The following is a 40,610-nucleotide window of genomic DNA, read 5'->3' on the forward strand; positions in this document are numbered from 1 at the left end:
GGATATCTTTCACCACCTGTTCGGCGGGGGCTTTGGAGGGTGATTTCGATTTTGAGGATTTGGGTCTCATCTGCGTTCCTTCGTCACTCCGACGAGACCCAAATCCTCCTTAAATCACAACCTCAAATCTGTGCCATGGGTGCTGACGGCCAACACCCACCAGAGTGCCAGTGCCGGGTCGGCACCAGCACTATCAGCGCCTGCCTCCGCAACAGGGCCAATGATCTGAAATGGCACGGACATCATGCCTGCTGCTGTCACCTTAAGCGCCTTCCGGCGCGTGACGCCAGCGTGAATTCGTGTATGGTCGGAATCACCCATGATCCGAGCTCCCTAAAGCTGGGGTTGTGGTTAGGCCGCACGGGGTGTTGCTGCACACCGTGCGGCCGCAATATAGTAATCGCAGGAACATTATGACCGGTTTTATGACATTTTCAAGCAATAATGACATAAAAAAGGACATTTACCCCGAACAGATTCGGGCTGCTCGAGCATTACTTGATTGGACACGAGAGGATTTAGCCAGTGCATCCGGGTTGACTGTTCGGACTCTTGCCAGAATTGAAAGTGCCCAAACCACTCCGAGGCAGACAACGATTAAGGCCTTGTCTACTGCACTGGAAGCCGCCGGCGTTGAGTTCATCCCAGAAAATGGTAGCGGGCCTGGCGTTCGGCTTGCCCATCGGTTGTCGCGTTCATGAGACATCGTTAGGCAGAAATGGTTTATCATCCAAGATTCTCCGGCGTGAAGATCAGGTAAACCAGAGGAGAAAATATTCACACCCCATGCACCTTCGGTGCTGACACTTTGCGTAAAGATGATCAGCATCTCATTGATAGCCGAGCGTTTTGTCAGGCAGCAAGACGTTTACAATTGGTGCTCTCGACAGTGACAGTGGCACAAGCTCTTCTCGTGAAATGTTTTTTATTTCAAAATCTTATTTGTCGAACAATTGTATTCTACCGATTTTATTATCCGCAGGTAATACCTATAGCGGCAAATACTCAGGCTTCGAACCGCCAGCAGGTCAATCCCCACGTAGACGCAATTCGCAGATGACCGCCACTCGGAGCCTTACTGCAACGCTTGCTACGACCGCCCTGTCCGCACCGTATTCGCGAGGCGGACCTGATATATGTTAAAGACCAGCGTCGACTTGTGTGGATCAGGAGGGCCGCCGTTGCTTACCAATTATAAAATTCGTCAAGCTGGTCATGAAGATGCGCAAGCAATAGCACGGCTCATGCAAGGGCTTGGATTTGACCATTCGGTCGAGGAAATCTTGCGCCGCTGGCATTTGGTCGGAGACGGCAAGTCTAACCCGGTGCTGATCGCGCACGAACGAGAGAATGCCGTAGGATTGATGGCCCTTCACATCGCACCTCTACTTTTCTATCCGGAACCGGTAGCTCGCATCACGACGCTGGTCGTTGCGGCAAGGTTTCGCAGGCGCGGGCTTGGACGCGCATTGGTTACGGCGGCAGAATGCCTCGCAAAAGAAGCTGGATGTGCCACTGTTGAACTCACCACCGGCAATCATCGAATAGATGCACATGCGTTCTATCGGAATTTGGGCTTCGAGGCGTTGGCCTTGCGCATGGAAAGACGGGTCTCTTAGCAATGATCGGCTTCGTCCTGCTTCTCAGACCTTCTGGCTGTGCGCGGTGTACAGCGCCTTTCTTGGGCGGGTTCTGAGGTACCTCTGGTCGATGGTGCCCTAGCTGTGGTTGCCGTTCAACGATCTTGCAGTGATCGAAGTGATGAGTCCATTGCCGCCATTCAGCGATCTGATATCATTGCGATATGTCTATGTGTCGGCCGTCGTCAGCTTGTCGCTCTTGCCGATGAAGGCGGGATCACGCTGCGGCAGAACTACAACCGGCTGGCTCCGCGCCTGGCAATGCGGATCGGGCGTTATGCCCATGCCCGGCAATTCAAGCGCATGCGCAAGGCGTTGAAGAAGTTGAAGGGTTACACCGGCCGCGTCCTGCGCGACATCCGCCGTCAGCTGGAGGAGATCCCCGGGGGTTCTTTCCGCGAGCGGGTTCTGGACACCCTCTCACTGGTCGGTCGCCTGCTGCATCAGGATCCCAGGAGCCGCGGCAAGATCTACGCTTTGCATGAACCCGAGGTGGACTGCATCTCAAAGGGCAAAGCGCGCAAACGCTATGACTTCGGCACCAAGGTCAGCCTGGCCACCACCATCGACCAGGGCTTTGTCGTCGGCATGCGGGCGCTGCCGGGCAACCCTTACGACGGCCACACCCTGCTCGAAGCCCTGGAGCAGGTGGCCATCCTGACTGGCCAGACCCCAGAGCTGGCGGTCGTGGACCGCGGGTATCGCGGCCACGGTGTAGCGGGCACGAAAGTGCTGATCAGCGGAACGCGCCGGGGCCTGACGCCAAAGCTGAAGTCGCTGCTGCGACGACGCAGCGCCATCGAGCCCGAGATCGGGCACATGAAAACCGATGGACGTCTGTCCCGCTGCCCGCTGAAAGGCACATTCGGCGATGCCATCTTCGCCGTCCTCTGCGGCTGCGGCCACAACATCCGCAAGATCCTCGCCCATCTCAGGGCTCTGATGGCATTCATCCTGGCCGCCATATACGCCGCAATCATGCCGGGGATCACGACACCAACCGACAATCTCGCCGATCGACACCGTTGTTCAGCCTGAACAAATTAGGCGAAGCCCCGCATCCGTCAAGGAATCTGGCATTCAAATGGAGACCTCCTGCCTGGCAAGGCGCTACCCTTGTACCATCTCGATCAGGCTGGGCCTGACCGGAAGCACGACCTTACCCGACAAGCAATCTCGGGAAATGCTCGGCGACGTCCTTCGAAATGACAGATGTCCCATGGTGGCGTTGAAGATGGTAGGCTAACCCTTGCAGGATATTCTTCTTATGCTCGTTCTCCTGGAACTGCTTGGCCCAAGCCTTGAAGAGGTAACGCGTGAGGTTCCGGCCCGTGTCAGGAGTAAATCCGGCCAGCATGTTTTCCGCGGCCGAGCAGAGCCGCTTTGCGCCAGGAGGAAGCATGAGCAGTCCGAACATGTTTCGATCGACAGGCGCAATGCTGTGAAGTTCCACCACGGCATTATAGGCGGAATCCCTGTTCCCATCGGCCATCCAGGCGAAGACCTTGAGGATCAGCAGGTGGATATGGGCTGAACTGGCCGGCTCGACCATGTCGATTGCCTTGTCGTAATACGATATTGCCGAAGCGATATTCCCCTTGTTCGCTTCGATCTGCCCTTTCAGCGTGAATACCGCTGCGAAGGTCGTGCTGCCGTGGAAAGCTTCATTGGTCAGCCGGCATGCCAACTCCAGGTAACCCCGGTCGATAAAGCGCAGCATTTTTGCAATTGCCAGCAGATGTCGCGGGTTGCCATGCGCATCCGGCAACGCCCTGAGACAGAGATCCTCGATTTCATTCTCCTGCAAATTCCACTCCTCTTCGCTCAATGGAGAGAGATGAATGCTCTGGATGAGCGCGCCGTATTTATTGAGCGCAGTCATGACCGAACGTTCCGACGCCGCAATGTTCATGGAACTGGCATGGAGCATGTGAGCCGCGTCCTCGTGCCAGTTTTTCACACGATCATCCCGCATGACGGATGCCTCGGGTCCCAGATCGATCAATATCTCGTATTTCCAAAGGGAATAGATGATCTGCTGCGTCAGGGTATCGATACATTCCAGCGCATCTTCGACCGGGAAGAGCTTGCGGAATTTGTTGATCACCTTCCCTGATTTTCCGTCACGCAACACCAATGCAATATGCTTGACACCTTCATCGACATGCTTACTCACCTCGAGGGTGAATTCGAAATTGTCTCGACTCATTGGATCGGGATGCCATTCCGGGCTGACAATAATTTCCTTGTTTTCATTCAGCGCCTTGCTGATGCTTGCGGCCAAAAGATTGGGGAAACCAACAGGCGGATCCTGCCCTGGAACATATGCATGTATGGGACCGATCAGGAGAAATGCCGATCGCACGTTCGGCTTGACCGGGTCGGCGAACCATATATAGCCATCGCCATATCTGGTCTCGATGAAGCGTGATTTCCTCGCACTATCTCCGAGACGCTTTCTTAGCCTGTTGATGAGATAGTCGATTTTACGCTCGGACAGGTTTCCGTTTCCATTCTGCAGGACACCAAGAAGCTCTGCCCGGGTGATCAGCCTGTGCGGGTTTCGAACAAAACACAGCAACAGGGCGTGTTCCTGACGGGAAAAACGAATGACGGAACCGTTCAGTTGTTTTGCCGTTTTCATGTCAGGCTGAAAAACGAGATCGTGATAGCAAGTCAAAACGCCCCCCGCATCGATCAATGGTAGTTTCTATTTTTTACGGACACTCGGTCAAAACGAACCCCTTTAAAATCAACCTCCCCTTACCGCGTATGCCCGAAACGCTTCATGTTTTTCCAGGAAGCTCGAACAACCTGTAATTGGCGAAACCAACGCACAGGCTTTCCCAAGCAGGTTTAAATATCAAACCTGCCGTAGGGTCATCCTACGGCAGGGTGATGATTTTCCCTAATGTTGAGTGCGGCAGTATTCGGAAATCTGAGAATCGGTGAAAGGAGCATTGCGGCTCTTTCTCGCCACGAGTTGACCTCTGTCATTCCGCGAACATGTCACATGATCAGATAATCTTGCCGTTGGTTTCTTCTCTTCCGTGAAGTTCAACGCAATCAGATCGATCTGTCCGCGGCAATGCTGCGAGATCTGCGCATCGCTGAACGGGGCATCACCGCGTTTCCTGGCGACTATCTGTCCGCTGTCATTTCGCGAACATGTCACATAATCGGTGATCGAACCCATCGATGTCGCAGCGACGGGTGCTGCAGCAGCAATTCTCGGTGCGGTCCTTTGCGCACGATCCGAGCGGCCTGCAGCACGTCGCTCCGATGAGGAGCATATGCTGCTAGAAGGGATGCTCCCGACCTGGCGGAGGGCCGCACAGGCGCCGGGATCCCTTGAGGCGATCATGATCAGCGCCGCCTGACCTTGCCCCATCTGAGCCAGCAGGCATGCCTCGTCGACTTGAGTCACACCTCCCGAGGCACCGCCGCCGATGATCGAGATCCCGATACTACCTCCAAGGCCGCAAGGATGACCTGAGCCCATGGATGGCGGCTGAACCGACGGCGCAGACCGCACCTCGTAGGACCCGCTATACTCATGCTGGGTCCGGGTCTGGGCTCTACCGCGCTGATCAAGATAGATCTGGGCATTGGACATGCCCCCAGATGCCGAGGCTGTTGCAGAGCTTTCGACCTCCGCGGAACTCGATGAGCTGGATGATGAATTGCTGCTGGTTGTCTGAGCTTCTGCCTGAGGCACCCAAATCGCCGAAGCGGTCAAGAATGCTAAAAAGGCGACAGCTGCAGGAGTGATATTTCTGTTGTAGCTAAACATTTTATTTTCCTCCCCTCCGAACGCAGAGGTGGTTATGAAGGCCGGAGTCGGCACGTTCGGACACCCACCCCGGCCAACTTAAGCCCGGTCATGCAGGCTTAAGTCGTGACACCTGGTCTCAGAACATGGTGCCGAAACCGCCGAAAGCGCCGGAGCTGCTTCCGTTGGAGCCGCCATAAGTTCCCGAAGCGGTCGCACCGCCAAAGCCGAGGGAACCCGAGGTCGATGTATTGTTCGTCGCACCAGCCGCCGTGGTCCCCGTCACCGAACCGGAAGCTGCGCCGCCGCCACCAATACCGGTCCAACCAGCAGCAGAGCCGGTCGAGCTCAGACCCATCGAGGTCGTATTGGATGCTGCGGCGACACCTCCAAAGGTGCCGGACCCAGTCTGACCGGCGAATTGTGCACCGCTTTCAGACCCGGACCAGGCGCCAGTGCCGAGAACCGTTTGTGCCGATGCGGCGCCCACGGTCAGAAATACCGCTGAAGCGGCAATTATAAACTTTTTCATTTCAAGATCTCCCTTAACAGAAACGACTTCCTGTCGCTTCGAGAAACACAGTTAGCAATTATCCGCTCATAAATCAATTAAAATTGGCGAACGACCGCTCATACATATAATCTATATTTAACAATTGATTAACTGACGTTATTATCAATAAATGGTGTTATTTTATATTCCGAAACGGCACATTAATTATGATTCAATTATTGCATCAATAAACGCAAATGAAATTACGCCAACGACCTCCACGCAAGAATCTACGCCAAATTATTTGACCTCCACTTAAAATTTAATGAGTTTATTTTCACAGTCTTAAAATAAATTTTTAATCGAAGATCAGCTCAAACAATAGCCGCAACAATTAAGCCAATGCATATTGCAGTATATGCAAATTCCCTCAAAAACAAATTATCCATGACATCTTTCCCCCTGTTACGCAAAAATTCGCCTCATTATTGACCGGAAGGTCAAGATTGGCATGTGAATGTAGTGGAAATGTTGCAATGCGCTATGACGGACGATCAAAATCCGAAAATCTGTCTCGGCCGTTGAAACCGCCTGGAATTGAGAATCTCGTTCTCCGGAACGGCAAAACAGAATCAGTAAACCATTCGCATCTTGCCCATAAATGCAGTGATCAGGAAAAGAAAAGATCTGACACGACCTATGGATGCATTCCCTTCGGTATGCATTCAAGCCAGGCGCCGCCGCCCTGAGGCTTGCGGCTGCATGTCGGATGTCAGATTTGTTCCGCCAGTCCCATGCCTCTGATTCGGTCACTTCCCGAATTGGAGCTCATCGGTATGGAGTCACGTTCCAATTTCCAGGTTGAGCAGAAAAGAAGCTCAAATCGCCAGATCTTCAAGCGTCTTTCCGGTTTCGAGAGCCTCGATCACCCATTTTGGCTTGCGGCCGCGTCCGGCCCAAGTCTGCCCGGGTTGTTCCGGATTCTCATACTTCGGCGTAACGATCCCACGGCCCCTGCGCTCTCCTGCGACAAGCTGAGAGAGTGTAAAACCATATTCCTTGGCTGTCGTATCCAATGCGGCCAATGCCTTGGCTTTCCGCTGCACGGTGAAGTTGGCGATCGCGGCCTCGACTTCCCGTTGCAATCGTCTCAGCTCATGGAGATCCATTGCCTGAAGATCTACTTGCGCCATTAAGATCATATCCTTTGCCGTGAGTTATAATTGAGACAGCGTTTCTATTCCGCAAAAACTGGAAGCGCAAAACAAATTCTCTTTATCACGTTCTCCGTTTTCTTTCTCTTGAAAAAGCAGGAGTCAGGGTTGTTATAACACAGCACCAGGATCAATCTTGCTTCGGGTTCAGCCCAGCATCCGCATTTCGGGTCTCAGCGACACGCTACACGACTCTGGAGTTTTCCCTGGGTTTTACAGGGATCCTGAACCAAGGCAGCATGGTATCGAGTAGCTTTGTCCTCAGACGATTTCGGATGTGGTCGAAGCCGGTTCGGAACCAGGACTTTGCATAGTATCCATGGGTTTTTCGTCGCGGGTTCTGCCGTCCGAATCTGTCTGCGGCGGTGCGTCCTGCCCAAGCGACCGCGAGAGCGACAAGCGCCATCAGGAGATCAAGCTTGAATGGGTTCGGCAAGCGTGGTCCTCCAGGTTGAGCCCGCGGGTCTTGAGGCACTCGGTGGCCCACCGCTTGCGATACGCGTTGAGGGCGGTGCGCGGAGCGACGTTGTTGATGACGATCAGCCAATCATCCCCGAGCGGCTTGGCGGCAAAGTTCAGAAGCGGCGCATCGCTCAGAGCCACATTCTCGCGGGAGCCCAGGCGGACGCGGAAGGTTCAACCGCGCCCGGCCCGGTGCAAACGCGCGCGCAAGGTCGGGTCATACCCGGACGCGAGATCGTGAGCGCTCGCCTTGCCGATATCCTTTTGGTGGAAGCGATACAGACCTACGCGGCAAATGTCGGACCCGGAGATATGGGCTGGCTCGGCGCGCTACTCGACCTACGCCTCGACCGCGCCTTGGGCGTTATGCGCCAGGAGGTCGCTCACCCGCGGACTGTGGCCGAACTGGCCGACGTTGCGGGCATGTCGCGATCGGCTTTTTCCGCTGAATTCACCCGCCGGGTTGGCCAACCGCCATTATCCTACCTACGCAGCTGGCGGCTAACCCTAGCGCGAACGGGTCTCAAGCGCGACATTGCAACAGTGGCCAACATCGCAAACGCTGTTGGCTACCAGTCGCAAAGTGCCTTTAGCCAAGCCTTCCGGCGCACCTTCGGTATTTCTTCGAAAGATGAGGCTAATTTGCGGGGTGGCGGCGACCATCCGTATGACCTACCGGACCGCAAGCTCCCCAGATTTCGGTGACGTCCGCCATGGGCTCCTCTCGTTGCTCTCGGCGAAGCCATTGAACGACAGCATCAGATCACCACTTTTCCAAGCAGTCGCAACCTTCGGATGGTTGCCAGTCGGCGTTGAGGCGGACTCCGCTCAGGATCGTTTCCAATGCGCCCCATGACGGCGCGCCCTTCGGAAACCCGACCGCAATATCCTGCGGCGCGAGGCCGTTCCCGGCTGCCAGGTGGACATGCATGATGCCTTCGGGATGGGGCAGGGTTTCCACCATGGCTGCCATGGCATCACGGCTGTTCGGTGTTGCCAAGCCGCCGGGCAGTTTGCCGATGTGGTCGTGCAGCCATATTTTCATGTTCTCAACGGCTAGTTCAGGCGTATCGCCGAACCGGGGATAAACCAGAGGCAGCCAGAGCTGCGTCATGCCCTCGAAATAACCGGTATTGCGCCACCTGATATCGAGCTCGTTCAGCCGGAACTTCATCAGACGATCCGGCTGAAGTGGCCTGGTGGTTAGCGCGGCAAGGTCGAAATTTCCGAGCTGCGCACTCACAGCCAACCGGTTTCCCGAGGTATCCCGGACATCCAGCTCGTTGAGCTCAAACCGCTCAGTCTCCGGATCCAATGTGTAATCCAGATGCAGGTCGGTGCTGTTCAATTCGGCGACCAGTCGTATTTGATAGGCGAGATCTTCAAAGTCTCTCACCTGTGTCAAAAGCCATGCATCCTGCACGTCCAGAACGAGGGCTCGCGGGATTGTTTCCCCTGTTCTGCCTGCCCACTCCGTCTTCCAGTTGATCTCTCCCACATGCAGAACCTGTTCGGGACCACTTCCCGGAAGCGCCAGGTCCAGATCGCGCAGCACACAGCGATCCTCCTCGAACACTGGCGCCAGATCGGCCAACACACCATCGAGCACAGGATCGGTGGCTTCCAGGTCGGCAACGCAACGCGCGTCGTTAGCGACGACGGGGAGGACAGTTGCGCAAACCAGGAAACCGGCAGCCAGAAAAGAGTTCATGATATTTCCGTTCGATCGGGTAAGGCCTGACGATTTTTTAGCGCGATGAGACACTCTTTGCGGCCTATGCTAGTCAAGGTGTCCGCCCAGCAATGAGCGCACGCTTCCTGCGGCGGCCGTGAGCTTGCAGCATATCTTTTGGCAAGCCAGCTCGATAACAACCCGGGCGTACCGGTCGCGAGGAATGCGCCCCCGTGGCCGGTTTTGCATCCCGTGATACTTACTTCACGCGCTGACCATTGGCCAGCACATGGCCGTCCTCGGTGAACTCGAGTTTCGAGGTCAGTGTGTCATCGCCGGTCTGCGCGGCAAACATTCCAACCATCATCCGGCCCTGCATCGCCTGCGCTTCGGGGACCAGCCCCATTCCAACCAGCGTATCAAGCAGCGTATTACTGCCAGTCAGTTCAAAGCTGGCTTCGCCGACAGGCTTGGGCAAGCCCGGATAGGTCTGCATATCCTCATTGTCGAAGGTCACTCCCCCCTCTCCGGTCAGCGACGCCCCCGCCAGGGAAATGTGCAGCTCATTGAGCGACAGGCTGTTGGGCAGGCCCGGCGGCGTGTCGGACTCAAATGATTCCGCCAGATTCTGCATCAATGTCAGCGCCCCGGAAATATTCACGGAAACCGTTGCCGGGTCACGAGGCAGCTGGGCTTGCGGATCGAACATGCTCCAGATTTCATCGTTAACCGTCAAATCACGAAGCTCCAGACCCAGTTCATAATCCTGCTCTTCTTCCGATTTAAGCAGCGGAACAAGGGCATCAAACCCGAATGTCTCCGCCGCAAAATTGATCGGGAAAGGGACTTGCGCTGCGGTCACGTCGATTCTCATTCCCGTCCCGGTCCCGCCATAGTGCAGGCCGTCTTCTCCGATACGCGCCTCCATCTCGGCAGACTCGTAGGCCGTGGTGTATTCCAGCGGCTGACCGGATTCCATGACTTCGGTGGTTTGCGAGACATCGGCAAGGGTTGCCGTCAAGCTGCCATTGGTGCCACTGCTGATCGTATTGCTGAAATCCTGGGTGAAACCATCCGCCGGCACGCTGCCAGAGGCCGACATTACCGTCGCGCCATATTTGCCCGAGGCCTTCATCACCCCTCCCGAGCCTTCAACAGGACCGGACCCGTCCTCTTTCGGCTGCTCCGGAAAAACCATATCCATGGTGTAATCGGTGCTGGCGACGCTGGATTCATATTCGATCTCGCGCATTTCCCGCACGGTCGAGACCGTCCTGGTGGCGACATCGTGCATGTTATAAACCATGTCCAGATCGGAGACAGCCTCCCCTTCCGCCATCGCTTCGATAACCTTGACCGTGAGCCTGTCCGCCGAATACTCGGTTGTCATGTTATCCGGATCGCCGGACACCAGATATTCCTGGTTCTCGCCGGTCAACTCCATGCTGACATTGAACGCCTCCCCGGTTTTGTCGGTTCCGCGCATACCGACCGGGGTGGTTTCCGGCAGGACGATCGAAACCGTGCCATCGCCGTTATCGACGAATTGCCAGCCAGTTGAGGTCAATTCGAATGTGGCGGTTTCGTCTTCGTCTGTCATCTTCTCGGGGATCGTGACGCGAAAAACGATATCTTCTGCCGTAAGCGTGGCACCGTCTTCTGATGTCTGGCCTTCGACCTCGATCCCGAAAGCGCCGTAGCTTTTTACCATATCGTCCCAGACCTCCTGCGGCGTGACATCGGCAAATGCCGGTCCCGCGGCGCAAATCAGGGCTAGGGCGGATGTTTTCGTTATAAAATGCGGATTCATATTTTACCTTTCGAACAAAAAATCGAGGCTAACATTCAATGTCCGACTATTGCGGTCAAGTATGGGAACTGAAAAATATTCGGCCAAAATGGGACTCCGACAGCTTTGAGATTGGTCATCTGTAGTCAAGCTTTGAACAGACGCACCGGCTCCATGCCATCGGGCCGCTTTTCATCTTTCCCATTTTTCGTGGCAGATGCCGCATACAAAGAAACGACCAAGGCAATGGCGAGTCCAACGATGCCTCCATTGTGGATGTCCCGGCATCCGAATCTATCGCTTGCTGACATCTTCCAAAGGCACGACACCGTGTGGCGGCGGGCCGATACTAGGCATGTCAGCTTGACCAGGCTCAGGGTAATGGGCGGCGCCCAATACCTGCGAAAACCGCCATTGTCGGAAATACCGAAGATCGGCGGTCCGGGACTGGATGGGCATCACACATGCCGGGAGCCAGGCCGAGATAAACCCGATATGCATATGGTAATCATTGCAGGTGTACGACATGCTGGTTGCAATCATGGATTGCTGATAGACCCACCTCGGATGAATGGGCCACAAGGACCTCGCCAACGGCCTGGAACAGATCGGCATCAAAGCGGGCTTCGTGGGCGGTTAGGTGCAGAAGGCAATCGAGTGGTTTCAGCATGATTTTTGTTAAGGAGTTTTTGACGGTGAAACCTGAGGCGTATCCTGATCTTCGGGATCTGGCGTCAGGAAGTTTTTGACAAGTGCCTGTTAATTTTCGCTGAGAACTGACCCGGGTTGGCAGAGAATTTTCATTGAGAAGTGACCCATGTGCGAACTTCGCCCTGTCTGCGATTTGCAGGGGGCAATGGAGTGATAGACATGGCATTTTTGAGTGTAATTCGACGTTGGGCATTGCGAGAGGGAATGTAGATCCGCGAGATCGCGCGGCGAACCGGCCTCTCGCGCAACACGATCCGGAAGTATCTTCGTAGCGGCACGACGGAACCGAGTTTCAAGATTCCCGACCGGCCCAGTAAGCTGGATGCTTATGCCGAGAAGCTTTCTGTCTGGCTGCTGACGGAGAGTCGCAAGCAGCGCCGCACGATCAAACAGCTTCACCGGGATCTGGTTGTGCTCGGCTTTACCGGTTCCTATGGCCGGGTGGCTGCATTCGCCCGCGCCTGGCAGGAAGATCGGCGGCGGGATCAGCAAACGACGGGCCGCGGCACCTTTGTGCCGCTGGTCTTTCAACCCGGCGAGGCGTTCCAGTTCGACTGGAGCGAGAACTGGGCGGTGATCGGCGGCGAGCGCATCAAGCTTCAGGTGGCCCATATCAAGTTGTCCCACAGCCGCGCCTTCCTGTTGCGCGCCTATCTCCTGCAAAGCCATGAGATGCTGTTCGACGCCCATTGGCACGGCTTTCGCGTGTTCGGCGGGGTGCCGGCCCGAGGTATCTATGACAACATGAAGACGGCGGTGGACAAGGTCCTGACCGGCAAGGATCGGCAGGTCAATGCCCGCTTCAGGGCGATGGCCAGCCATTATGTCTTCGAGCCTGAGTTTTGCAATCGGGCGGCGGGTTGGGAGAAAGGGCAGGTGGAGAAAAACGTCCAGGACAGCCGCAACCAGCTCTGGCAAACCATGCCGGCATTCCCGGATCTGACCGCGCTCAACGCCTGGCTGGAGCAAGGCTGCCTTGCCCTGTGGAAGGACACGGCCCATGGCACATTGCCCGGGACCATCGCGGATGTCTGGCATGCCGAGAGAGCCGCGCTGATGGCCCTGCCTCCAGCATTCGATGGCTTCATCGAGCAGAGCAAACGTGTGTCGCCAACCTGCCTGGTAACCTTTGAACGTGTCCGTTACAGTGTGCCGGCATCCTTCGCGAACCAGCGCGTCAGCCTGCGGGTCTATCCCGACCGGATCGTGATTGCCGCAGAAGGGCATATTCTCTGCGAGCATCAGAGGGTGATCGTTCGATCACACCAGGCACCAGGACGGACAGTCTTTGACTGGCGGCACTACCTGGCCGTCATCCAGAGAAAGCCCGGCGCCTTGCGTAACGGGGCTCCCTTCGCCGAGATGCCGGACGCCTTCCGCCAACTCCAGCATCATCTGCTCCGGCGGCGCGGGGGCGATCGGGAAATGGCCGAGGTGCTGGCCCTGGTGCTGCAGCACGATGAACAGGCCGTGCTGACTGCCGTGGAACTGGCTCTGGAAGCCGGGGTTCCGACCAAGACCCATGTGCTGAATATCCTGCACCGATTGGTCGACGGCAAGACGCCCTGCACGCCCGATATCGATCCCCCGCAAGCTCTTGCCTTGCGGAATGAGCCCCGGGCCGATGTCGATCGCTATGACGGGTTGCGCGGCCAGAGCCGGGAGGCCCGCCATGCGTCATGATCCTGCCAGCGCAGCCGTCGTCATCATGCTCAAAAGCCTGAAGCTGCACGGCATGGCTCAGGCTGTCACCGACCTGATCGAACAGGGTGCCCCCGCCTTCAAAGAGGCGGTGCCGATGCTCTCGCAGCTCTTGAAGGCCGAGATGGCAGAACGCGAAGTGCGGTCCATTGCCTATCATATGAAGATTGCCCGCTTTCCGGCTTATAAGGACCTCTCCGGCTTCGACTTCGCGGCCAGCGAGGTCAATGAAGCCCTGATCCGCCAACTCCATCGCTGCGAGTTCCTTGACGCCGCCCAGAACGTGGTTCTGATCGGCGGGCCCGGCACCGGGAAATCGCATCTCGCCACCGCCCTTGGCATTCAGGCCATCAAGCATCATCGCAAGAAGGTCCGCTTCTTCTCGACCGTCGAATTGGTCAATGCGCTCGAACAGGAAAAGCTGCAGGGCAAGGCCGGGAAGATCGCAGACAGCCTGGTGCGGCTCGATCTCGTGATCCTGGACGAACTCAGTTACCTGCCGTTCAGTGCGACAGGCGGGGCCCTTCTCTTCCATTTGCTGAGTAAGCTTTATGAGCAGACCAGCGTGGCCATCACCACCAATCTCAGCTTCAGCGAATGGGCCAGCGTCTTTGGCGATGCCAAGATGACAACCGCCTTGCCCGATCGGCTCACGCATCGCTGCCACATCCTGGAGACTGGGAACGACAGTTTCCGCTTCAGGGCAAGCTCGGCAGCAGCAAAAAAGATGACAGAAGGAGGCCAGGACTTGACCGATACATGAGCAACAGAACATAACCTTCAGGCGGGTCAATTCTCGATGAAAAACCCGGGTCAGTTCTCAGCGAAAATTAACATCGGGGCCCCTTATCGCGACCTTCGCAATGGCGCATCCGGGCGTGACGATCGATATCACGGTCACGGACGAGGAGTTCGATATCGTGGCCGCCGGCTTTGACGCGGGCGTGAGGTTGGGCGAGGTGATTGAGCAAGACATGATCGCCGTCCCTTTGACCAGCGACCAGCGCGAGATGGTGGTCGCAACGCCCGGCTATCTCGAGATCCACGGCGCGCCGGAACATCCGCGCGAGCTTGTTCATCACCGCTGCATCGGCTGGCGTCCGTCGCCGAACGTTGCGCCGTACCGTTGGGAGTTCGAGGAGAACGGCGTTCCCTTCGACGTGGCGGTCGAACCTCAGATCACCACCAACGACCTACGCCTGATGCTGCGCACCGCGCTCGCGGGAGGCGGCATCACTTTCGCATTGGAGGAAACCTTCCGGCCGTTTGTGAAAACCGGCGAACTCGTGCCCCTGCTGGGTGATTTCCTGCCGCCCTTTCCCGGCTTCTTCCTGTACTTCCCCCAGCGCCGCAACATGGCGCCGAAGATGCGAGCCCTGATCGAGCATATCAGGCAATGGAGATAACGCGCCGTCCTATTGGGAACGAACTTGGAGGGCTATAGCGCAAACGTAGTGATCATCTCTGTCGGTCGCGGCCCGCCATTTGCCGCCGATTGCCCTCGATAGTACGACATTGCCGTCGATAAGCGCGTTCTGGCAGGTGAGATAGCAAGCCGCCGCTTCTGCGCTACAGCGCGAAATATTTTGAGAGCAGAGGCGGCACACGTCTCCTGTTAACTATATTTCTCCCCCTACGGCCGATCAGTATATGGATGTTAGTCGGCGGCGAGGCTTCTAGTGTCACCTCGAATTCCAACTCAGCTGGATCAGTCAGGGACTTCGGTATTTTCGATGCACGATAAGAAAATTAGTAGGGCGTGAGGCCGACATGAAGCTCGCTGACCTCGCCCTCAACCAGCGGGACGATGGGCACGCCGGCAAACTTCAGGTGCTTGTAGAACTTGGCCACATCGACCTAATCGCGTGAGATGCAACTGGAAGACCCGGAACGAAATCCTCAGGGCTGCATAGCCACGGTCCTCCGCGAATGCTTACCCCCGGAACTTGCTACCGTCGTCCCGTTGTTCCCAAGGCCTCCTCAAGCGCCCGGCGCCCGCTGCTCATGAGCCAGGAACGCAGACTAAGCAATTCCGGGTTGATCTCACGCATGGCATCAAGGTCGACCTTCTCGGCGAGCGGGCCGTCTTCCAAGCTCTTTGCCATATGCGCGAGGTCCATATTCGCTGCGAGAACATCATCAGGGAAGCGTTCATAGGTGATCGGACGTCCGGCAGCTTCGGTGAAGGCGGTCTCAAGTTCGCTCCCTGTCACCCGGTCGCCGGCAATCTTCATGGTCTTGCCGCCGAAGCGCGCTTTGTCGGCAAGTACGGCAGCAGCAAATTTGCCGATATCTTCCACGGCGGTCAGGTGAATCGATTGGTCTGGTCGGATCAGCGATATCAACCGGCCTTGATCTAGGCCGAAGCCCGGTCGCACCAGCATCTCCATGAAGATCATCGGCCGAATGATGGTGGTCGTGACGGGGAGCTTTCGGACATGCGCCTCGATGCGTGGCTTGGCGTCGAAGCGCGGCACTCCCGTCAGCACATCCCCCGCGCTGGCACCCGAAGAATACACGAAATGCTCAATGCCGGTTTCATCTGCGATATCCGCAATCGCGATCCCATAACGGACTTCGTCTTCAGCAGTCAGGTTGGCAGGCAGCACGCTGAAGACACCATGAGCATCTCTCATGGCCGAGTGGATGACATGCCTGTCCTCGAAAGAGCCTTGTACAAGTTCAACGCCTGCATTCCGCAGCTTCAAAGATTCGGTCCCGGTGGCGTCCAATACAAGCGCGCGAACGGGCCACCCTGCCTTCAGCAAGGCTTTGGCGACAGATCCTCCCTGCCGCCCGGTGGCGCCGAAAACCAGAATGGCTTTTTTGTCATTGGTCATTGGATACCCTCGCATGGAACAAGGGCTATCCATATATACTAATATAAACCCGCCGGAAGACGGCACATTTTTCTGCATCAGGCACACAAATGATACCTTTGGACAAGCAAATGCACGCCGACGCACCACAAGGATCTGGGGAAGGTCGGTCATTCAAACCCGTTCCATTAAACGGGATCTGTGCGCTGCTGAGCGACAAGTGGACTGTTCCCGTCCTTTGGCGCCTTTCGCTCGCGGCGGATCATCGGCTCCGCTTCTCAACGCTCAAAAAGGAGGTGGAAGGTATCACGCAGCGGATGCTGACACTCACACTCCGCAATCTTGAGCGCGACGGGCTAGTCGCACGCCATTATTTCCCGGAAGTGCCGCCGCGTGTGGAGTATGAACTGACAGACATGGGTATCGGCGCTTTGCACGCCCTTGAGGTGTTCAACTTCTGGGTTCACGACAACCTGCACACCATCAGAGAACACCGCCGCGCTTACGACGACGGGAGATTGTAAGCCCTCACCGAATACGGCCTTGAAGGAGACGACCGATACGTCGTTCAGCTCTGGTGCGGAAAGACACCGGATGGTGTACGTGTTTTGAAAGCGCGGTCCAGCGGGTAACACCTGCCGCAAACACCCGGGCGATGATTGGCGGGGTGCCACGGTCAACCGCAACAGCCGATCACCATCATCGACGACCGATAATCGGGGGCGATTGCGGGCATTCATCCGCGAACGAGCGAAGCATTTGCGAGATTCTTTCTTGTCTTGACGCCCATAAGCCACCAGCCCGCTGTCCACCCCTTTGCAGCCATTCGCTTTTTTCTCAATTTAGAGGGCTATAGGGTAAACGTAGTGATCATCACTATCGGTCGCGGCCCGCCAAACACCGCCGATTACCCTCCAAAACACGATATTGCCGCCGCTCAGTGGACACCCTAAACAAGGGCCGAAAACTCCAGCTTCGGGTGGTCCAGAGTTGGTAGGTACAGCACCGGTTGCCTACGCCCTTCTGTCTTGCCAGTGAAAGGTTGGTGGCAGGTCCCACCCGTCAACCATCGCAGGATGGCCGGTGACGCTGAGGGATGTCGATCTAAAATCAATGGAGGACACATGAAAATGACGAGATCTACAGTTAGACATGGGATCGCCACCCTTACCGTGGCGGTTCTGTCGCTCGGTGGCGCGAGCGCCGTCATTGCGGAGCAAGCGGCCATGACCTCGGCGGCTTCAATGTCGGTTGACATCAACTATTTGCTTTATACGCCGGAAGATTACGAGAGTTCTGAGCAAGATTACCCCTTGGTTGTATGGCTGCATGGAGGCGATCAAGGAGGTAACGACGTGTCCTTGGTTCGTGAAAGCGGCCTGCCTAGCATGATCGAGCAGGGGAAAAACCTCCCGTTCGTGGTCTTCTCACCGCAAAATCCGAGTGAGGAACTGCTCTACCCAATCGAGCGGATCAAGGCGGCTTTAGACGAAGTAGTTGCTACGCATCGCATTGACGAGAGCCGGATTTACCTTATCGGGTACAGCCGTGGTGCGTTTGGTGCCTGGGCTATGGCCTCGCAGTTTCCAGATACCTTTGCTGCCGTAGTCCCCATCGCTGGCGGCGGCACACGTCACTACCTCAACCGGACGAGCGAGAACACGGCATTCTGGGCCTTTCATTCGACCGATGACGATGTGATTCCGCTCAGCGACACGGTGGTTCTGGTTCAAAGGTTGAAAGAGCTGGATCGCAACGTCCGTCTTTCTATTTTAGAGGGCGTGACACACGAAGGAGTCGAAATGAAGGCGCTTGAAGACCCTGAATTGTGGGATTGGCTTGGTCAACAGCAACTCACGCCAACTGAGGTCGCGGAATAAGCCGGCCACCCCGAAAAGCAGTGGTGCGGGCCTTGGTCTGAGCCTGGTCAAGCAGATCGTCACCGGCCACAAGGTGCAAATTGCTATCGCCAGCACCCCAAATGGAACCGAGGTGGTGCTGGATCTGTGACGTTTTTCTATACTTGTCACGAGCCGGGCAGACCGTAATGCTGGCGCAATTCGACCTCTACATGTTCGCGCCGAATAGTCGCGAAAGAGGTTTGAGAACATGCGCAACAGTAAACCGACCCAATTATCCCGCCGTCGAACGGCAGCCCCAGCTTGGCTTGCACATCTGATGCTGCCTGCCCTCCTCGCGGTTTCGGGATGTGCTTCCGTTCCGCTGAAAACCGGCGGAACCCTTACATCCTACAGCAATCTCGGCCCTTCCGAAGGAAGGTTTTCCAAAACGCGAAGCTATGCTGATGCGCAGGGTCTGGCATCTGCGAAAACTGCGCGGATCATTCCGTCAGCCTTTTCCGCTTCGGCCGCGGCCGAGGTGCCGCTGCCGAATGACCGGATGCTGATTGCCAATGGGCTTGATCGGGCGCTTTGCATCGGCCTTAGTAACAGGTATCGAATGGTACCGGACGGCGTGCCTGCGGATCTGACGGTGCAATCCACCGTGACCGATATCGTCCTGACCGACAAGATCATGGCAGGGGTTTCGACGGTTACGACACTGGGAAGCAGCGCGGTGTCGCCCGTCGGCCTTCCCCGGATTCCGATCGGCCTTGGAGGGTTGGCGATGGAGGCCGAGGCATTGGATCGAGACGGCGTTCAGCGTGCGGCCATGGTATGGTCTCGCGGGGCGAATTCCATTCAGGACAGTCCGCGTTATTCCGAAATTGGCGACGCCTACGGTCTTGCCACAAGATTCGGCGACGAATTCGCCGAGCTTCTTGTGTCTGGTACGGATTCGCAGGGGTTCAGCGTCTCACTTCCCAAAGGGCACGAGATCAAATCCTGGCTCGGTCGCAAGCCAAAATATGTCGCTTGCGACCAGTTCGGCCGGGCGGCGGGCATCCCCGGAGCTATCGTATCCCAATTTGGCGCGCCGCCACAATGGACAGAGAAACGTCCCTAAGCATCGCATACTAAATCACTCATGGCCCCCCTGCCCCGCATGCTTGCGCGGCGGGGGTAATCTCATGCGCTCGACAGGCAAGTCATGCGGATCGGACAGAGGCGGATATCCTGCGTTGATATGGCGCGGTCTGGCTTCAATTTAAACTCGCGATCTGCATCAGGGTGCCGAGCCTACTATTGGTCGCATCGACCGGGCGTACCGTCGACATATCGGCCTGCGTCAGCCACCGGGCAGCGAAAGCTGGCGATCAGAATTGTTGTGGTCGGGCGCATGTGGCAGGTTGCGGCTAATAAAGCGCGAGAAGGCATCGACATAGGTCAGCATGACCGGCACGACGACCAGCGTCAGCAGCGTGGAACTGATGAGACCGCCGATCACCGCATGAGCCATGGGGGCATTCTCGCCGCTTCCTTCATGGATCGCCAAGGCAAGCGGCATCATGCCGAAGATCATCGCCAGCGTGGTCATGATGATGGGACGAAAGCGTGTGCCGCCCGCTTCGATCAGCGCCTCGGTCAAACTCGCGCCATCAAGACGGTGCTGGTTGGCATTGTCCACAAGCAGGATGGCGTTCTTGACCACCAGACCCATCAGCATGACGAAGCCGATCATGGAATACATGTTCAGCGTCGAGCCACCGACCAGCAGGCCCAGCATCACCCCGACCAACGACAGCGGTAGGGCCATCATGATCGCCAGCGGTTGCATGAAACTGCCGAACTGGCTTGCCAGAACCAGATATATGAATATTACCGCCAGCAGCAGCGCCGAAACCATGCTGCCTGTCGTATCGGCCAGCATCTCTCCGTCGCCGCCCTGGACGATACTGACACCTGTGGGCAGATCAAGCGCGGCTGCAACTGCGTCGATCCGGGACGTGATGTCACCCAAGACGCCGCCCTCGATATTGGCGCTAATGATAACCTGGCGGGTGAGATTCTCGCGCTCGATCTCGCTGGGACCCAAGCTCGGCCGAACCTGAGCGATCTGGTCGAGGCGGATAGCGACGGGGCTTTCGGTTCGGCTTTGGGCAATGGGCAGGTCGCCAATGGCGGCGGTGTTCTGGCGCAGGGCTTCGGGCAGACGCACGACGACGTCGAGTTGATCCCCCGCTTCATTGGTCCATTCCGACGCGGACTCGCCACCGAGCATGGCGCGCAGGGCAAAGCCGGTCGCTTGCAGACCAACGCCCAGATCGCTGGCGGCCTGCCGGTCCATGACGATGTCAAGCATGGGTTGCGCCTGCTGGAGGCTCTGTTCGATATCGACGACGCCGGGAATGGCGGCCATGGCCTCGCTCAGCTGCGCCGCGACAGAAGCCAAACCCTCGAGATTTCCTCCCTGCAGCTTGATCTCTATGGGGCTCTCGCCGCCACCAAGCCCGCCTCCGGGTGTCACCACGAAGCTGGCGCCGGGAACCGAGCGCAGCGCATCGCGGATCGAGGCCGTCATTTCCAGCGATGAACTGGTGCGTTGGCCGGGAGTGACCAGGGTAGCGGCGATGACGGCGCGGTTATCCCCGGAAGCACTGCCGGCATTAACGCTGGTATAGCTGCTTTCGACTTCGGGCATCACCGCGAGCAGGGCCTCGACCTGATGCGCTTTGATCGCGGTATAATCGATGGAGGACCCGGCGGGTGTTTGAAGGTCGATCTGGACCTGACTGTTATCGGCCTGAGGCATGAATTCCACACCAATCATGGGAAACAGCAGGAAGCTGCTGCCAAAGGACATCAGTGCCACCAGCATGGTGGCGATCCGGTGCCGGAGCGACCAACCCAACACGCCACGATAAAGATGAGCGAGTTTTTCGAATCCGGCGTCGAACCGGTCAATAAGCCGACCAATGGGGCCACGCCTGGCATCGGGCTGGGAGTCTGGATCGTACCAGACGCTCGACAGCATTGGATCAAGCGTGAAGCTGACAAAAAGCGAAATCAGCACGGCAACCGAGACGGTGACGCCAAACTGCATGAAGAAACGGCCCACGATCCCGTCCATGAATGCAAGCGGCAAAAACACCGCAACAATGGACAGCGTGGTGGCCATGACCGCCAATCCGATCTCCTTGGTGCCATCGAGCGCCGCCTGAATATGGGATTTCCCCATGTGCAGGTGACGGGTGATATTTTCACGCACCACGATTGCGTCATCGATCAGGATGCCCACCGACAGGGTCAGCGCCAGCATGGTCATCATGTTCAGCGTGAAGCCAAGCAGACTGACCACGGCCAGGGTGCCGATAATCGAGATCGGCAAAGTAAGCCCGGTGATGATGGTCGAGCGCCATGAATTGAGGAACAGGAAGACGATCACCACGGAAAGCAATGCCCCCTCGATCAGGGTTGCCTGAACAGTCTCGAAATTCTGCTCGATCGACTCGGCCGAGCTTTGCAGGATGTCGATCACCACATCTTCCGGCAGGCGGCCATTGTTGTTCAGTTCTGCGACCGCTGCCTCGACGGCGTGGGCGATGGCCACGGTATTACCGCCTTCGATCTTGACCACGTCGATGGCCAGCGCCTGTTCGCCATCTCGAAACGCCAGGCCATCGGTATCTGACGCGCCCAGAGTGACGGTCGCGACGTCGGCAATGGTGACGATCTCGTCGCCTGTGCTGGCCACAACGATATCGCGAAAGCCCTCGACCGAATCCACATCGGCATTGATCTGGACAGTCTGAACCAGCAGACCTTCGACGATCGAGCCTGTGGGCAATGTCTGATTGTCCTGCTGAAGGGCAGAGACGACATCGCCAATACCGATGCCAAAGGCATTGAGCAGATCCGGATCGACGGCAATATCGACCTGGCTGTCGAGGCCGCCGACCACATTGGCGCTTCCCACCCCGGAAATGGACGTCAGCGCGGGCGTGACGATATCTTCCGCCAGCGATGTCAAATCTGTTACCGAGTGGGTGGGACTGCTGAGCGCCAGGGACAGCATGGGGGTAGCGATAGGATCGTAACGCAGCACCTGACTCGCTTCGGCGGCCTCGGGCAATTGATCCACAATCGCGGCAAGCCGGTCGCGCACATCCTGCGCGGCGACGGTCGCAGGGGTGTCAAGAGTGAACTCCAGTATAACTGTCGAATGACCGGCGCTGGAGGTGGAGGAGACCCTTTCAATGCCGCTCAGGGTATTGACGGCCTCTTCGATGGGCCGGGTGATTTCGGTTTCGACCGCTTCCGGGGACGCGCCGGTATAGGGCGTAAGCACGGCCACCACGGGAAAGTCGATATCAGGATATTGCTCGACCGGCAGGCTGCGATAGGCCGAGATGCCGAAGACCAGGATTGCCACCATGATCATGGTGGCAAAAACCGGATGCCGGACACTGATCGATGTCATAAACATGGTTTCAGTTCCCCGCGATAGTGACGGCAGCGCCGTCCGAAAGCCCGGACAGCTTCGCACCAACGATCACATCGCCGTCAGCAAGGCCCGCGCGCGCCTCGACCAGCATCGTTGCCGGCCACTCATTGCCGATTTTGATGGGGCGTTCCTGCACCTGCCCATCGACGACCGCCAGCACGTAGCTGGTGTCCTCCCGGGTCTGGACGGCTGCGGCGGGCACGGCAATCACGTCCTCATCCTGGCGCACCACGATATTGCCAGTGACAAACATGCCGCCTCTCAACAGGCCATCGGCGTTGTCGAGCGTGAGATAAACCTTGATCGAGCGCGTACCGGCTTCTGCAACCGGATTGACCCGATCAACCTTGCCGGTAAATTCCTCGGTCGGCGCCCCCTGAACCGTCAGCCGCACCGACTGTCCGGCCCGGATACGCGCCGAATCCCTGAGTGGAACCAGCACTTCCACCCTCACCGTGGACAGATCGACAATGCTCAGCATTGTCGTTCCCGGGCTGACGATCTGGCCCGGCTCGATGCTGCGGGTGGAGATGATACCCGAAAACGGCGCCGTCACCCGGGCGCGCTGCAGATTGGCCTCGGCCAGTGCCACCTGGCTCTGCCCGGTCGCGATCTCCGCCGCCAGTTGATCGACCTCGGCCTGCGCTGAGTCAAGCGTTGCTTGTGCGGCGCGCCCCTTGTCGAACAACAGTGTGGTGCGCTTCAGTGTTGTCTCGGCGGCGCGCAGTTGAACCCTGCTCGATCTTATCGCGCTGCGCTGCTGCTCCAGTTGCAGCCGCAGGTCGGTCGTACCGACCTCGACCAGCAACTGACCAGCCTCGACATGGTCGCCCGGACGCACCGCCACTGTTTCGGCCAACCCATCGACTTGTGCGGCGATTGCGGCTTCCCGAGCCGGATGTATAGTGCCCGTCACCTTCACAAGATCCTCGATACGCTGCGGCTGCACCGCTACAATTTCCGATGGGTGCAGCTGCATGATCCGAGGCATTGCCTGCGCGGCTGTCGTTGCGGCAACCGGGGTTGATGGCCATTGATTGGCCAGCATCACGGTAACACAACCCGCCGCAAGGATGGGGGCGAATCGCCAGAACCATCTTCTCCTGAGGCGGGCAAAAGTTTGGATGCCGGTATTGGCAAGTTGATCGGACGCGTTCATGGTGCCTCACGTGGTTGCGGGGCCGGGCATTGGCCGTCAACCCACGCAATGACTGATGTAGATTGCGCCAGGGTTGCGCCGCGCAATGCAGACGCAATGTCTGTCGCTAATATGCCTGAAAACCGGATAGGAATGGTATATGCGCATTTTGCTGGTCGAAGACGAAATGAATATGGCCGCGGCCCTGACCGCCACATTAAGCCGCCACAACATCGTGGTGGATCATGTTCGCACGCTCGAGTTTGCCGAGGAGGCCTGCCGCAGCGGCCTGCATGATGCCGTAATCCTCGATCGCAAGTTACCGGACGGTGATGGATTGTCGCTGATCCCCGTGCTGCGGCGCGAGCAAGCTGGCTTGCCTATCATTGTGCTCTCGGCCCTCGGCACGCTCGACCATCGCGTCGCCGGATTGGATCACGGCGCCGACGACTATCTGGCCAAGCCGTTTTCCACCGACGAACTGGTGGCGCGCTTGCGTGCGGTGATGCGTCGCCCCGCCCGGATCGAGGAAAGCACCATCAGTATCGGCCTGCTGAGGTTCAACCTCACGGCCCGGTACGCCGAACTGGCGGGTAAGCCGCTGGATCTGACACGGCGTGAATTGCTGGCATTGGAGCTTCTGGTACGACGTTCAGGCAGAACCGTGCCCCGCAGCGCATTGGAAGAGGCGGTATATGGCTATGACGACGAGATCGCGTCCAACTCGCTCGACGCCCACATCTCGCGGCTGCGGCGCAAGCTAAGCGGAGCGGGGGTGGAAATCCACGGTATTCGCGGCCTTGGATATCTGCTGCGAGCGGCACAGTGAAACCGTGGAACGATCCGTCCCTGCGCGTCAGGCTGACCTGGCGCATGGTTGCGACGCAGGCATTGGTGTTGATTGCTTTTACCAGCGTTGTCGCAATTCCGATCATCGCTCTGATCCGGGAGGAACAGAGGTTCGATGACGGGATTATCGAGCACATCGCCGAATCGATCCAGCGCAATGCTGAGGGTGGGCTGGATCTTGCCCTTGACGAGCACTTCAACCAGAGGGCGGCCGAGTATCCCCTCCTCTGGTTCTATGTCACCGACATAGAAGGTAATTCGGTGCGGATGGGTAACATCCCCGAAGATATTGAAGACCTCCTGGACGACCTTCCCCGCATCAACTTCGCCAATATTGCCGATATCGACCAGTCCGAGGCACCAACAGCCCTCGTGCGACGCGAGGAAAGCGAGACCGGCACACTGTGGATCATTACCGCGGGTGGCCCCGAGATTGGCTTCAAGACGTTCCTTACAGTCTTTGGAGATCCATTGTTTCTAGGTTTGCTGTCGATTCTGACGCTGGGTTCGTTTCTGATCATTCCAATGCTGGTGACGCGCCAGTTGCGAGGCGTGGCCCATGTGGCGACCGAGGCCGACAAGATAGACGTGGACCAGCGCGGCATTCGCCTGTCCACGAAGCATGTGCCCGAGGAACTCCACTCCCTGGTGGCAGCGGTTAACGCCGCTTTGCAGCGTCTGGATGATGGCATGGAACGGAGACAACGCTTTCTTGCCGATGCAGCGCATGAATTGCGTACCCCCATCGCCATTTTACAAACGCGGATCGAACTCGTGCAGGACGACGGCCAGCGTAACCAACTGATGCTGGATGTGGCGCGACTTGCCAATCTTGCCAACCAGTTGCTCGACCTGCAACGGCTCGACGCGGATCTGACGGTTCTGCAGCCGGTCAATCTTGTCGAACTTGCCGCTCAGGTCACTTCCGACATGGCTCCTCTGGCGATCGCTGCAGGGGACAAGATTTCCTTCCAGGCCGATGCGGAAAGCGTAACCGTCGCCGCCGATCCCACGTCGCTTTCTCGGGCTCTTGTCAACCTTATCCAGAACGCAGTCGCCCATGGAGGTGGAAAAAGCTCAATTCGGGTCGGCGTGGGACGCGACGGGACGCTACGTGTTGCCGACAGCGGACCTGGAATTGCAGCAGAACATCGTCAGGCGATCTTCGAGCCTTTCAATCGCGTAGTGCCACTCGATCAAGGGGCGGGACTCGGCCTCAACCTCGTCCGCGAAATTGTCACGCGCCACAACGGTCGGATCACGGTGGGTGAAGCCCCGGGCGGCGGTGCTCTGTTCGAGATATCCCTTCCCGTTTCCCACCCAACGCTATGAAGAAAGCCGCCGTAAATCTGGACAACTGCCTGCCTGCTGGCAGTTAACGACCCGGTTTCGCGTCAAGACCATGTCGGTCGTGCGCCCGAAGAATTCGCCATCCACGACACCTACAAGATGTGACGCTCCCGCATACGCAGCAGAGATCGCACACGCTCGGCATCACGACTGGATACCGGATTGTAGATCACAAGACCAAGTTCGGGACGTCCGTCAACGGCGAGGGCCGAGAATTCAAGTTCCAACAGACCGACATCAGGATGATTAAATCGCTTCGTCCCCTCTTGATGCGCGGCGATCTCGTTGTCGCGCCATAGCCTGTCGAATTCTGCGCTGGTCCGAGAAAGTTCGTCCACCAGTTGCGTAATCTCGTCGGTGGCGCCGGCGCGTGCCACATCGGCGCGAAAAGAGCCTACAACATAGCGGGCAACGCTCTCCCAATCATCTTGCATGGCCAGAACCTGCGGGCTGCTGAACATAAGCCGAAGGATATTCCGTTGTTCAGGGGGAAGTTGGCCGTAATCTGTCAGCACAGCCGCAGCAGCAGGGTTCCAGGCAATTACATCCCAAGTTGCTGTTTTTATGATTGCAGGACTGCTTTCAAGTGCATCAAGCACGCGCTGCAATCTCGGCGTCACTCCTTCAACTGGTCTGTAGCGTACCTCTGGCGGGCGGCCAAGCCCAAGCATGAAGAGATGCTCCCGTTCTGGCTCGGTCAGCATCATGCTTTTCGATATCCGGTCGAGGACATCGGCCGATGGCGCCCCGCCGCGCCCCTGCTCCAGCCATGTATACCAGGTTACGCTGATATTCGCGCGCTGCGCCACTTCTTCTCGGCGCAATCCCGGTGTTCGACGACGACCGCCGATGAACCCGAACGTGGCGGGGTCAAGTCGCGTGCGACGATCTCGCAGATAATTCCCCAGCGCATTGGTGGTGTGAGGTGCCATGGATAGCCTGTTTATATTTATACCATGATAAGATCACTACTTTAATAGGAAACAAAATAGCTCCACCTCACTGACAGAACAAACAGAAAGGTGTTCACATGCGTGTTTTTCTGACCGGTGCGACGGGCTTTATTGGCTCGAGGATCGTATCTGAACTTATTACTGCCGGACATGAGGTTCTTGGTTTGACCCGTTCGGATCACGGCGCAGAGGCGCTGACCCGCGCGGGTGCAGACGTGCATCGTGGCGATCTGGAGGATCCCGAAACTCTGGCCAAGGGGGCAACACAAGCCGATGCGGTGATTCACACCGCCTTCGACCACGACTTCAACAATTTTCTCGCGAACTGTGAAAAAGACTACCGCGTGATCGAAGCCATGGGTGATGCGCTTTCCGGATCGGGCAAGCCATTCCTGATCACGTCAGGTGTCGGAATGGGAAACGGGTCTCCCGGACAACTGGCGACCGAGCAGCGTTTCGACCGCGACAATCCGAATCCACGCCGTCTGTCCGAGTTGGCAGCGGAAGCTGTGGCGGCAAAAAATGTCAGCGTGGCGGTTGTCCGCCTGCCTCAGGTGCATAATGTCGAAAAGCAAGGGCTTCTGTCACCGATGATCGACATCGCCCGCGCCCGTGGTTACGCGGCCTATGTCGGTGAAGGCAATGAGCGCTGGTCCGCTGTCCATGTCAGTGACGCCGCGCGATTGTTCCGGCTCGCACTCGAGAAACATGAGCCCGGAGCGCGTTACCATGCAGTCGCCGAGGAAGGCGTCCTCATGCGTGATGCCGCCAAGGCCGTGGGACTAAGACTGGGCATTCTCGTGCGGTCATTGTCTCCGGAAGAGGTGCCGGAATATTATGGGCCGCTTGCCGATTTCGCGACACTCGATCTGCCGGCGTCAAGCGAATGGACGCGTGAGAAGCTGGGTTGGGCACCGACGGGTCCAGGCCTTCTCTCCGACCTTCAGCATTTGGGTTAGCACCGGGTAGCAGCCCACTGACGAATGGCGACGCAACGGCCGGGCCTGTGGCGTCGCCGATCATTCTGAGGAGTTTTTAGTGGATCGTTTGCCGCCCCCAACCGGGTGGGTTTCCTTCTGGTCTGGCTTTCCGCAATCAACTGGCGAAACGGACATGAAATGAAGTGCGGCTCAGTGTGACGACGATAATGCCCTAAGCGCCGCAGTCGTCCCTTTGGCGTGCAGTTCCAGTTCATCCGCTGACAACGTGTTTTTGATCACCACCATCCGCCAGTAGATCGACGAAGGTAGAAAATCGAGTGCGACCGAGCGATCAAGCGTCTGTGGCAATTCTCCGCGCGCAATCGACCGTTCGATGATCTTACTGGCCTCCTCACGTCGTGCCTGCGCAACACGCTCGCTGATTGCCTTCATCTCACTCAAGCGGGCAGCTTCCGCATGAATATCGGGAAGTATCCGGCGCACTAAAGGATGTCTCAAGACGGTCCGCAGACGAAGGTGAAACGCCCTGACATCGGCATCCAGCGAACCCTTGTCTTCAAAGGCGGCCATCTTGAGCGCCAGCGTATTGATCGCCTCGTCAGCGAATTGCAGCTTACCTGACCAGCGCCGATAGATGGCGGCTTTCCCGGCGCCAGCCCGCGCCGCCACGCGTTCGAGGCTGAGCGCGGCAAACCCTTGTTCGGCCCATTCATGAAAAAAGGCACGATAAAGCGCCTTGGTCAATTCGACCTGCTGCACCGCCGCTCCGGATGGTAGTCTTGTTTTTCGGTCGGAACTCTTGCGTTCCATCGCTCGGCACCCCATGTGGTTGAAACGGTACCGTTCCAACCATAGGAGAAACTGTTATGACCGACAAGTATGAAACACTGTTCGAACTCATTCGTGCGGCCTTGGGCGACAAGATCCCGGAGGCTTCGGACTTCCTTGATCTCTTCACTGAAGATGCGGTTCTGGATTATCCCTTTGCACCCGAAGCCACACCAAAGCAGCTGGTCGGAAAGGCCAATATTGCGGCACACGCCATCCGCCTGGGGCCGCTGCTTGAATTCGGCGATTTTACGTTGGAGGCCGTCTATTCGTTGACTGACACCGTCATTTTCGAAGCAACCTGTCAGGGCCGCGGATCCGAAACGGGCCTTCCTTATGACCAGAAATATATCTGCGTGCTGCATCTGCGTGATGGCAAGATTGCGCGCTATCAGGATTATTGGAATCCGTTGGTGTTGATCTCGGCCCTTGGTGGCCAGAAGGCGATGGCTAAAGCCTATGCTCACTAAGAAAAGGACCAGATAGGATCAGCCCGACGTAAGTCTTAATCCTCAGGTCAAAGCCGTTCCCGGTCCCTATCGGGTCGAAAACGGTCTTGGTTCGCTTTCGCGACTTTCGGCAATCTGGAAGAGATACGCGAATATCCGAATCCGGGTTCTGTAACCGCCCGCCGGTTGTGACGGGTCACCCTTTACCCGCAGGTGATCGCCGGCACAACGGTCGTCGCGACGCTCACCTGGGGGCGCCCTTCCCTATGCGTACAATCAGCGTAAAGGAGCGCGTGAGATGACGGAAACCTGCCAAGGGGTCCACCACTCCGTCAAAGCATGTTTCGATGAACAGTGGGAAGCACCCCCTCAGATTTCAATGACGATCTTGCCAAAATGCGATCCGGATTCCTCGTACCGAAACGCCTCCGCCAACTTCTCAAGCCTGAAGCTGCGATCGATAACCGGCTTTATGTCATGCGTGGCCAGAAACTCGACCAGATCGGTCTGATCCTGCCAGCTTCCGTTGAGACAACCTTGAAGTCGGATTGCTTGGCGAATACCGGAATCATCGGAATTTCGGCTTCCATTCCGCCATGAAGGCCGATCATCGCGACATGCCCCCCGATCTTCACGGCCTCAATCGATTGCGGCAACGTGGACGGCCCGCCGACGTCGATGACATGGTCCGCGCCAAGCTCGCGCAAGGCTAAAGGACGGACGGCGCGTATCAGGCATCGAGCGGAGTTCGAAGCGCGCTGACAAGCCAGCCATTGCTCCTGAGCGCTCTTGCAACCGCTCCGCCCTGTTGCCCCGTAGCCCCCAATACGAGCACTGTCTTCTCAGGCTACGCTGACCAGCTTTTCAGAATGCGGAGCCAGGCAATCGCTGATCCTGTCGCGCAACCATGCAGCTCCTGGATCAGCATCAAGCCGCACTGACCATAGAAGCGAGATCGGTGGCAGTTTCAATTCCAGCGGCGGTGCCGCCATGCTGAGGCCAAAGCGATCGGCATGAAGACGGGCAATGCCTGACGGCAGCGTTGCCATAACCGGTGCATTGGCGACGATCGACAATACGCTCAGGAATTGCGCGCTTGCCGCGACGACGTTCAGCCTCTCGCCGATTTCGGTCAGGGCGGCATCAAGACAGCCGCGAAGATTGTCATCAAGCGTCATGGCGACGTGAGGAGCGGCGAGGTAGCTCTCGCGCGTGAGCGGCGAGCTCAATTCAAGCAGGTCGGGTTGCCAGAGACAGACCAATTCCTGTTCGTAGAGCCTGCGCAGACGGAAGCGATTGCCATGCGGTGTGAAGCAGCCGATCGCGACATCGAGCGTGCCTTCGTCAAGCGAGCGTTCGACCTCTTGCGCGGCCACCAGATGGCCGACAATACGAATGCCCGGCGCCTGCGTTCGTAGAAGCGCCATGAGTTCCGGCATCAGAACCAGTTCCACGTCGCTGGAAAAACCAAGTCGGAAAGTGCGCTCCTCGCAGGAGGGGTCAAACTTCTCGGACAGGCGCATCGCTCCCTGCAAGGCTGCCAGACCTTCCGCGACTCGTTCATGGAGAAGCAGCGCACGACGTGTCGGCGTCATGGTATTGCCGACCCGGACCAACAGTTTGTCCTGCAACAACATGCGCAGAGTCGAGAGCGAATGGCTCATTGCCGGTTGTCCGACCCGCATCCGTTCGGCCGCTTTCGTGACCGAACGTTCCCGCATCAGCGCATCGAACGCGACCAGCAGGTTAAGGTCGAACAGACGAAGATCAAAACTGTCAATGGGCTCCATGTCTCACATCGATTTGTTTAATGACCTGACGAAAGCTACTTCCCCCCTTGAGCCACGACAAGAGGATAACCCATGCGACGCTTTCGGATCGGCAACGCGATCATCACCAAGATTTCCGAACTCGACCTCGACGGCGTGGAACCGTCGTTTCTGTATCCCGGCGCAGACCCGGCCTCGGTGCTGTCAGTCGCCAGTTCACTGTCTGCCGGCTCTTACGATCGCACAACGCGAACGCTACGGCAGAGCATCCATACCTGGCTGGTTCAGATCGAAGGGCGCACCATCCTGATCGATACGGCCACGGGCAATGACAAGGAGCGCCCGACCATACCGCCGCTTGATCGTCTCAACGAGCCATACCTTGATCGCCTGGCGGAGGCAGGCGTCCTTCCCGACGCCGTGGATGCGGTCCTGATGACCCATATTCATGCCGACCATGTGGGTTGGAACACGCGGTTGCATGACGGTCTGTGGGTGCCGGTTTTTCCGAACGCTCAACACTATTTCTCGGGGATAGAGGCTGACTACGGGGCGGCGATCGATGCCGGAAACGAAATGGCAGCATCGGCGTTGAGAGACGCGGCAGACTTGGGGCCGATGACTCATCCGCCGACAGCCGGAGTTTACAAGGACAGCGTGGCTCCGATCGCAGCCGCAGGCCTCGCCAACCGCATCGTGGCGGATCGAAGCGAGGTAATTCCCGGCTTCAGCTATCATGCGCTGCCGGGGCACAGCATCGACCACGCCGCCATTCTTCTTGAGTCCGGTGGCGAGCAGGCCTTGTTCTGGGGTGACGTGTTTCACCATCCGGTCCAGGTGACGCATCCGGAATGGAACTCCGTGTTCTGCGAGTTCCCGGCCGCTGCGGTCAGGTCGCGCCGGCAGGCGCTAGAGCTTGCCGCGCATAGCGGCGCCACGGTCTTCACCACACATTTCGCAGAAAGCTCCGCCGGTCATGTGCGCCGGGAAAGTGACGGGAGCTACAGATGGAATTTCACTAAAGGAGAGCGTCTATGACTACGCAGCCACAAACGAGCCGCCCTGCAGGAGTTGCGGTTGAGGATCAGTTGATAAATGGCGATAACGACGCTTTCAAATTGTTCCTGCGTAACAAGCGGCCCATCGACCGGCCCGCGATTGGATCTCTGCTCCTGGTGCATGGCGCAACCTTCCCATCGGTGAGCCTGTTCGACGTTGATGTGGACGGGATATCCTTCATGGACGTACTGGCACGGGCCGGCATTGACGCGTGGGCGCTTGACCTGCGCGGCTATGGTGGCTCGACCCGGCCCGACGCGATGGGTGCCGCTCCTGCAGCAGATACGCCTTTGGTACGCGCGACCGAGGCTGCCAGCGATGTTGCCCGTGCGCTGTCACATATCCGGTCCGTCCGCTCGCCTGACCATCTCGGATTGCTCGGCATGTCATGGGGCGGTTCGATTGCCGGCATTCATGCCAGCCGGCACAATGATCTCGATGCCCTGATCCTCGTGGCCCCGTTATGGATGTCGGCCACGCCGCTACGTTTCGACGCCGGAGCGCAAATCATGACGCACCGCGTCGTCGACGTGAACGCCTATCGGGCGGCATGGTTGGGATCGGCACCCGAGGACCAGCGCGGCAGCCTGTTGCCGGCAGGGTGGTTCGAACGTTGGGCCGAAGTGACGGAGGCGACCGACACCAGCGCACCGAGCGGCCATATTCGCGCACCGAGCGGCGCGGTGGCCGATGTGCGCGAGCACTGGACAGCGGGCAAACCGCTTTATGACCCTGCGGCGATTACAGCACCAACGCTCGTCATTCGCGGCGCATGGGACGTAGATGTTCGTCGGGACATGGCACTCGATCTATTCGATCGGCTCGAGGGCGCGCATGACCACGCCTATCTGGAAATATCGGGCGGCACGCACATGATACTGACAGAACCGGCACGCATGACGGCATTCGCACAGATCATCGCCTACCTGAGGACAGCCTTTGCCGCTAAAGCCGGGCGAAGCTAATTGATCCGACAGCAAGGTGATGCGGTGAGCCGATAGCCCGGCAATAGTTGCCCGGCTGCCCGGACGGGATGACAGCGCAATGCGTCATATTTCTTCTTCAGGATGAGCCGGGATTCTCCGGTTCATCGCTCACGGCATCGGCGAACTTGCGCATCAGCCGCACGAGTTCGCTGACGTCATGGGCATCCCAAGTCGCGAATATGGCGCGGGCGTTCCTCTCGCGCGCGGCGTCGATCTTGTCGGTCATCGCCTTGCCCCTCGACGTGACCACAGCCTCGTTCACGCGGCGATCGGCGGCGCTCTGCTTGCGTTCCGCCAGGCCGAGGCTTTCCAGCTTGGCTACCTGACGACTGACTGTCGTGTAATCGCGACCGGTCCGGTCGGCGAGTTCCACTATGCCGATCGGGCCGAGCCGCTCGATCCCGACCAGCAAGGGAAACAAGGCCCGGTCGAGTGCGATTCCGGCATCCTTCACCATTTGCTCGTCGCGCTGCGGCCGGTTCATAAGGCTTACGATATCGATCAGCGATCTGTGGAGTTCACGGATTTGCTGGCTCTCGATATGTGTAGTTTGCACATTTTTTCTTGACGGCATGTCGCCCTCCTTTTATGTGCAGATTACACATATGGAGACGAGCATGACAAACGATTTTGCGGCAGATGTGCTCATCTGCGGCGCGGGAGCGGCTGGCCTGACATTGGCGATCGAGCTTGCGCGGCGCGGGGTATCTTTCCGGTTGATCGAGAAGATGGAACAGCCTTTCCCCGGCTCGCGGGGCAAGGGTATCCAGCCCAGGACACAGGAGATTTTCGAGGACCTCGGCATTCTCGACAGGATCGTTGCCGCTGGCGGGCTCTATCCGCCTTTGCATGAGTATCGTGACGACGGCAGCTCTTCCGAAAGGCATGCTGTCGAGCGGTTCGATCCGACACCGGCGGAACCGTACCGCATCCCGTTGATGCTGCCGCAGTTCCTCACCGAGCGGATCATGCGGGAGCGGTTGTCCGAACTCGGCCATCGGGTTGAGTCCGGGCGCGAATTGACCGGCTTCGAGCAAGGCGAGGACGGCGTTACGGCACATCTGGCCGGACCTGGTGGCGAGCAGACCATTCGCACCCGCTATCTGATGGGAACGGATGGCGGACGCAGCTTCGTGCGGGGAGCGCTCGGCATCGGTTTTCCGGGCAAGACCTTGGGCATGCGCGCAATGGTGGCAGATGTCGTGCTAAGCGGACTGGACCGCGATGGATGGCATCAATTCAACGGCGGCGACATGGAGCGAATGGTCGCTATCTGCCCGCTTGCCGGAACCGATCTCTTTCAGATTCAGGCGCCCATTCCGCTTGAAGGTGAATTCGATCTCTCGGCAGACGGTCTTGCGAGAATGATCAGCGAGCGGACAGGCCGGGGCGACATTCAGGTGCATTCGGTGTCCTGGGCCTCGGCCTACGCGATGAATGCCCGGCTTGCTGACTGCTATCGGGTCGACCGGGTATTCCTTGTCGGCGATGCCGCCCATATCCATCCGCCGACAGGCGGGCAGGGCCTGAATACCAGCGTGCAAGACGCCTATAATCTGGGCTGGAAGCTTGCAGCCGTGATCGGCGGCGCGAGCGAGGAACTTCTCGACAGCTACGAGTTGGAGCGCCGCCCCGTGGCCGAGACCATGCTCGGGCTCTCGACCCGGTTGCTCGACGCCGGGAAACGGGGCGAGATGCACCGAGGGCGGGAGGTGCAGCAGCTCGATATCGGGTATCCCGCCTCGCCGCTTTGCCTGCAACCGTTCGAGCGCAACAGAGGCTTACGGCCTGGCGACCGGGCTCCGGATGCTCCGTTCAAGGGGGCGGCGGGCCAGACGTCGCGGCTGTTCCAATTGTTCCGGGGGCCGCATTGGACGCTGCTTATCCATGACGCCCGCCGAAATCCCGTCATCCCCCGTGCGGGGCTGCACATTCATCATATCGGTCCGCATGGCGAGATCATCGATGCCTGGCATCTTATCGGCGACACTTATGGGCTGAAGCCGGGCGATTGTGTGCTTGTTCGCCCGGACGGATATGTCGCCGCCATCCTGACCCCCGATGCCGAGGAGACCGGAAAGATCGATGCCTATCTGGGCCGCATGGGCCTTGTTCAGCTTGGCGAATCGACATGATCGCGGAGACCTCCTCAAAGGATGAGGCTGGCGCGTTGGACAGGATCGACTGATGGTTGATGCTGCCGTTGTTCGTCATCGTCGCCCTCAATGCGCCCGGCAGCCGTCAAGCAAAGCAGTATCCTTGCGCCCGGCCGCATGTTTTCCCCTCAGCGGACGCAAGGAGCTCGCGCTGCCATCCGCGTCAATGTCGCTCACGCCACCGATCCACATTTCCTGTCCTTTCTGAAAGGCGTCGCCTAGATGCGGTTGTCTAATCGCGTGTTCTCAATCAAGCTCATTTGACAATATTCGAATATACCGCCGATCTTCGTTCGACCGGATGACGCATCGAAATGCAGAGCATGATGCGAAACGCCATTTCGTGTTGTGTAGCTGATTGACGTTTACCGGGTGCACGGTTTGTCTGCGCGGTCGATACCTGATCGCCGCAGGATGCGGTTTTCGCCTGGTCCAGTTCGTCCTGCGATAATGGGCGGGAGGTGATTGGCTCATGCAGTCCGTGCAACCGCATGGATTCCCGAAATGAATCCTCATACATCAGAGTTCCGCAACAACGCCTTTTCGAGACTGCCTCAATCATTTCTCAGGGGACAAGCACAGTTAGATCCATCAGGCGATTGCGCCATCGAACTCCTCTGCAGCCATGGCCGTTTGCGCTTCGCGCGCATACCGTGCTGGCGACACGCCTACGTCACGCGTGAAAGCCACGCCGAAGGCACTTGCAGAGCGGTATCCGACCTGTCGGGCAATCTCGCCTACATTAGCTTCCCGCTTGCGCAAAAGGTCCCTGGCCAAAGCCAGCCGCCAAGCTTTCAGATACTCCATCGGTGCCATGCCTACCGCGCTCTGGAACCGTTCATGAAAACCCGACCGAGACATTGCTGCCTCTCGAGCCAGTTCGGCCACCGTCCACCCGCGCTCGGGTCTTGCATGCATGCCTCTTATCGCCACTGCCAGCCGATCGTCCGACAGGCCGTACAGTAAGCCCGGCGATCCACCCAACTCGGCTGTCGAGCGAAGCGCCTCGATCAGCAACACTTCCAGCAAATGCTGCAACACCACCTCTCGCCCCGGCTTGCTCCCCATTGCCTCGTCGCCCAGCAATTGCATCAGCATCGCGAGGCGACGCTCACCCCGCACCACAACCAGTTCAGGCAGCAGCGACGACAGCAAGGTTGCATCATCGGAATGAAAAATGCAGTAGCCGACCAGCGCCCGCATATCGATCGGCCCATCAATGCGACCGACCCGATAATCACCGCCAGGCAGAATGACCGCATCGATCACCAGGTCATCGTCTGAACTGGGCACGTCACTCCACATCATGAAGTCTTGCGCCGAAGGTATCAGGAGGAAATCGCCTGCATTGATAACAACCTCACCGCCCTTGCGGTCGCTGTAACGCAGGCTACCCTTGAGCACGGCGACATAATAGGGATTGGGTGACTGCGTGCGCCGCACGCGCCATGGTCCCGATCCCGTTACACATTTGGAGAACGGAGCGCCCGGCTGCAGTAAGCCAACGATCTGGGTGAGAGGATCAGACATTCTGGACTATTTCGATATTTTTCTGGATTTTTACCTATAGAACATCCAGCCGCCTATGAACACCTCCTGTTCATTCAAACAAGAACAGGATCATGCTATGATTAAAAAATCACGCATTGCACTCGTGACCGGCGCAAATCAGGGTATTGGGCTTCAGATCGCGACCGACCTTGCAGCCAGCGGCCTCACGGTGTTGCTCGCCTCGCGTAACCTCGACCGCGGCAAATCGGCAGCTCAGTCCCTTAACGGCGATATTCATGCCATCCAGCTCGACGTGACGGACATAGCTTCGATCGACGCGGCCACCACACAAGTAGAACAGCAGTTCGGCCGCCTCGACATTCTCATCAACAATGCCGCCATTTCCCGGGCCAATGGGCCGGAAAGCGAAACCATGCAGGATTATATCCAGCGCTCACGGGCAACGCTTATCCCGGTGGACGAGGTTCGGACCATTTGGGAAACCAATGTCTTCGGAGTCCTCGCCGTCACCCAAGCCTTCGTGCCCCTACTGCGCAAGTCGAAAGGAGCAAGCATCGTCAATGTCTCGAGCAGCCTCGGCTCGCTCACCATTAACTCCACGCCAAATCCCTACCGGGCAACCTTCAACCCCGGCTACGGCGCCTCGAAGACCGCGCTCAACGCCATCACCTTGGCTTTTGCAATCGATCTTGAAGCCGAAGGTATCAAAGTCAACGCGGTGACCCCCGGTTTCACCAGCACCGCGCTCACCAATTACGAAGGCACCGAAACCGTCCAGCAGGGTGCCGCTGAAGCGGTCCGGGTTGCTCTCCTCGGCAGTGACGGTCCAACAGGTACCTTTACGGGTTCGGTAAACGAGGGCTTTCCCTGGTAATCAAACCAACGTCCGCTGGCGTCAGCATGCCAGCGGGCCGTCCCAAAATGTCTAGCGTCGCTGGACGATGTTAACGTGCTCCCCTAGCTCAGGACTTCGGGAACGGGGCCGGTCCAGTCAACAAATTGATAAAAGGATAATTCGCCCTTCAAACCAGCGCGCCGACAAACAGCATGCCCGATAACAACACAGCAGGAAAAGCGATGCGATCCGTCGCGATCGGGTGCAAGAACGCTCACACCCCTCTTGCCATGGCGTCAAAGCAACGCTGACACCAACAGAAGCGATCAGATGGTTTGGCCTCCCGACGCTTCGATCCGCTGCGCCGTGACCCAGCGATTGTCCGGCCCTAGCAGGCTTGCGATCATCGGACCAATGTCGTCAGGAATGCCAACGCGCCCGAGAGCCGTCATGTTAGCGAAAGCGTCGTTGTAATCCGGCGTATCCCGCACCGCACCGCCAAGGAAGTCGGTCTCGATCGCGCCCGGCGCGACGCAGTTTGCTGTGATGCCGCGTTGGCCGAGTTCCTTGGCGAGATAGATGGTCAGTATCTCGATCGCACCTTTCGCCGCTGAATATGCTGAGAACCCCGGGAAAGATACGCGAGTCAGACCGGAGGAATAGGTAATAATGCGGCCACCATCTGCAATCATTTCCAGAAGTGCCTGTGTCAGGAAAAATACTCCCTTGACGTGCACGTTAAACAACCCGTCAAACTGCTCCTCGGTGGTCTCGGCGAAGGGGGTCATCTCACCATGGCCCGCATTGTTGATCAGGTGGTCGAAGGTATCGCGCCCCCACGTATCCTGAAGAGCCGTGCGCAGCGTTTTGGCGAAAGTCAGAAAGCTCTTGCTTTTGGACACGTCGAGTTTGAGGGCAATGGCCTTGCGGCCCATCTTTTTGATTTCTGCAACGACATCTTGCGCCTGTGCAGCGTTGCTGCGGTAAGCGATGGCGACGTCGCCACCGCGTGTCGGCATAGGCTTGCCTTCCTATTCCAAAGGCCGAGCCTAATCGATGCGTGCCAATTATCGGGTTCGTCACGCAGGTAACGACCACGTGCAAGCGATATCCAGCCTCACGCAAGGCTTTGGTTTTAATCATACCGTCGAGAAAATCTTACGCTGTTGGCATTTGGTCAGACCCAGAGCGGCCTTAACGTGCCCAGCTCAGGGCCGGGCCTTCGAGGGAGGCCGCCACTTTTTCTCTGAACTTCGATTGGGGCAGGTTTTGTCTAGTCCGGCCTCCAGAAAAGCCTGCCGAGGTGGATTACAGGCCGGGCCGGCCTCTGCGAAAGAGCGCGCGCAAAAGTTGATTCACCGCTTCCAGCATTGCCCAGTATGACAATCCGCCTTGGCATCATGATGCGCTCCTAAAGTTTGAGCGGCACCACATGGACCAACACGAATGGGCACGCAACCGCCAGTGCCAACGACCGCTTCGCCCCGATCGCGAACCTACCCGTTCAGAATTTAGCTAACTAGAATACCGACATTGCTACTTTCAGGAATGCTCCCACCGCTTAACTACAGCCTGAACTTCCCACAACGATGCGACCGTCGCATCCGGGCGCCACGCGTAGTCCGATGGCCAGCTTGCGCCGTTGGGAAACCATATGGTTTTCATACCTGCTGCGCGGGCTCCAGCCATGTCGGCCTGTGGAGAATCGCCGACGAAGATGCAGTCCGAGGTCCTAACGTCCAGCCTGTTCGCGGCACGCTCGAAGATCTCTGCTTCTGGTTTTCTGCAAGCTTCTTCCTCGGAAATCAAATATGCATCGACCATGCGATCGAGATTGAGAGCGAGCAGACTCCGGAGCTGGATATGGGTCTGCCCGTTGCTGACGATGCCGATTTTTCGCCCGTTTTGCCGCAGCCAGGAAAGAAGAGGACGCATTCCATCAAAGGGAACCGCATGCCGCCATGCATTCGCTTCGTAGTCGTCAAAGAGGGCTTGGCGCAGTTCGTCGCGATGTCCTCCCATCTCTTCTATCAGAGTTCCATAGACCTCGATCTTGGGCATGCTACCGCGTGCATCCAGTTCCATGAACCGGTTGCAAAGGTCAGTCACGCTTGGAAAACGGCCGATACCGCTGCCTGCGAATTGCTGTCTGACGAAGCTCCGGACAGATGCCGATCGGTCGAACAGTGTTTCATCAAGATCAAACAACACGGCGGATATCACGGCGACCTCCTTCTGCCAGGAACCTTCGTGTAACCCCGGATCATGACGTTAAGCTGAAGGTCAGCAACGGGCCGACGGGGCATCATCATGGCTGCACGTCTGCGGCCTGTGAACCACCAGAACGTCCTGGATGATGTGGAATAAGCGATATTCGGGGTTCACTGATAATGGCACTGCGCGATCCTCAGGAATAGCACGCCTGCGGTAGCGAAAAATTCTGCGTTTCCCGCTCCGCCGATTCCGACTATATTGCGCCTATATTTATACAGTACCGGAAAATTTCGTCGATGTTCTTGCAGCAAGTTCAGATTGACCGAGATATGGTCAAGGTCAGCGGGCCGGATAATCTGGTTGAAGCCCTCCCCGACGCTCCGCCGCCATTGCTGAATTTGCTCTACGGTCCAGATGCCCCTGCGGGTGTCTATATGTTGGTCGATGCCAGCCTGCGCCGGGAGATCAGCGGGCTGTTCGATCTGGACAGTATCGAGCTTCCCACGCTTTGCCTGTTCGAGGGAAAGGCTGCCGTGGCCTCGGCGGATTTCGCGCCATGGCTGGTCGATATGTCGATCCCGGATTCGGAAACGGCGGCCGGTCTATTATTTCACCGGAAATTCTTCGCACAACACTGGCCCGCTGGCACCAGCCTGCTGATCCAGACGGATGCGCCATTCGAGGCCGTGCAGAAACACCTGCGCCGCTTCACCAGGCTGCCCGTCCAGGATGATGGCGGATTGCGGTTCTTCCGGTTCTGGGACCCCCGGGTCCTGTATCCCTTCCTGACGGCCGTTGCCGGGGACGCGCCCCGGATGCGGCGCATGATGATGACTGATAGAGGGGAGCCGCTGCATTATATCTTCCGTCATAATGGCGTGGATATCCGGTTTTCCCCGGATACCGGGGGATTGACCGGGACCCCGATCACGCCCATGCATCTGCGCTTTGCC

The 40,610-nt window shown here is 57.9% G+C and carries 38 protein-coding genes and 2 pseudogenes; 20 read left to right on the forward strand and 20 right to left on the reverse strand.

All coding sequences use genetic code 11. The features are described 5' to 3' along the window. Positions 1 to 425: 425 nt before the first annotated feature. From Q0601_RS22000 to Q0601_RS22010, 3 genes and pseudogenes are all read left to right on the forward strand, one after another. Complete coding sequence (locus Q0601_RS22000) at positions 426 to 701, forward strand: helix-turn-helix domain-containing protein (protein ID WP_305292155.1); 276 nt, start codon at positions 426 to 428, stop codon at positions 699 to 701. A gap of 480 nt (positions 702 to 1,181) precedes the next feature. Then, complete coding sequence (locus Q0601_RS22005) at positions 1,182 to 1,619, forward strand: GNAT family N-acetyltransferase (RefSeq protein WP_305292109.1); 438 nt, start codon at positions 1,182 to 1,184, stop codon at positions 1,617 to 1,619. 201 nt (positions 1,620 to 1,820) lie between these two features. Next, positions 1,821 to 2,678: pseudogene (locus Q0601_RS22010) on the forward strand (IS5 family transposase); the annotation flags it as partial. 121 nt (positions 2,679 to 2,799) lie between these two features. Here the strand turns inward: Q0601_RS22010 and Q0601_RS22015 are convergent. The 4 genes from Q0601_RS22015 to Q0601_RS22030 form a co-directional block, all read right to left on the reverse strand. Next, entirely contained in the window at positions 2,800 to 4,341 is a 1,542-nt protein-coding gene (locus Q0601_RS22015) for a helix-turn-helix domain-containing protein (protein WP_305292110.1), read from the reverse strand. Between the two features lie 207 nt (positions 4,342 to 4,548). Then, a complete protein-coding gene (locus Q0601_RS22020; RefSeq protein ID WP_305292111.1) occupies positions 4,549 to 5,433 on the reverse strand; it encodes a hypothetical protein in 885 nt (294 codons plus the stop codon). 118 nt (positions 5,434 to 5,551) lie between these two features. Then, the gene (locus tag Q0601_RS22025) at positions 5,552 to 5,944 is read right to left on the reverse strand and encodes a hypothetical protein (protein WP_305292112.1); all 393 of its coding nucleotides are present in this window, start codon (positions 5,942 to 5,944) and stop codon (positions 5,552 to 5,554) included. A gap of 839 nt (positions 5,945 to 6,783) precedes the next feature. After that, positions 6,784 to 7,098 carry an H-NS histone family protein gene (locus tag Q0601_RS22030; protein ID WP_305292113.1) on the reverse strand — a complete coding sequence of 105 codons (315 nt, stop codon included), beginning with the start codon at positions 7,096 to 7,098 and terminating at the stop codon, positions 6,784 to 6,786. Between the two features lie 444 nt (positions 7,099 to 7,542). Between Q0601_RS22030 and Q0601_RS22035 the strand changes: the two genes are divergently transcribed. Continuing rightward, on the forward strand, positions 7,543 to 8,286 hold the full coding sequence (locus tag Q0601_RS22035) for a helix-turn-helix transcriptional regulator (protein ID WP_305292114.1): 744 nt from the start codon (positions 7,543 to 7,545) through the stop codon (positions 8,284 to 8,286). Between the two features lie 58 nt (positions 8,287 to 8,344). Here the strand turns inward: Q0601_RS22035 and Q0601_RS22040 are convergent, their stop codons facing one another. Together Q0601_RS22040 and Q0601_RS22045 are read right to left on the reverse strand one after the other, a co-directional pair. Next, on the reverse strand, positions 8,345 to 9,292 hold the full coding sequence (locus Q0601_RS22040) for a hypothetical protein (protein ID WP_305292115.1): 948 nt from the start codon (positions 9,290 to 9,292) through the stop codon (positions 8,345 to 8,347). A gap of 220 nt (positions 9,293 to 9,512) precedes the next feature. Beyond that, on the reverse strand, positions 9,513 to 11,063 hold the full coding sequence (locus Q0601_RS22045; protein ID WP_305292117.1) for a DUF2125 domain-containing protein: 1,551 nt from the start codon (positions 11,061 to 11,063) through the stop codon (positions 9,513 to 9,515). A 255-nt stretch (positions 11,064 to 11,318) separates the two neighbouring features. Between Q0601_RS22045 and Q0601_RS24895 the strand changes: the two are divergent. The 4 genes and pseudogenes from Q0601_RS24895 to Q0601_RS22060 form a co-directional block, all read left to right on the forward strand. Then, positions 11,319 to 11,496 (forward strand): annotated as a pseudogene (locus Q0601_RS24895) (IS91 family transposase); the annotation flags it as partial. 467 nt (positions 11,497 to 11,963) lie between these two features. Further along, positions 11,964 to 13,436: an IS21 family transposase gene (gene istA / locus Q0601_RS22050; RefSeq protein WP_305292156.1), complete on the forward strand. Its 1,473-nt coding sequence runs from the start codon at positions 11,964 to 11,966 to the stop codon at positions 13,434 to 13,436. Continuing rightward, positions 13,426 to 14,217, forward strand: a complete 792-nt coding sequence (gene istB, locus Q0601_RS22055; protein ID WP_305292118.1) for an IS21-like element helper ATPase IstB — start codon at positions 13,426 to 13,428, stop codon at positions 14,215 to 14,217. Before istA ends, istB begins: the two co-directional genes overlap by 11 nt. A gap of 85 nt (positions 14,218 to 14,302) precedes the next feature. Continuing rightward, on the forward strand, positions 14,303 to 14,860 hold the full coding sequence (locus Q0601_RS22060; protein WP_305292157.1) for a LysR substrate-binding domain-containing protein: 558 nt from the start codon (positions 14,303 to 14,305) through the stop codon (positions 14,858 to 14,860). A gap of 543 nt (positions 14,861 to 15,403) precedes the next feature. Here Q0601_RS22060 and Q0601_RS22065 read toward each other — a convergent pair. Further along, entirely contained in the window at positions 15,404 to 16,294 is an 891-nt protein-coding gene (locus Q0601_RS22065) for an NmrA/HSCARG family protein (protein ID WP_305292119.1), read from the reverse strand. Between the two features lie 110 nt (positions 16,295 to 16,404). On the opposite strand from Q0601_RS22065, the gene Q0601_RS22070 reads away from it, so the two are divergent. The 3 genes from Q0601_RS22070 (at position 16,405) to Q0601_RS22080 (ending at position 19,240) form a co-directional block, all read left to right on the forward strand. After that, positions 16,405 to 16,797 carry a winged helix-turn-helix transcriptional regulator gene (locus Q0601_RS22070; protein ID WP_305292121.1) on the forward strand — a complete coding sequence of 131 codons (393 nt, stop codon included), beginning with the start codon at positions 16,405 to 16,407 and terminating at the stop codon, positions 16,795 to 16,797. A gap of 600 nt (positions 16,798 to 17,397) precedes the next feature. Next, positions 17,398 to 18,153 (forward strand): carboxylesterase family protein, encoded by a 756-nt coding sequence (locus tag Q0601_RS22075; RefSeq protein ID WP_305292123.1) that lies wholly within the window; start codon positions 17,398 to 17,400, stop codon positions 18,151 to 18,153. 298 nt (positions 18,154 to 18,451) lie between these two features. After that, positions 18,452 to 19,240 carry a DUF3313 domain-containing protein gene (locus Q0601_RS22080; RefSeq protein WP_305292125.1) on the forward strand — a complete coding sequence of 263 codons (789 nt, stop codon included), beginning with the start codon at positions 18,452 to 18,454 and terminating at the stop codon, positions 19,238 to 19,240. 222 nt (positions 19,241 to 19,462) lie between these two features. On the opposite strand, the gene Q0601_RS22085 is transcribed toward Q0601_RS22080, so the two are convergent. Then, on the reverse strand, positions 19,463 to 22,600 hold the full coding sequence (locus Q0601_RS22085) for an efflux RND transporter permease subunit (protein ID WP_305292127.1): 3,138 nt from the start codon (positions 22,598 to 22,600) through the stop codon (positions 19,463 to 19,465). 4 nt (positions 22,601 to 22,604) lie between these two features. Further along, positions 22,605 to 23,666, reverse strand: coding sequence for an efflux RND transporter periplasmic adaptor subunit (locus tag Q0601_RS22090; RefSeq protein WP_305292128.1), 1,062 nt, complete (start codon positions 23,664 to 23,666; stop codon positions 22,605 to 22,607). Between the two features lie 250 nt (positions 23,667 to 23,916). On the opposite strand from Q0601_RS22090, the gene Q0601_RS22095 reads away from it, so the two are divergent. Beyond that, positions 23,917 to 24,585, forward strand: coding sequence for a response regulator transcription factor (locus Q0601_RS22095; protein WP_305292130.1), 669 nt, complete (start codon positions 23,917 to 23,919; stop codon positions 24,583 to 24,585). Continuing rightward, positions 24,582 to 25,937: a sensor histidine kinase gene (locus tag Q0601_RS22100; RefSeq protein ID WP_305292131.1), complete on the forward strand. Its 1,356-nt coding sequence runs from the start codon at positions 24,582 to 24,584 to the stop codon at positions 25,935 to 25,937. The genes Q0601_RS22095 and Q0601_RS22100 overlap by 4 nt, the downstream gene beginning before the upstream one ends. A gap of 110 nt (positions 25,938 to 26,047) precedes the next feature. On the opposite strand, the gene Q0601_RS22105 is transcribed toward Q0601_RS22100, so the two are convergent. Then, on the reverse strand, positions 26,048 to 26,887 hold the full coding sequence (locus Q0601_RS22105) for a helix-turn-helix transcriptional regulator (RefSeq protein WP_305292132.1): 840 nt from the start codon (positions 26,885 to 26,887) through the stop codon (positions 26,048 to 26,050). 98 nt (positions 26,888 to 26,985) lie between these two features. On the opposite strand from Q0601_RS22105, the gene Q0601_RS22110 reads away from it, so the two are divergent. Next, positions 26,986 to 27,867, forward strand: coding sequence for an SDR family oxidoreductase (locus tag Q0601_RS22110; RefSeq protein ID WP_305292133.1), 882 nt, complete (start codon positions 26,986 to 26,988; stop codon positions 27,865 to 27,867). A 171-nt stretch (positions 27,868 to 28,038) separates the two neighbouring features. Here Q0601_RS22110 and Q0601_RS22115 read toward each other — a convergent pair whose 3' ends face one another. Next, positions 28,039 to 28,593, reverse strand: a complete 555-nt coding sequence (locus Q0601_RS22115; RefSeq protein ID WP_305292134.1) for a TetR-like C-terminal domain-containing protein — start codon at positions 28,591 to 28,593, stop codon at positions 28,039 to 28,041. A 122-nt stretch (positions 28,594 to 28,715) separates the two neighbouring features. On the opposite strand from Q0601_RS22115, the gene Q0601_RS22120 reads away from it, so the two are divergent. Continuing rightward, a complete protein-coding gene (locus Q0601_RS22120; RefSeq protein ID WP_305292135.1) occupies positions 28,716 to 29,147 on the forward strand; it encodes a nuclear transport factor 2 family protein in 432 nt (143 codons plus the stop codon). A gap of 348 nt (positions 29,148 to 29,495) precedes the next feature. On the opposite strand, the gene Q0601_RS24785 is transcribed toward Q0601_RS22120, so the two are convergent. From Q0601_RS24785 to Q0601_RS22125, 4 genes are read right to left on the reverse strand one after another with little or no spacing between them, the layout of a single operon-like run. Next, positions 29,496 to 29,687 (reverse strand): zinc-binding dehydrogenase, encoded by a 192-nt coding sequence (locus tag Q0601_RS24785; RefSeq protein ID WP_370656170.1) that lies wholly within the window; start codon positions 29,685 to 29,687, stop codon positions 29,496 to 29,498. Next, positions 29,597 to 29,833, reverse strand: coding sequence for a zinc-binding dehydrogenase (locus tag Q0601_RS24790; RefSeq protein ID WP_370656168.1), 237 nt, complete (start codon positions 29,831 to 29,833; stop codon positions 29,597 to 29,599). Before Q0601_RS24790 ends, Q0601_RS24785 begins: the two co-directional genes overlap by 91 nt. 23 nt (positions 29,834 to 29,856) lie before the next feature. Beyond that, entirely contained in the window at positions 29,857 to 29,961 is a 105-nt protein-coding gene (locus Q0601_RS24795) for an NmrA family NAD(P)-binding protein (protein WP_370656169.1), read from the reverse strand. A gap of 7 nt (positions 29,962 to 29,968) precedes the next feature. Continuing rightward, positions 29,969 to 30,916 carry a LysR family transcriptional regulator gene (locus Q0601_RS22125; protein ID WP_305292136.1) on the reverse strand — a complete coding sequence of 316 codons (948 nt, stop codon included), beginning with the start codon at positions 30,914 to 30,916 and terminating at the stop codon, positions 29,969 to 29,971. Positions 30,917 to 30,988: 72 nt separating this feature from the next. Here Q0601_RS22125 and Q0601_RS22130 point away from each other — a divergent pair, with 72 nt between their 5' ends. Together Q0601_RS22130 and Q0601_RS22135 are read left to right on the forward strand one after the other, a co-directional pair. Next, positions 30,989 to 31,933 carry an MBL fold metallo-hydrolase gene (locus tag Q0601_RS22130; RefSeq protein WP_305292137.1) on the forward strand — a complete coding sequence of 315 codons (945 nt, stop codon included), beginning with the start codon at positions 30,989 to 30,991 and terminating at the stop codon, positions 31,931 to 31,933. Continuing rightward, positions 31,930 to 32,919: an alpha/beta hydrolase gene (locus Q0601_RS22135; RefSeq protein ID WP_305292138.1), complete on the forward strand. Its 990-nt coding sequence runs from the start codon at positions 31,930 to 31,932 to the stop codon at positions 32,917 to 32,919. Before Q0601_RS22130 ends, Q0601_RS22135 begins: the two co-directional genes overlap by 4 nt. Positions 32,920 to 33,016: 97 nt before the next feature. Here Q0601_RS22135 and Q0601_RS22140 read toward each other — a convergent pair whose 3' ends face one another. Further along, complete coding sequence (locus tag Q0601_RS22140; RefSeq protein WP_305292140.1) at positions 33,017 to 33,514, reverse strand: MarR family winged helix-turn-helix transcriptional regulator; 498 nt, start codon at positions 33,512 to 33,514, stop codon at positions 33,017 to 33,019. 43 nt (positions 33,515 to 33,557) lie between these two features. Here Q0601_RS22140 and Q0601_RS22145 point away from each other — a divergent pair, with 43 nt between their 5' ends. Then, positions 33,558 to 35,075 carry an FAD-dependent oxidoreductase gene (locus Q0601_RS22145; RefSeq protein ID WP_305292141.1) on the forward strand — a complete coding sequence of 506 codons (1,518 nt, stop codon included), beginning with the start codon at positions 33,558 to 33,560 and terminating at the stop codon, positions 35,073 to 35,075. A gap of 277 nt (positions 35,076 to 35,352) precedes the next feature. Here the strand turns inward: Q0601_RS22145 and Q0601_RS22150 are convergent, their stop codons facing one another. Both Q0601_RS22150 and Q0601_RS22155 read right to left on the reverse strand, forming a co-directional pair. Next, positions 35,353 to 35,616 carry a hypothetical protein gene (locus tag Q0601_RS22150; protein WP_305292143.1) on the reverse strand — a complete coding sequence of 88 codons (264 nt, stop codon included), beginning with the start codon at positions 35,614 to 35,616 and terminating at the stop codon, positions 35,353 to 35,355. A gap of 71 nt (positions 35,617 to 35,687) precedes the next feature. Continuing rightward, the gene (locus Q0601_RS22155) at positions 35,688 to 36,626 is read right to left on the reverse strand and encodes an AraC family transcriptional regulator (RefSeq protein WP_305292145.1); all 939 of its coding nucleotides are present in this window, start codon (positions 36,624 to 36,626) and stop codon (positions 35,688 to 35,690) included. A 97-nt stretch (positions 36,627 to 36,723) separates the two neighbouring features. On the opposite strand from Q0601_RS22155, the gene Q0601_RS22160 reads away from it, so the two are divergent. Then, the gene (locus tag Q0601_RS22160) at positions 36,724 to 37,482 is read left to right on the forward strand and encodes an SDR family NAD(P)-dependent oxidoreductase (RefSeq protein WP_305292147.1); all 759 of its coding nucleotides are present in this window, start codon (positions 36,724 to 36,726) and stop codon (positions 37,480 to 37,482) included. A gap of 287 nt (positions 37,483 to 37,769) precedes the next feature. Here the strand turns inward: Q0601_RS22160 and Q0601_RS22165 are convergent, their stop codons facing one another. Further along, positions 37,770 to 38,462, reverse strand: coding sequence for an SDR family oxidoreductase (locus Q0601_RS22165; protein WP_305292150.1), 693 nt, complete (start codon positions 38,460 to 38,462; stop codon positions 37,770 to 37,772). A gap of 523 nt (positions 38,463 to 38,985) precedes the next feature. Further along, on the reverse strand, positions 38,986 to 39,666 hold the full coding sequence (locus Q0601_RS22170) for an HAD family hydrolase (protein WP_305292152.1): 681 nt from the start codon (positions 39,664 to 39,666) through the stop codon (positions 38,986 to 38,988). 287 nt (positions 39,667 to 39,953) lie between these two features. Between Q0601_RS22170 and Q0601_RS22175 the strand changes: the two genes are divergently transcribed. Beyond that, the coding region (locus Q0601_RS22175; protein ID WP_305292154.1) for a DUF4123 domain-containing protein at positions 39,954 to 40,610 on the forward strand (657 nt) is incomplete at its 3' end.

Source organism: Paracoccus wurundjeri, assembly GCF_030678915.1.
GTDB lineage: Bacteria > Pseudomonadota > Alphaproteobacteria > Rhodobacterales > Rhodobacteraceae > Paracoccus > Paracoccus onubensis_A.

Coding starts and splice junctions, on each gene's coding strand:
- Q0601_RS22140 (WP_305292140.1), bottom strand. CDS start 33,514: ATGCCGTCAAGAAAAAATGTGCAAACTACACATATCGAGAGCCAGCAA.
- Q0601_RS22070 (WP_305292121.1), top strand. CDS start 16,405: ATGCACGCCGACGCACCACAAGGATCTGGGGAAGGTCGGTCATTCAAA.
- Q0601_RS22035 (WP_305292114.1), top strand. CDS start 7,543: ATGGGTTCGGCAAGCGTGGTCCTCCAGGTTGAGCCCGCGGGTCTTGAG.
- istB (WP_305292118.1), top strand. CDS start 13,426: ATGCGTCATGATCCTGCCAGCGCAGCCGTCGTCATCATGCTCAAAAGC.
- Q0601_RS22040 (WP_305292115.1), bottom strand. CDS start 9,292: ATGAACTCTTTTCTGGCTGCCGGTTTCCTGGTTTGCGCAACTGTCCTC.
- Q0601_RS22105 (WP_305292132.1), bottom strand. CDS start 26,887: ATGGCACCTCACACCACCAATGCGCTGGGGAATTATCTGCGAGATCGT.
- Q0601_RS22075 (WP_305292123.1), top strand. CDS start 17,398: ATGAAAATGACGAGATCTACAGTTAGACATGGGATCGCCACCCTTACC.
- Q0601_RS22030 (WP_305292113.1), bottom strand. CDS start 7,098: ATGGCGCAAGTAGATCTTCAGGCAATGGATCTCCATGAGCTGAGACGA.
- Q0601_RS22065 (WP_305292119.1), bottom strand. CDS start 16,294: ATGACCAATGACAAAAAAGCCATTCTGGTTTTCGGCGCCACCGGGCGG.
- Q0601_RS22000 (WP_305292155.1), top strand. CDS start 426: ATGACATTTTCAAGCAATAATGACATAAAAAAGGACATTTACCCCGAA.
- Q0601_RS22120 (WP_305292135.1), top strand. CDS start 28,716: ATGACCGACAAGTATGAAACACTGTTCGAACTCATTCGTGCGGCCTTG.
- Q0601_RS22130 (WP_305292137.1), top strand. CDS start 30,989: ATGCGACGCTTTCGGATCGGCAACGCGATCATCACCAAGATTTCCGAA.
- Q0601_RS22080 (WP_305292125.1), top strand. CDS start 18,452: ATGCTGCCTGCCCTCCTCGCGGTTTCGGGATGTGCTTCCGTTCCGCTG.
- Q0601_RS22155 (WP_305292145.1), bottom strand. CDS start 36,626: ATGTCTGATCCTCTCACCCAGATCGTTGGCTTACTGCAGCCGGGCGCT.
- Q0601_RS22165 (WP_305292150.1), bottom strand. CDS start 38,462: ATGCCGACACGCGGTGGCGACGTCGCCATCGCTTACCGCAGCAACGCT.
- Q0601_RS22145 (WP_305292141.1), top strand. CDS start 33,558: ATGACAAACGATTTTGCGGCAGATGTGCTCATCTGCGGCGCGGGAGCG.
- Q0601_RS22135 (WP_305292138.1), top strand. CDS start 31,930: ATGACTACGCAGCCACAAACGAGCCGCCCTGCAGGAGTTGCGGTTGAG.
- Q0601_RS22125 (WP_305292136.1), bottom strand. CDS start 30,916: ATGGAGCCCATTGACAGTTTTGATCTTCGTCTGTTCGACCTTAACCTG.
- Q0601_RS22045 (WP_305292117.1), bottom strand. CDS start 11,063: ATGAATCCGCATTTTATAACGAAAACATCCGCCCTAGCCCTGATTTGC.
- Q0601_RS22095 (WP_305292130.1), top strand. CDS start 23,917: ATGCGCATTTTGCTGGTCGAAGACGAAATGAATATGGCCGCGGCCCTG.
- Q0601_RS22160 (WP_305292147.1), top strand. CDS start 36,724: ATGATTAAAAAATCACGCATTGCACTCGTGACCGGCGCAAATCAGGGT.
- Q0601_RS22085 (WP_305292127.1), bottom strand. CDS start 22,600: ATGTTTATGACATCGATCAGTGTCCGGCATCCGGTTTTTGCCACCATG.
- Q0601_RS22090 (WP_305292128.1), bottom strand. CDS start 23,666: ATGCTGGCCAATCAATGGCCATCAACCCCGGTTGCCGCAACGACAGCC.
- Q0601_RS22025 (WP_305292112.1), bottom strand. CDS start 5,944: ATGAAAAAGTTTATAATTGCCGCTTCAGCGGTATTTCTGACCGTGGGC.
- Q0601_RS22110 (WP_305292133.1), top strand. CDS start 26,986: ATGCGTGTTTTTCTGACCGGTGCGACGGGCTTTATTGGCTCGAGGATC.
- Q0601_RS22150 (WP_305292143.1), bottom strand. CDS start 35,616: ATGTATGAGGATTCATTTCGGGAATCCATGCGGTTGCACGGACTGCAT.
- Q0601_RS22020 (WP_305292111.1), bottom strand. CDS start 5,433: ATGTTTAGCTACAACAGAAATATCACTCCTGCAGCTGTCGCCTTTTTA.